At 48.8% G+C, this 57,671-nt stretch carries 44 protein-coding genes (1 of these 44 running past the window's edge); 21 read left to right on the top strand and 23 right to left on the bottom strand.

What is annotated here, in order from left to right; translation table 11 throughout:
- The 5 genes in view from ACKPVM_RS09000 to ACKPVM_RS08980 are tightly spaced (at most 11 nt apart) and all read right to left on the bottom strand, a layout consistent with a single transcriptional unit that may run on beyond the window.
- Window positions 1-1,025, bottom strand: the 5' portion of a protein-coding gene (locus tag ACKPVM_RS09000; protein ID WP_409308702.1) for an acetyl/propionyl/methylcrotonyl-CoA carboxylase subunit alpha. It extends 727 nt beyond the left edge of the window; only the first 1,025 of its 1,752 coding nucleotides appear in the window; the start codon lies at window positions 1,023-1,025; the stop codon falls past the left edge of the window.
- The gene (locus ACKPVM_RS08995) at window positions 1,009-2,619 is read right to left on the bottom strand and encodes a 5-oxoprolinase subunit B/C family protein (RefSeq protein ID WP_409308836.1); all 1,611 of its coding nucleotides are present in this window, start codon (window positions 2,617-2,619) and stop codon (window positions 1,009-1,011) included. The genes ACKPVM_RS09000 and ACKPVM_RS08995 overlap by 17 nt, the downstream gene beginning before the upstream one ends.
- 11 nt (window positions 2,620-2,630) lie before the next feature.
- Window positions 2,631-3,437 carry a putative hydro-lyase gene (locus tag ACKPVM_RS08990; RefSeq protein WP_409308701.1) on the bottom strand — a complete coding sequence of 269 codons (807 nt, stop codon included), beginning with the start codon at window positions 3,435-3,437 and terminating at the stop codon, window positions 2,631-2,633.
- Window positions 3,438-3,446: 9 nt separating this feature from the next.
- On the bottom strand, window positions 3,447-4,214 hold the full coding sequence (locus ACKPVM_RS08985; protein ID WP_409308700.1) for a LamB/YcsF family protein: 768 nt from the start codon (window positions 4,212-4,214) through the stop codon (window positions 3,447-3,449).
- A gap of 10 nt (window positions 4,215-4,224) precedes the next feature.
- The gene (locus ACKPVM_RS08980; RefSeq protein WP_409308699.1) at window positions 4,225-5,466 is read right to left on the bottom strand and encodes an NRAMP family divalent metal transporter; all 1,242 of its coding nucleotides are present in this window, start codon (window positions 5,464-5,466) and stop codon (window positions 4,225-4,227) included.
- Window positions 5,467-5,832: 366 nt separating this feature from the next.
- Here ACKPVM_RS08980 and ACKPVM_RS08975 point away from each other — a divergent pair, with 366 nt between their 5' ends.
- Window positions 5,833-6,498 (top strand): GntR family transcriptional regulator, encoded by a 666-nt coding sequence (locus tag ACKPVM_RS08975; protein WP_409308698.1) that lies wholly within the window; start codon window positions 5,833-5,835, stop codon window positions 6,496-6,498.
- Window positions 6,499-6,564: 66 nt separating this feature from the next.
- Here ACKPVM_RS08975 and ACKPVM_RS08970 read toward each other — a convergent pair whose 3' ends face one another.
- Window positions 6,565-7,953: a NarK family nitrate/nitrite MFS transporter gene (locus ACKPVM_RS08970; protein WP_409308697.1), complete on the bottom strand. Its 1,389-nt coding sequence runs from the start codon at window positions 7,951-7,953 to the stop codon at window positions 6,565-6,567.
- A 334-nt stretch (window positions 7,954-8,287) separates the two neighbouring features.
- On the opposite strand from ACKPVM_RS08970, the gene narX reads away from it, so the two are divergent.
- From narX to ACKPVM_RS08950, 4 genes are all read left to right on the top strand, one after another.
- Window positions 8,288-10,096, top strand: a complete 1,809-nt coding sequence (gene narX / locus ACKPVM_RS08965) for a nitrate/nitrite two-component system sensor histidine kinase NarX (RefSeq protein ID WP_409308696.1) — start codon at window positions 8,288-8,290, stop codon at window positions 10,094-10,096.
- Complete coding sequence (narL, locus tag ACKPVM_RS08960; RefSeq protein WP_409308695.1) at window positions 10,089-10,739, top strand: two-component system response regulator NarL; 651 nt, start codon at window positions 10,089-10,091, stop codon at window positions 10,737-10,739. Before narX ends, narL begins: the two co-directional genes overlap by 8 nt.
- Before the next feature lie 221 nt (window positions 10,740-10,960).
- Window positions 10,961-12,241, top strand: coding sequence for an acyltransferase family protein (locus ACKPVM_RS08955; protein WP_409308694.1), 1,281 nt, complete (start codon window positions 10,961-10,963; stop codon window positions 12,239-12,241).
- A 299-nt stretch (window positions 12,242-12,540) separates the two neighbouring features.
- Window positions 12,541-13,584, top strand: coding sequence for a DUF481 domain-containing protein (locus tag ACKPVM_RS08950; RefSeq protein WP_409308693.1), 1,044 nt, complete (start codon window positions 12,541-12,543; stop codon window positions 13,582-13,584).
- A gap of 37 nt (window positions 13,585-13,621) precedes the next feature.
- Here the strand turns inward: ACKPVM_RS08950 and ACKPVM_RS08945 are convergent, their stop codons facing one another.
- Window positions 13,622-14,305: a gamma-glutamylcyclotransferase gene (locus tag ACKPVM_RS08945; RefSeq protein WP_409308835.1), complete on the bottom strand. Its 684-nt coding sequence runs from the start codon at window positions 14,303-14,305 to the stop codon at window positions 13,622-13,624.
- Window positions 14,306-14,534: 229 nt separating this feature from the next.
- A complete protein-coding gene (locus ACKPVM_RS08940) occupies window positions 14,535-16,091 on the bottom strand; it encodes a pyridoxal-dependent decarboxylase (RefSeq protein WP_409308692.1) in 1,557 nt (518 codons plus the stop codon).
- Window positions 16,092-16,556: 465 nt separating this feature from the next.
- On the opposite strand from ACKPVM_RS08940, the gene ACKPVM_RS08935 reads away from it, so the two are divergent.
- From ACKPVM_RS08935 to dauA, 3 genes are all read left to right on the top strand, one after another.
- A complete protein-coding gene (locus ACKPVM_RS08935; protein ID WP_409308691.1) occupies window positions 16,557-17,360 on the top strand; it encodes a siderophore-interacting protein in 804 nt (267 codons plus the stop codon).
- Window positions 17,361-17,623: 263 nt separating this feature from the next.
- Complete coding sequence (gene chaA / locus ACKPVM_RS08930; RefSeq protein ID WP_409308690.1) at window positions 17,624-18,724, top strand: sodium-potassium/proton antiporter ChaA; 1,101 nt, start codon at window positions 17,624-17,626, stop codon at window positions 18,722-18,724.
- A gap of 233 nt (window positions 18,725-18,957) precedes the next feature.
- Entirely contained in the window at window positions 18,958-20,676 is a 1,719-nt protein-coding gene (dauA, locus tag ACKPVM_RS08925; protein ID WP_409308689.1) for a C4-dicarboxylic acid transporter DauA, read from the top strand.
- A 63-nt stretch (window positions 20,677-20,739) separates the two neighbouring features.
- On the opposite strand, the gene ACKPVM_RS08920 is transcribed toward dauA, so the two are convergent.
- On the bottom strand, window positions 20,740-21,159 hold the full coding sequence (locus ACKPVM_RS08920; protein WP_409308688.1) for a hypothetical protein: 420 nt from the start codon (window positions 21,157-21,159) through the stop codon (window positions 20,740-20,742).
- Between the two features lie 131 nt (window positions 21,160-21,290).
- On the opposite strand from ACKPVM_RS08920, the gene folM reads away from it, so the two are divergent.
- From folM to ACKPVM_RS08885, 8 genes are all read left to right on the top strand, one after another.
- Entirely contained in the window at window positions 21,291-22,013 is a 723-nt protein-coding gene (gene folM / locus ACKPVM_RS08915) for a dihydromonapterin reductase (protein ID WP_409308687.1), read from the top strand.
- A gap of 85 nt (window positions 22,014-22,098) precedes the next feature.
- Window positions 22,099-22,833: a two-component system response regulator RstA gene (rstA, locus tag ACKPVM_RS08910; protein ID WP_409308686.1), complete on the top strand. Its 735-nt coding sequence runs from the start codon at window positions 22,099-22,101 to the stop codon at window positions 22,831-22,833.
- The gene (gene rstB / locus ACKPVM_RS08905; protein WP_409308685.1) at window positions 22,830-24,134 is read left to right on the top strand and encodes a two-component system sensor histidine kinase RstB; all 1,305 of its coding nucleotides are present in this window, start codon (window positions 22,830-22,832) and stop codon (window positions 24,132-24,134) included. The genes rstA and rstB overlap by 4 nt, the downstream gene beginning before the upstream one ends.
- 158 nt (window positions 24,135-24,292) lie before the next feature.
- On the top strand, window positions 24,293-24,628 hold the full coding sequence (gene asr, locus ACKPVM_RS08900; RefSeq protein ID WP_409308684.1) for an acid resistance repetitive basic protein Asr: 336 nt from the start codon (window positions 24,293-24,295) through the stop codon (window positions 24,626-24,628).
- Between the two features lie 146 nt (window positions 24,629-24,774).
- The gene (locus tag ACKPVM_RS20590; RefSeq protein WP_498044273.1) at window positions 24,775-24,855 is read left to right on the top strand and encodes a hypothetical protein; all 81 of its coding nucleotides are present in this window, start codon (window positions 24,775-24,777) and stop codon (window positions 24,853-24,855) included.
- 276 nt (window positions 24,856-25,131) lie between these two features.
- Window positions 25,132-25,959, top strand: a complete 828-nt coding sequence (locus ACKPVM_RS08895; RefSeq protein ID WP_409308683.1) for a trypsin-like serine peptidase — start codon at window positions 25,132-25,134, stop codon at window positions 25,957-25,959.
- A 298-nt stretch (window positions 25,960-26,257) separates the two neighbouring features.
- A complete protein-coding gene (locus ACKPVM_RS08890) occupies window positions 26,258-28,039 on the top strand; it encodes a sensor domain-containing phosphodiesterase (RefSeq protein WP_409308682.1) in 1,782 nt (593 codons plus the stop codon).
- A gap of 35 nt (window positions 28,040-28,074) precedes the next feature.
- A complete protein-coding gene (locus ACKPVM_RS08885) occupies window positions 28,075-28,932 on the top strand; it encodes an EcsC family protein (RefSeq protein ID WP_409308681.1) in 858 nt (285 codons plus the stop codon).
- Window positions 28,933-29,021: 89 nt separating this feature from the next.
- Here ACKPVM_RS08885 and hrpA read toward each other — a convergent pair whose 3' ends face one another.
- Window positions 29,022-32,903, bottom strand: a complete 3,882-nt coding sequence (gene hrpA / locus ACKPVM_RS08880; RefSeq protein WP_409308680.1) for an ATP-dependent RNA helicase HrpA — start codon at window positions 32,901-32,903, stop codon at window positions 29,022-29,024.
- Between the two features lie 333 nt (window positions 32,904-33,236).
- Here hrpA and ACKPVM_RS08875 point away from each other — a divergent pair, with 333 nt between their 5' ends.
- Window positions 33,237-33,842, top strand: a complete 606-nt coding sequence (locus tag ACKPVM_RS08875) for an FMN-dependent NADH-azoreductase (RefSeq protein ID WP_409308679.1) — start codon at window positions 33,237-33,239, stop codon at window positions 33,840-33,842.
- A 54-nt stretch (window positions 33,843-33,896) separates the two neighbouring features.
- Here ACKPVM_RS08875 and ACKPVM_RS08870 read toward each other — a convergent pair whose 3' ends face one another.
- Window positions 33,897-34,133 carry a YnbE family lipoprotein gene (locus ACKPVM_RS08870; protein ID WP_409308678.1) on the bottom strand — a complete coding sequence of 79 codons (237 nt, stop codon included), beginning with the start codon at window positions 34,131-34,133 and terminating at the stop codon, window positions 33,897-33,899.
- Between the two features lie 15 nt (window positions 34,134-34,148).
- Window positions 34,149-36,737: a YdbH family protein gene (locus tag ACKPVM_RS08865; protein ID WP_409308677.1), complete on the bottom strand. Its 2,589-nt coding sequence runs from the start codon at window positions 36,735-36,737 to the stop codon at window positions 34,149-34,151.
- 378 nt (window positions 36,738-37,115) lie between these two features.
- Here ACKPVM_RS08865 and ACKPVM_RS08860 point away from each other — a divergent pair, with 378 nt between their 5' ends.
- On the top strand, window positions 37,116-38,669 hold the full coding sequence (locus tag ACKPVM_RS08860; RefSeq protein WP_409308676.1) for a methyl-accepting chemotaxis protein: 1,554 nt from the start codon (window positions 37,116-37,118) through the stop codon (window positions 38,667-38,669).
- A 105-nt stretch (window positions 38,670-38,774) separates the two neighbouring features.
- Window positions 38,775-39,767, top strand: coding sequence for a 2-hydroxyacid dehydrogenase (locus tag ACKPVM_RS08855; protein ID WP_409308675.1), 993 nt, complete (start codon window positions 38,775-38,777; stop codon window positions 39,765-39,767).
- Window positions 39,768-39,806: 39 nt separating this feature from the next.
- Here the strand turns inward: ACKPVM_RS08855 and ACKPVM_RS08850 are convergent, their stop codons facing one another.
- The 3 genes from ACKPVM_RS08850 to ACKPVM_RS08840 form a co-directional block, all read right to left on the bottom strand.
- Entirely contained in the window at window positions 39,807-40,097 is a 291-nt protein-coding gene (locus tag ACKPVM_RS08850; RefSeq protein ID WP_409308674.1) for a putative hemolysin, read from the bottom strand.
- 663 nt (window positions 40,098-40,760) lie between these two features.
- On the bottom strand, window positions 40,761-40,889 hold the full coding sequence (locus ACKPVM_RS08845; RefSeq protein ID WP_409308673.1) for a hypothetical protein: 129 nt from the start codon (window positions 40,887-40,889) through the stop codon (window positions 40,761-40,763).
- Window positions 40,890-41,084: 195 nt separating this feature from the next.
- Window positions 41,085-49,742, bottom strand: coding sequence for an LPD38 domain-containing protein (locus ACKPVM_RS08840; RefSeq protein WP_409308672.1), 8,658 nt, complete (start codon window positions 49,740-49,742; stop codon window positions 41,085-41,087).
- Between the two features lie 226 nt (window positions 49,743-49,968).
- Between ACKPVM_RS08840 and ACKPVM_RS08835 the strand changes: the two genes are divergently transcribed.
- Window positions 49,969-50,127 (top strand): transmembrane anchored protein, encoded by a 159-nt coding sequence (locus ACKPVM_RS08835; protein ID WP_409308671.1) that lies wholly within the window; start codon window positions 49,969-49,971, stop codon window positions 50,125-50,127.
- Window positions 50,128-50,158: 31 nt separating this feature from the next.
- Here the strand turns inward: ACKPVM_RS08835 and ACKPVM_RS08830 are convergent, their stop codons facing one another.
- From ACKPVM_RS08830 to ACKPVM_RS08800, 7 genes are read right to left on the bottom strand one after another with little or no spacing between them, the layout of a single operon-like run.
- On the bottom strand, window positions 50,159-51,502 hold the full coding sequence (locus ACKPVM_RS08830; protein ID WP_409308670.1) for a hypothetical protein: 1,344 nt from the start codon (window positions 51,500-51,502) through the stop codon (window positions 50,159-50,161).
- A gap of 11 nt (window positions 51,503-51,513) precedes the next feature.
- Complete coding sequence (locus ACKPVM_RS08825) at window positions 51,514-51,789, bottom strand: bacteriocin (protein ID WP_409308669.1); 276 nt, start codon at window positions 51,787-51,789, stop codon at window positions 51,514-51,516.
- The gene (locus tag ACKPVM_RS08820; protein ID WP_409308668.1) at window positions 51,789-52,169 is read right to left on the bottom strand and encodes a hypothetical protein; all 381 of its coding nucleotides are present in this window, start codon (window positions 52,167-52,169) and stop codon (window positions 51,789-51,791) included. Before ACKPVM_RS08820 ends, ACKPVM_RS08825 begins: the two co-directional genes overlap by 1 nt.
- 1 nt (window position 52,170) lies before the next feature.
- The gene (locus ACKPVM_RS08815; RefSeq protein ID WP_409308667.1) at window positions 52,171-52,839 is read right to left on the bottom strand and encodes a hypothetical protein; all 669 of its coding nucleotides are present in this window, start codon (window positions 52,837-52,839) and stop codon (window positions 52,171-52,173) included.
- Between the two features lie 8 nt (window positions 52,840-52,847).
- On the bottom strand, window positions 52,848-53,219 hold the full coding sequence (locus tag ACKPVM_RS08810) for a hypothetical protein (protein WP_409308666.1): 372 nt from the start codon (window positions 53,217-53,219) through the stop codon (window positions 52,848-52,850).
- A 21-nt stretch (window positions 53,220-53,240) separates the two neighbouring features.
- On the bottom strand, window positions 53,241-54,905 hold the full coding sequence (locus ACKPVM_RS08805; RefSeq protein WP_409308665.1) for a phage tail tip fiber protein: 1,665 nt from the start codon (window positions 54,903-54,905) through the stop codon (window positions 53,241-53,243).
- Window positions 54,902-56,527: a hypothetical protein gene (locus ACKPVM_RS08800; protein WP_409308664.1), complete on the bottom strand. Its 1,626-nt coding sequence runs from the start codon at window positions 56,525-56,527 to the stop codon at window positions 54,902-54,904. Before ACKPVM_RS08800 ends, ACKPVM_RS08805 begins: the two co-directional genes overlap by 4 nt.
- A gap of 175 nt (window positions 56,528-56,702) precedes the next feature.
- On the opposite strand from ACKPVM_RS08800, the gene ACKPVM_RS08795 reads away from it, so the two are divergent.
- Window positions 56,703-57,002, top strand: coding sequence for an Hsp20/alpha crystallin family protein (locus tag ACKPVM_RS08795; RefSeq protein ID WP_409308663.1), 300 nt, complete (start codon window positions 56,703-56,705; stop codon window positions 57,000-57,002).
- 54 nt (window positions 57,003-57,056) lie between these two features.
- Here the strand turns inward: ACKPVM_RS08795 and ACKPVM_RS08790 are convergent, their stop codons facing one another.
- Window positions 57,057-57,608, bottom strand: coding sequence for a recombinase family protein (locus ACKPVM_RS08790; protein ID WP_409308662.1), 552 nt, complete (start codon window positions 57,606-57,608; stop codon window positions 57,057-57,059).
- Between the last annotated feature and the right edge of the window lie 63 nt (window positions 57,609-57,671).

Below are 57,671 nucleotides of genomic sequence, written 5' to 3'. Positions count from 1 at the left end.
GCGTGACCGCATGGTTCCGGTGTTTCACGAATACTAAGCGGTAAGCCTTCCGCAATGCGCAATTGTTCCACGACGATATCGATACCGGTGGTCTCTTCCGTGACCGGGTGTTCCACCTGCAATCGAGTATTCACTTCCAGAAAGGACAGCGTGCCATCGCCACTCAGTAAAAACTCAACGGTTCCCGCGCCTTCATAGCCCGCATGTGCGCAAATAGCCTGCGCAGCCTGATGAATTCGTTGCCGTTGCGCTGTGGTAATAAACGGGGCTGGCGCTTCTTCTACCAGTTTCTGATTGCGACGTTGTAAGGAGCAATCCCGTGTTCCCAACACCACAACATGGCCCTGTTTATCCGCGATGACCTGCGCTTCAATATGGCGAGGTTTATCCAGAAACTGCTCAACAAAACATTCGCCACGCCCAAATGCCGCTTCCGCTTCCCGCACAGCGGAATGATAAAGTTCTGCCACTTCATCCAGTCGCCACGCGACTTTCAGCCCACGACCGCCACCGCCAAATGCGGCTTTTATCGCGATGGGTAAGCCATGTTCCTGAGCAAAATCCAGCACTTCCTGCGCGTCGCGCACCGGTTCTGTCGTCCCCTTGACTAAAGGGGCGCCCACAACCTGCGCGATTTTGCGCGCCTGAACCTTATCGCCAAGTTGCTCGATCGTTTCCGGTTGTGGACCGACCCAAATCAGCCCCGCCTCTTGTACCGCACGGGCGAATTCGGCTCGCTCGGATAAAAAGCCATACCCCGGATGGACCATCGTCGCGCCCGAACGGCGTGCGATATCAATCAATAACGGAATATTCAAATACGTATCCGTTGAACGCACGCCCGGCAACGCCCATGCTTCATCTGCCAAGCGCACATGTAAGGCATCGACATCAGGATCGGCATAAACGGCAACGGCTTGTGCACCATAATCCCGACAGGCACGAATAATACGCACCGCAATTTCACCCCGATTAGCAATCAGGACTTTTTGCGGCTGACCGTGATAATTAGAAACGGTGTTCATCAAAGATTTCACTCTCATTAATGTCATGAAACGGGCGAACGGCATTAAACCGGATAAGGGCACCCGGAGGGATTTGTCCCGCTAGATCAAGATGATACTCAGCAACAGCGGCAATCACCGGATAGCCCCCCGTGAGCGGGTGGTCGTTCAGGAACAGTACAGGTTGACCGCTAGCAGGCACTTGAATTGCCCCACAGCATGTTCCTTCACTGGGCAATTCCTGATGCTGGCTACGCGTTAACGTTTGGCCTCCCGATAAGCGCAGACCAATACGGTTAGATTGCGACGTAACCAACCAGTCTTGTGACGTCAACAGTGCGATAGCCTCAGCGGTAAACCAGTCGGTTCTTGGGCCAAAGACGACATCCAAAGTGACAATGTCACCTGACATAGGCAGCGATACGGGCGGTAATACCTCACACTGCACCGCCGTACAACCTTCTGTCCCCCCGATGTTCAGCACATCTCCGGTTTTCAACGGTAAGGGGCCAACCTGCGCCAAACTGTCAAAAGCACAGCTCCCCAAGACGGCATCAACCAGAAACCCGCCACGCACCGCAACGTAGCTACGCAGTCCCGTTGCCGCTCCCCGCAGGAAGATTTCATCCCCATCACACAGGTCAAGGGGCTGATAGCATGCCATCGTCACCGTGTCACCAGAGGCTGTCTTTAGCGTGATCTCGCAAGGCGCGCCCGTCACACAGAGTAACAATTCACCCTGTACCCGTGCGCGGAACCCACCTTGCACGATTTCAAGGCACGTATGCGTGACTGGATTCCCCACAATGCGGTTCGCATTACGCAGCGCCGCCTTGTCCATCGCCCCAGACTCACCAACGCCCATTGCTGCCTGCCCTGGCCTTCCTAAATCCTGATACAAGGCTTGTAGCCCACTGGAGAGCACGGTTAGGTTGGTTGGCGTAACGTCGGTGTGCTCCTCCGACACCGAGGTCACGGGGGGGAGACTGATCACGGCGGTCTCGCTGGTCGCATCCACAAACCGGACTTGAGTCCCCGGCAGTAAAAGCGCTGGCTGCTGCCGATGTAAATCCCACATTTTCAGCGGTGTATGGCCGATAAGTTGCCAACCTCCGGGGCTGGCCTGAGGGTAAATACCACTGAATTCGCCCGCCAGGGCCACGGAACCAGCCGGAATACGGGTACGTGGCGTGCGGCGGCGTGGCACCTGCCACGATGAATCATGAGAAACCATATAAGCAAAGCCGGGCGCAAAGCCGGTGAAAGCCACACTCCAGAGAGCATCGGTATGGCGTGCAATCACATCCGAGACGCGAATGCCAAGGTGCTCGGCGACATCGTTCAGATCTTCTCCGTTGTAATACACCGGCACCGTGACCTGCTGTGGACTTGCTGACGGCACACGCACTCGCTCACGCTGGCTAATCTGCCCCGCCAAGACGGTTGCCGAAACGGCGACAGGTTGAAACCGGATAAGCAACGTTCTGGCAGCCGGGATCACCTCTTCGATACCATAAAGCGGCTGTTCAGATAAGGAGTCAAAAAGCGCTAGCGTCTCATTCAGATCCGCTAACTCGACAAGGAAACTGCTCAAGTTGACCGGTAAAAAGCGCACCATTCTCTCCCTTAGCGCTGCCAGGCCGCGTCTGGCACGTCCGTGATAAACATGTGTCCCGGCGCGTGGCTGAGAGCAAAAGGCACACCGGACTTCATGACCGCCGCCTGCGGCGTCACGCCACACGCCCAGAACACGGGGATTTCTCCCGGTTCAATGCGCACAGCATCGCCAAAATCTGGCTGCATAATGTCGTTAATACCCAGCAACGAAGGCTCGCCAATATGAACCGGCGCACCATGTACTGCGGGGAAACGCCCCGTGATCATCACGGCATCGGCCACGCGATCGGCAGGGATTGGGCGCATAGAGACCACGAGTTCCCCCTGCAAGCGTCCCGCCGGGCGGCACAATCGATTAGTTTTATACATCGGTACGTTGCAACCGGCACTAATGTGTCGGATGTCAATGCCAGCCGCAGACAGTGGCGTTTCAAATGTGAAGCTACAGCCAATCAGGAACGTGACTAAGTCGGGGTGTTGCGGCCACAACGCCGATGCATCGGTGATTTCATCCACCAGCTTGCCCTGTTCCCATACCCGGTAACGCGGAATGTCAGTACGCAAATCCGCACCTTCCGCCAGCATAGTGTGAAAGCCCCCTTCTTCTACCACGTCCAATATTGGGCAACTTTGTGGGTTACGTTGGGCATAGAGTAAAAAGTCAAAAGCCCAGTCACGCGGAAGTGCGATCATATTGGCCTGGGTCATCCCCGGCGCCATGCCCGCAGTCGGTTTGTCATATCCCTGGCGAATGGCCAATCTGGCCGCTCTGGCACTATCAATCGCGTGTTGAGTGGCTTTCATCAATGCGCTCATTTTTGCTCCTTATGCATTCAGGAAAGAACGAATGGTGATGCCATTCGCTTCCAACAGCACACGCACCTGAGCCGCCATCGCTATGGCACCGGGGCTATCCCCATGCACGCAAATGGAATCTGCCTGAACCGGCGTGAAGTCCCCCTCAATCGACGTGACGCCACCGTCCGTCACCATTTGCAACATCCGCTGTGCGACCTGTTCTGGATCATGCAGAACCGCGCCCTTTTCTCGGCGTGAAACCAGACGGCCATCAGAATGATAGGCACGGTCGGCGAACGCTTCGGCGACTGTTTTTAGGCCTTTCTGCTGCGCTAATTGGAGAATGGGTGAACCGGCCAGACCGACTAATGGCAATTGCGGATCGTAGGCAAGCATCGCGTCAATAACAGCTAACGCCTGACGCTCATCATAGGCAATGGTATTGTATAACGCGCCATGAGGCTTGACGTAACGCACCGTCGTTCCCACTGATTGAGCCAATCCTTGCAACGCGCCCAACTGATAAATTACATCGGCTGTCAATTCATCGCTGGCAATATCCATCGCACGTCGGCCAAAGCCAACCAGATCGGGATAACCCACATGGGCGCCAACGCTAACCCCACGTTGGTGAGCGGCACGCAATGTTTCACGCAAGCCAGCGGGCGAGCCGGCATGAAAACCGCAGGCGATGTTGGCACTACTCACCAGTTCAAGGATCGCGATGTCATCCCCCATCTTCCATTGCCCGAAGCTTTCGCCCAAATCACTATTTAAATCAATTTGTTTTGGCATATCGCTTTCCTTAACCCATTTTCAGGAAATTAAAAATTGCGCTAACAGACATCGCGCCCATGTACCATGTCAGCGCACAGGTAATCAGCCCCAGCCACAACAACCAGCGCGGGTAGTCATACCCCTCCATCAAGTCGGCACGCTTCCATCCCACATAGACAAATATCGACAAGCCAACAGGCAGAATCAGTCCATTAACGCCCCCCACAAAGACCAGTAAAGCAGCCGGAGCCGTGCCTAATGAGAGGTACACCAACAGAGAAACCACGATGAACACGACGGTAGACATATTGCGCTGACGTTCAGTCATCGACTTTTTAAAGACAGTCAGGAATGAAACAGAGGTATAGGCCGCACCAATCACGCTCGTTAGTGCCGCCGCCCAAAAAATCAGGCCAAAGATTTTTACCCCGATGATTCCCGTCGCATGTTGGAAAGCCTGAGAAGCAGGGTTCGCCACCTGGCTGGAGATATCCAGCGTCACACCACTCGCCACCACACCCAATATCGCAAGAAACAGGATGTAGCGCATAAGCCCGACTACCAAAATCCCTTTTGTGGCGGCCGCAGAAACCGCTTTGATGTTCTCTACGCCTCCCATACCTTTATCCAGCAGACGGTGCGCGCCAGCATAGGTGATATATCCCCCCACCGTGCCACCGACGATGGTCGTAATGGTGGCAAAATTAATCGAATCAGGCATAACACTCTGACGTAACGCTTCACCTACTGGCGGGTTCGACATCATCGCCACATAGAGCGTCAGCGCAATCATTAACAGCCCCAAGGCCACAATGATACGGTCAATCGCCGTGCTGGCTCGGCGTGAAGAGAAAATGTAAATAGCCAGCGCCGCACTGATCAGCCCACCCCATTTGGGTGATAGCCCCAACATGGCATTCAGCCCTAACCCGGCTCCGGCAATATTCCCGATGTTAAATACCAAACCGCCCAAAATAACGAGCACTGCCAATACATAGCCACTACCCGGTAATGCCGCATTCGCGACATCCGAAGCGCGCATACGCGTCGTGGTGACAATACGCCACACGTTCTGCTGCACAACATAATCGATCACAATCGACGCCAGAATACCGAAAGCAAATGCGGCTCCCATCATGGCGGTAAATGTCGCGGTCTGTGTAATAAAACCGGGCCCTATTGCTGATGTCGCCATCAGGAAGATTGCGGCAATCAGCGACGAACGTCGATTTTGGGCAAATGTATTATTTCCCGTCTCTTGTGCAGCCATGTGACTCACTCCCGTTAGTAGATAGTTACCTTCACCTTCTGTTAAGCAATTTGCAGACCATTGTTGGTGCAAAAATTATTATTGTTAATAAATGCAATGGTAATTGTTGAACAATATTCAAATAAGTGTTGATAAAAAAGGCAAAAAAAGCGACATCACTCACAAGAAAGCGTGTTATGTGATTCATGACCTCCGATAACGAGGTATGCCCCTGAGCAGAGTATGCACAGAAATGACGCACCAACAGAGAGAGTTGGCACTGCGATGATGCAACGCCGGCACAGTATGTGGCGGCACCACCTTGCCGCTACTACGGGAATATGTGAAGATTGCGCAATACGTCCTCCCGTAACTCACTGGATCTTCATGAAGAAAGACGCGCCCGTACAAATGCTGGGTGAGAAAACCGCCGAAATTATTCGCCAGAAAATTATCATTGGCGAACTCGCTCCAGGTATGCGTCTTTCCGAGGCCTCACTGAGTGAGCTACTATCCATTTCGCGCAATACACTGCGTGAAGTCTTTAGGATCCTGACGCAAGAGGGGTTGCTGTGTTATGAGCCCAATCGTGGCGTGTATGTCGCAATCCCTGATATCGCCGCCATCATTGATATTTATCGCATACGTAAACTGATTGAATGTGATGCGCTAACGCACGCCTATCCGCTCCATCCGGCCGCGACACAAATGGAAGCCGCCGTGTTGGAAGCGCGGCAGTATAGTAAAGAAGGGAACTGGGTCCGCGTCGGTACCGCAAATATGAAATTTCATACCGCTATCGTGTCGCTTGCTGATAGTGAACGTCTGACCCGACTATATCGTCATATCTCTGCGGAGCTTCGTCTGGCTTTTGGTCATTTAGATGACCCTGAATTACTTTACGCGCCCTACATTGAAAAGAATGCCAACATACTCGCGCTGCTGAATAGCGGGCAGAATACCTTGGCGGCACAGACGCTGGCAGACTACCTTGATCTTTCCGAACGGACGCTGCTTGCAGCCTATTCGCGCCATAAGCAAACTGCCAGGTAATCCCCGGAAGCACAGCACGAGGGTTTGCGCCGAGAGTTAGTCTCGGCGCCATTGTTTATACTGACGTTATGATTTCTTTCTGGCATAAAACAGCCACGTCACCAGAACGCACACCACATAACACACCACAAACACTTTCATTGCACCCGTTGGCGATCCCGTTAACTCCAGCGACATCCCAAAGGCTTGTGGGATGAAGAAGCCGCCGATCGCGCCAATGGCCGAAATAAAGCCCAACGCGGCGGCAGTATCCGTGGCGGCAGTGCTCTGCGCATCCGCATCGCTACCACCCTGCGCTTTCACCCGATCCGTCGTTAATTTACGGAAAATTACCGCGATCATCTGGAAAGTGGAACCGCTGCCTAACCCTGCCGTCAGGAACAACATCATAAAGATGCCAAAGAACATCCCGAATGAACCCGGAGAATTTACACCCGGCAAAGACAGGAACAGCAACACCGAGAAAATCGCCATCAGGATGAAATTAATCAACGTAACTTTCACACCGCCAAAGCGATCGGACAGCATTCCGCCCACCGGACGCGCCAGAGCCCCTAACAGCGGCCCGAAGAATGCGTAGTACAGAATCACGATATCGGGAAACTGTGTTCTAGACAGCATGGCAAAACCCGCCGAGAAACCGATGAATGAACCGAAGGTAGACAGATACAAAAAGCTGAGTACCCACAGGTGCATTTGCTTCAACACCGGCAATTGCTTGCGTATCGATGCATTCGCCGTTGAAAGATCGTTCATACCAAACCAGGCAGCCGTTGCAGCAATAATCAGAAACGGTACCCACATCCATGCGGCATGGTGTAGCCAAATCTGGTGACCGTCTGGCTGAACCACGCCATTACCAGAAAAGCCCAACATCGGCAGAAAAATCACCACCGGCACCAGCAACTGCATGACGCTCACGCCGAGGTTACCCAATCCGCCATTAATACCTAATGCGCTCCCCTGACGCGATTTAGGGAAAAAGAAGCTGATATTCGCCATGCTGGAGGCAAAATTAGCGCCAGCAAAACCACACAGCAGGGAAATCGTCACGAAAATGCTGTAAGACGTTTGCGGATCCTGTACGGCAAAACCGAGCCAAATACACGGAATAACCAGAATAATGGTACTTATCGTTGTCCAACGGCGGCCGCCAACCAAAGGAATAACAAATGAGTACGGCACGCGCAATAAAGCACCGGAAACAGAAGGCAGCGCGGTCAGCAAAAACAATTGATCGGTGGTAAAACTAAAACCAACCTTATTCAGGTTAACGGCGACGGTACTGAAAATCATCCAGACACAAAACGACAACAGCAGACAGGGAACAGAGATCCAAAGGTTACGCTGCGCTATCCGTTGCCCGCCCGATTGCCAGAGCGTGGGATCCTCAGGGTTCCACTCACTTATCAGCGTGCTCTGCGATATTTTTCCAGTTGATGAAGTCTGCGTCATAAAAAACCTCGATGAATAAAAACGCCAGTGTGGCTAAGGCGCCACATTAGGGATTACACCGCAGGTAAAGTTGACGTAAATCAACACGCTGACAGGTAAAAAATTGCGGCTAAAGGCACTACACTCCTTATTGAGTAAGAAAAAATAAAAAATAAATACAGTGAATTCATTCCGTTATATCCGTGTTTTTATTCACAGTTCTACCCCTACCCAATGCACGGATATTCAGTGGTACTTACTAATGGGTATAGGGATATCGCTATCGATCGGGAAAAATACGAATGAACGTTATCCCCTTCGATAAGGGATATCTACTCCCCCAGTTGAGGTTGGTATGTTTAAACGTCTCCTGCTGCCATTATCTCTCGTCAACCAGATCGCGTTGCTGATGTTGCTACTTGGTGTGTTAGGTATCGCAGGCATGTCGGTTTCCAGTTGGATGTCTCAGAGCATCCAAGGGAACGCGCACGCCATTAACAAAGCCGGTTCGCTACGCATGCAGAGCTACCGTTTACTATCGATGGTGCCGCTCTCTGCCGAGAATGAAATTTACTTGCAAGAGCTGGAAGAGGACGAAATCAGTAGCGATTTACAGCAGGCAGTTCGTCGGGAAGGACTCAGCGAGCAATTCACGGCGCTACGCGTTTTCTGGCTGGAGAACCTGCAACCCCATCTGCGACAGGCGACACACTCTGCCGATGCCTCAGCCGATGTTGCCCGTTTTGTGAAACAACTGGACGATCTGGTTTCCGCCATCGATCATAAAACGGAACAGCGCCTGATGATGGTCACATTGGTGCAACGCATCTTCATCGGCATCATGTTTATCCTGCTGGTCACGACGTTCTTTTATTTACGTCGTCGTCTGTTAACACCGTGGCGACGTCTGGTTTCGATGGCTCAGGCCATTGGACACGGCGATTTCACCCAACGTGTTGCTATCAACGGCCATGACGAAATGAGTACGCTGGCAAAAGTGTTGAACAGTATGTCGGATGAACTGTCCGCCATGTATCATGGTCTTGAGCAACGAGTCGCGGATAAAACAGCAGATCTACAACAGAAAAACGATCTCCTTTCTTTTCTTTACCGCGCCAGTCGCCGGTTGCATACCAGTGCACCACTATGCAGTCGCCTGATGCCCATCCTGAATGAATTAACGTTATTGACACCGCTGTGCAATATTCAGCTACGCTTGTATGAAGGCAATAACACCGAACAATTTCATCAGTTTAGCCATCACAGTTCATCGCAGCCGGATCACTGTCCTGATAGTCACTGCCAAAGCTGTGGCATGCAACACGCCACAGCGGCCCCATCCGGGCGAGCGTTATGTTGGGATCTGCATGACAAACATGGGCAATACGGTGTGGTATTGGCAACCCTGCCAGAGCAACGCGAACTAAGCCGCGATCAACACCAATTACTCAATACACTACTGGAGCAATTAACCAGCACGCTGGCGCTGGAACGGCAGTCTAACCATCAGCAACAACTGATGTTAATGGAAGAACGCGCCACGATTGCGCGTGAATTGCATGACTCTATCGCACAGTCCCTTTCCTGTTTGAAGATTCAGGTCAGTTGTCTGCAAATGCAAGGGGGCGATTTGCCTTCCGAAGCTCAGCAGCGGCTCAGCGAGATGCGAGAAGAGTTGAACACCGCCTATCGCCAACTGCGTGAACTGCTAACCACATTTCGTTTGCAGCTGTCGGAGTCCGGGCTGTTAGCAGCACTGAGAGCAACGGTAGAAGAGTTTAGTAAGCGGCTGAATTACCCGATTGAGCTGCATTATCATTTGCCTCCTCAGTCAGTTTCAGCCCATCAGGGGATTCATATTCTGCAAATTATTCGCGAGGCGTTGAGCAATATTTATAAGCATGCTCAGGCTAGTCAGGTTGATATCACGCTACGACAACATCAAGGGAATATTGAACTGAGCGTATGCGATAACGGTATCGGCATCACGGATGATATCAGCCGTGCCAACCACTATGGTTTGATTATTATGCGTGACCGTGCCCGGAGTTTACACGGTGAATGCCTCATACAACGCCGGGAATCGGGAGGAACCGAAGTCCATGTCAAATTCCTCGCCGATCGCCACCAACGGCCATCATTAACAGGAGAAAATCATGATTAACGAAGATGCGGCGACGCTTTTACTGATTGACGATCATCCGATGCTTCGCAATGGCGTCAAACAGCTTATTAGTATGGATCCCGAATTGCGCGTCGCGGGAGAGGCCAGCCATGGCGAACAGGGAGTGGAGCTGGCTGAGCAGCTTGATCCTGACTTGATTCTGCTTGACCTGAACATGCCCGGAATGAATGGTCTTGAAACACTGGCTCGTTTACGTGAGAAACCGCTATCAGGGCGTATCGTTGTGTTCAGCGTATCTAACCATGAAGACGATGTTGTCAGCGCACTGAAAAACGGTGCCGATGGTTATTTATTGAAAGACATGGAACCGGAAGATTTACTGACCGCGTTACATCAGGCGGCATCGGGAAAAATGGTACTCAGTGAGACACTCACCCCCATTCTGGCCGCTAGCCTGCGAGAAAGTCGACACAGCAGCGATCGTGATATTCAGCAATTGACGCCACGCGAGCGCGATATTCTAAAATTACTCGCACAGGGACTTTCCAACAAAGTGATCGCCCGTAAGCTCACGATCACAGAAAGTACCGTGAAGGTTCATGTAAAACATCTGCTGAAAAAAATGAAACTGAAATCCCGGGTGGAAGCGGCCGTCTGGGTATTACAGGAAAAAGTTTTTTAAGTCACCACCCCGCCCTTCGTCATCCTCGCCCCGGCGAGGATCCGCCTAAAAATGAAGAATTTAGATCGTTTGCACAAATTCTCATCGACCAAAGTAAACCGCATTTAAACGAACAGACCATTTATAGCCATATTCTTAATTAACGTGACGCGGCTCTCGTCTAAACTACGTTATTACAGCACGTTTACGCTGTTTCAACAGACTTAGCGTTGAGGAACGACATGAATAAAGTCAGTAAAGAGCGATTTATCGGACTAGAGTGGTTGCGATTTTTGCTCGGCTGCTACGTGATGATTTATCACACCGTACATATTTATCCCCAGCGCGAGCGCGTGCCATTTTTAGCCGAACTCACTAGTATGGGATTCTTTGCTACCAGCACATTCTTTGTATTGTCGGGTTTTTTACTGGCACACGTTTACATCAAAGATGGCCGCTTACGCGAGCCTGCTCGACAGTTCTGGGCCAAACGCTTCTTTAATCTCTACCCCATTCATATTATTGCCCTGATTTCATCGATTGCCGTGGTGACATTAATGCAATGGCTGGCCGTTCCACCGGAAGGCCAGGTTGCCAGCGCCCGTTTCGTGATTTATGACACCAACGATCCTACCGCCGATCCTGAAACACTACGCCATTACATGACGAATGCGCAGTTGGCCTTTAACAGCCTCCTGCAAGTGCTGATGTTACAGGCGTGGAATCCCTACTTCCTGACGTTTAACGCGCCGCTATGGTCGCTTTCTACCCTGTTCTTTTTCTATCTGACATTCCCACTACTGGCTCCTCGGCTGCTGAATAGCCGACATCCCTGGTTATGGATGGGGATCATCTGCCTGCTTTATTTACTGCCGCCGATTTGGGTTATCTGGCAACAACAGTACGGTATGCCGTATACCGGTCTCTTACAGCGCGGCCCTATTTTCCGCCTACCCGAATTTTTAGCCGGCATTCTGGGTTACGCCCTGTTCCGACTGTATCGCCAAAAAAAGGTGCTACCGTTGAGCAAAGGTCAACGATATGCGTTCGCACTGTTTATCGCAGCCAATTTCCTGGTAGCAACCTGGTTATTCACCAGAGGAGAAGCCTATTGGTATTTCCTGTTGCACAATGGTTTGCTGCTGCCCGCTCAGGTTGGATTGGTGTGCCTCAGTGCGCTGGCACGTGAACCTAACAGCGAATGGTTACGCCACTGGTCACCTCGTCTTGGTGCGGCATCGCTATCTATTTTCGCCCTGCACGTCCCACTCTTTAACCTGTTCCGCACGTTAGAACAGTTGGTACGAGGTAATCCCATGGCTTGCTTCTCGGATTGGGACCAATGCATTACGGCGGCCGGGCAAGTTCAGCTCTCTATGACTGGCTACATCATCTTCCTGATATCGACTGTCACCCTGTGTGTTTTATTCCAGGAGCGCATTGTTTTGCGTGTTCGCCAATTCCTGACGTCACGTTTCCTGACCCACAGGACATCGCCATCACAAACACAGACATCATCCTGAAGCACGTCCCCGAAGCGCTGAGAAACTCAGTGTTTCGGGGCATTTCCGCGATGGTGGCGTCTCAATATCAGAGCGTTCTATCTGTATCAAAATGTGACAGACCTCTCGTTATAGCCGTTAATCATCAAACGCATCTTTTATAACTATTTACATTCTAACCAATATTCGTTTTAGGCTAGAGCCTCACGCCAATTCCTGTTAATGTTTGCCGTTCCGGGGTTAAAACCGGTTCATTATTCATCGGCTGCACGTCTCCAATGACGTCGTTCAACACTTGTCACCACTGTTTATCTGGCAAAATGACACTATCCAAACACGCAATATCTTCCCTGAGTCTGGTTATCGCACTGGCATCCACTGGCATTTCTGAAAGCCGCGCGGATACCGTCTGGTTGACTAATGGCGATCAGCTCAGCGGTAAAATCACCCTGCTTGATGGCGGGAAATTATTTCTCACGACTGACTATGCCGGCACGATCTCGGTTTCCTGGGATAAAGTAAAAACCTTCGAAACCGATCACGGCTTGGTCATTCAAGGCGAACGTTACCATGAGGGCGTTCTCTACCCGGCGGTGAAAGCGGGTGAGAACCGGGCTATCGTCGCCACACCGTCGATCACGAATGAAGCAAACGGTCCGCAGACACTTCCTCTTTCTGAAATTACATCCATCGTGGCTCAAAAACCGTTGGTGGCAGATTTTGTCTGGAAAGGCAATATCGATGCAGGGATGTCTCATAAAAAGAGCTCGACCGAAACTGATAACTATGATGCCAGCCTGAGCACTCAGGCACGCCACGGAACCTGGCGTCACAACGTTGATGCGAATTACCATCTGGCAAAAGAAGACAACGTGGAAAGCACCAAAAACGCGGCAGGTGAATATGCGTTGGATAAATTCGTCGACGAGAACTGGTTCTGGCAAGGCCGCTACCAATACAAACGTGACTGGATTGAAAGCATCAAAATCAACCGCTCAGTGGGTCTCGGCCCTGGTTACCAATTCTGGGATAACGATTTAGGCGCGTTCTCTCTGACCTCGCTGGTCAACTCCCAAACGTTTGTGTATCGCGATGAAGGAGAAGACAACTTCTACTCCGGCGGGATGAAATGGGCTTACAACCGCTATTTGTTCAGTAAATCGGTAGAAGCCTTCACTAACGGTGAACTGGGTCGTTCTTTCGATGCAACTACGCCGTTATATTTGAAAGCGGAAGCCGGATTACGCTTCAAGCTAACCGACTGGTCTTCTATGAGTATGAAAGTATCGCGCACCCGTATCGAAAGCGATCAGGGTGATGTGGATGATACCTTGTATACCATGGGTGTCGGTGTCGGCTGGTAGCACGCCATATGAGCGAGCGCTATTGAATGGCGCTCACTCAAATTTCATCATTATTAGCCGCAAACCTCTGCTGCAACGTCCTTACTTCCTGAGCCAGTGCGCTTAATCCTTCATCAGCCATACCGTGATTATCTAACACCTGCTCCAGCGCGAACAAATATTGGGCATTAGTCCCCAGAGGGCCGCTCGCTTGCGCAATCAAAGGCGCGATATTCTGAATACAGGTATCAGCTTCAATCAGCGGATGTTCAGGTTCGGAAACAAACACCAACGCAGTGACAGTGTCACCATTTTGCTGGTGCAGTTCACACCACAGCGGGCGGTAACACCCCGTCAGCATTTCGCGTTTCCATAGCAATTCCAGATCTTCACATAATGAAGATTCAGGTAAACGAAACGCCAGACCGGTAGTTTGCCCACCGGGTCGTAATGCCAGCATTCTGCCCGGCTGATTTGGCGTCCCGCGACCGGCGGTTAAACGTAAGCAAAACGCACGATGCCAGCCATGCAATGTTGCCAGACAGGCTTCTTCCGGATCAAAGACCGGATTCCACATCAGTGAACCATAGCCAAATACCCAGATCGGGCTGTTATTTGGCCGACATTCCAAAGTTTTTGCCAGTGAGTCCGCACGTTGCTGTGGCGTAAGTAATAAGGTTTCTTCGATACTACCAAAAGACGTTCTACAGTCTGCTTTCTGCAAAAAATCACGCGTCAACACAACTAACAACCCCCGGACATACTCTTTTTCTACTCGCCAGTTCGGCTCTCGCACTGCGTTTACAACCCAGTCTGCCTTATCTGCTTAATTTTACAACACTATCGTTCTATATCCGTCATACTTCAAGTTGCTTGTGCGTTGACTGCGCTCGTTACTCGGCTCATCCATGAGCCTCACCTCGTTGGGGCCGCTGCAAGTCAGGAAAAATATACGCCAGGTAATTTAGTCCCTACGACTGAAATTCGATTTCGTCAGCAGTCACCGGCCGCAAACCTCCCATTTTTTTATTTTGATCGAAGGCTCCCAGCTGAGATAATCTTTCGAAAAGTTGCTCAACCACGTCTTCAGTGAGGTGTTCCATAGCAAAAACATGCGCATAGTTTATGCCATTTTCAGTCTGCGTAGAGAGGGAAAACTCCTCGACAATATCGTTGTTAGGACAGAGAAAAAGGATACTCAGTGAAAGTGGCGAACGTTGCATATAAAGATTAATACCTAATTTATTACCTAATCTTTTTAATCTCTGATAAAAATCTTCACTCACCTTCAATTGATGGACTATTTTGTTCATCTGAACATCATAAGAATTTTTAGATAGATAAAGCCAAAAAAGCAACGCGGAGAAACCATTTCGGGAGCCCGCCAACGTAGAATCCTGAGCGCCGATATAATTAACCGTTGAAAAACTGAGTAAATACTTCTGTTTTGTCAGGTAGACCCCAGAAGGCCACGGCGTACCGATATTTTTATGCCCACTAGTCACAATAGAGTGAACCGGATTTCTAAAATCAAATGACGGCAGATCGCCTACGCCAATATCCAGCCCTTGCGCTTTTGCTTTCTCAAGGAATGGAACATAGGCCGCGCCTAAGGCACCATCAATGTGGAACCAATAGCCGTTTCTGACACTTTTAACGACCTTGCCATCTTCCAGAACAACATCCAGCGTACGTTCGTTAAGGCCATATTTTGAAAGAATGGGTAAGAGCAAATCAATCGCCCCGCTGACATTATCCAATGCCCCTTTAAACGTCGTGCCATAATTGAAATTAACCACAATAGGGAAACCACGGGATGTAAAAAACTCCACCAACACACTCAGTTTGTCGATATCAACCGATCCCGTTGATTGTGAGGGAACTTTTTTCGGCCATTTTCCATCCGCTGTTTTAATCGGGCACTCGCCTGGATAAAGCGATTCCCCCACCTCGGCAAAAGTCGGTAACAGTAAAATATCTTTTGCTTTATCAATTGAATAATGTGTGTCTTCTGAATAAAAGAGCACTGGCTTCAGCGCATTCTTATTCTCCACCACGCATGGCGTAAGTTGAGAATTGCTATGAGATAGATTTTTATCCACCCAAAGCACTTTGCCTGCCAGATAGTCACGCGCATTACGCAATGCATATAAGTTCCCCTCCGTGCTGCCCATGGAGAGGAGATATCCCCAGTACGCCTCTTCCGGTCTTGACGTATTTCTTTCAGGTGCATGCCAGAGCTTCGCAAAGTAATCCAAAACGGCACGCTCTACAAACTTGGAATTTACCTTCAAATTACCAGAAACAAATGGATCACCGACATTATTCAGTTGTAGGTCTAAATACTTACTGAATTCTGATGAATAATGACATATTTGACTTGTTTGATAGCCGGAAAATTTATTCCGTTTTCTTTCCACATATTCATCTAACGCCAATAGTGCTTTTTCTCTTTCCGCAACTGAGAGTCCATTTTCAGATAGTGTAAACAAGGACTCATCAACATCGTTCCGTAATTCACCACTCATATTTTTCTCCTGAAAGGGATACGAAATAGAAAAAACAATTAAAGCTGTACTTCTGCGATGTCAGACATACTAGCCCCTCCTGATAATAAACAACAGAAAGAATATAAATTATTGTTTTTACTCACCAATGAATTAATTACCATAAGAATATATTAGTTGATAATAATAACTAAAAAACACCAGATAAAAATGAAAGATCGGTAATCATTATTAAAATAATAGAACGCACTAAAATAATATACATAAATAACTTAATCGATGATTTTGCATTCAGTTCAATGTGTGTTCATTTCCCATTTTTGCGTACTCCCATAGAAAAGTGACATCCAACAAACAGGTGTCATGAATGTATTACCGTGTAGTATTCCATACAGAATTGATGGCAAACCCGACGATTTCCAAATATAAATCGTTTCAGTTATGTTATGGTCAGTTTCAAGCTAGAGACATCCACGGAGACGATAAATGGCAACGCCGCGTCAGCCTGTTTTAGTCCAGGTTAAGCAAATCCACGACATTTCCCCACATTTACGCTGCATCACTTTTTATCATAGCGCCTTGCGCAATTACCCAGCCGAACGGTATGGCGCACATATCAAGCTCTTTCTGCCCCAGACCGGACAGCAAAAACCGGTTCTACCCACCATGGGCGAACGAGGCCCGATATGGCCGGAAGGTGAAGCTCGTCCCATCGTCCGTACCTATAGCGTCCGCGCGTTGCGCCCAGAGGATGCGGAACTGGACATGGTTTTTGCGCTGCATGAACACGCCGGACCAGCGGTCACCTTTGCTCGCCAGGCTAAACCCGGTGACTGGGTTGGCATTTCGCAACCCGGCGGCCCATTTCCGATGCTGCCGCCGGCAGCCGCTTATTATCTGGCCGCCGATCCATCATCGCTCCCTGCGCTGATAGCCTTGCTGGAGAATTTGCCTGACAACGCACAAGGACATGCCGTTATTCGTGTCGACAGTGAAGCGGATAGACTTGATATCGTTAAGCCATCACAACTTCAACTACACTGGATCGTCGGTGGAACCAACGCGACCGACACCTTGCTTCATCATTTTCAGACACTTCCCGCCGTTGAGAATACATTTTACTGGCTAGCGGGTGAGGATCGGATTGTCGTTCAGCTTCGTCGCCATGTGCGTCGGGAACGCGGATGTGAACGGAATCAGCTTTATGCCGTTCCTTATTGGCGAGAAGGGTTAAATGAAGAAGATTATCATCATAAACGCCACGATATCATGGATAACCCTGACGAATAACAGTAAAAAAAGAGTTTAGTATTATCAAGATAGGGAGAAGATCGCCATATTCTCCCTCTTCAATTTAATTTGAAGGCCAAACGTAAAAACCCGTAAAATTTCCCAGTAAATCACATAAAATCTGTTAATCTGCACTTTCTTTTTACGCTATAACTACTTTTTAGTAACGTTTTATCCAAAAAATGGTTGCTGACGTACTATTTTTGCTTCTAGCGTACTTTTGCCGCTGAGCACAATTCCTCTGGATAAGGAGAACCCCCGCAATGAAGTCTCACACTGAGGTTGTCAAAACCCGTCATCAGGAATATTCACTGATTCTACCGATTATTTCGCTTGCTGTTCTGTTCCTGTGGGGGAATTCGCAGGGTTTATTCGCCATTTTGAGTATTAACTTGCTGGCGTTGGCCGGTATTCTTTTTAGCGCATTTAGCGTTGTTCGCCATGCGGATGTGCTCGCACACCGACTCGGTGAGCCCTATGGATCTTTGATCCTCAGTCTGTCCGTCGTAATCCTTGAAGTCAGCCTCATTTCGGCGTTAATGGCCACGGGGGATGCCGGTCCTAACCTGATGCGTGACACCCTCTATTCCGTTATCGTGATCGTGACCGGTGGTTTGGTCGGTTTCGCACTGCTGCTGGGGGGGAGAAAATTCGCGACCCAATATGTGAATCTCAGCGGTATTAAACAATACTTGATGGCAATCTTCCCACTCGCCGTGCTGGTACTGGTGTTCCCCAGTGCGCTACCAGACGGGAATTTTAGCCTCGCTCAATCATTGCTCATTGCTCTGATTTCGGCTGCCATGTACGGCGTATTCTTATTGATTCAAACCCGCACCCATCAAAATCTGTTTATTTATGAACATGAAGATGAGGGCGATGGCGACGACCCAAGCCACGGTAAACCCTCAGCACACAGTTCGTTATGGCACACCGCATGGCTATTAATCCATCTGGTTGCCGTTATCAGCGTCACCAAAATGAACTCTATTCCACTGGAGACACTGCTGACGGAACTGAATGCCCCGCCACAGTTCACCGGTTTTTTGGTTGCCTTGTTAATTTTGTCACCTGAAGGACTGGGTGCCATTCGAGCGGTACTGAAGAATCAGGTACAACGAGCAATGAATCTGTTCTTCGGATCGGTTCTCGCCACCATCTCCTTAACCGTGCCAACGGTGACTATGATCGCGATATTTACCGGCCAAACGCTGAATTTCGGGTTGGATATGCCACATATCGTGGTGATGGTGTCCGTACTGGTGCTTTGCCACATCACCTTCTCCACCGGCAGAACCAACGTTCTCAGCGGCAGCGCGCACCTTGCCCTTTTTGCGGCATACCTGATGACGATCATGCTGTAAATACTCATGCTATAAACTCGCATGTTGTAAACTCGCATATTGCAACCCCCGCGTTACTGATGCCGCTTTCTGCGGCATCGCCCCCATAGTTGATAGTTGATAGTTGATAGTTGGCCCGACTCTTGATGTATATCTGGATCTCTCAAGAGCATAAAGCGTATCGTATAGCAGACTTCTCTACGACGGACTCAACTGGCCCGCCATTCTTTGTTTATTTATTGGTTCTTTCTTAGATGAAAACGCACGGAATTAACGGTATTAAACCGTTCAGCGCACTTATTGAAGCGTGCTGGCGCGAAAAATATACGCTGCAACGCTTTACTCACGACATTATCGCAGGGATTACGGTTGGGATTATTGCCATACCACTGGCAATGGCACTGGCGATTGCCAGTGGCGTCCCCCCGCAATACGGCCTCTATACCTCGGCGATTGCTGGGATTATTATCGCGATCAGCGGGGGTTCTCGCTATAGCGTTTCTGGCCCAACCGCTGCCTTCGTCGTCATTCTCTATCCGGTTTCCCAGCAGTTTGGTCTCTCCGGCCTGCTGGTGGCGACACTGCTATCAGGCGTTTTTCTGGTTCTGATGGGCGTCTGTCGTTTGGGACGGCTTATCGAGTATATTCCTCTGTCAGTCACGCTAGGCTTTACATCCGGGATTGCCATTACTATTGCGACCATGCAAATCAAAGATTTCTTTGGGCTGAATATGGCGGTCGTTCCCGAACACTATGTCGAAAAAGTGATTGAACTTGCCCATTCGCTACCAACACTACAATTGGGTGATACGCTGATTGGCGTCACCACACTGCTTGTTTTGATTATTTGGCCCAAACTCGGTATTCGCCTTCCTGGACACCTTCCTGCATTGCTCGCCGGGATGGCGGTGATGGGTGTGCTTTCACTGTTTGGTACGGATGTGGCGACCATCGGTTCCCGTTTTAGTTACCTGCTTGCCGACGGAACACAAGGACAAGGCATCCCGCCAATTTTACCTCGGCTGGTGCTTCCCTGGGATATCGCTGCACCTGGCGGCCAAACAATGACGTTGGACTGGCAAAGCATTTCAGCTCTGCTGCCTGCCGCTTTCTCCATGGCGATGCTTGGGGCAATCGAATCTCTGCTTTGTGCCGTGGTGCTGGATGGTATGACGGGCAAAAAACACCATTCAAATGCTGAACTCATGGGACAGGGATTTGGTAACATCGTAGCCCCCTTCTTTGGCGGGATTACCGCCACCGCTGCCATTGCTCGTTCAGCGGCGAACGTACGGGCAGGCGCAACCTCCCCCGTTTCCGCGGTGGTTCATGCCTTGTTGGTGATTTTGGCACTGTTGGTTCTAGCGCCATGGCTCTCTTACCTTCCGCTGGCTGCCATGGCATCGCTGCTGTTAATTGTCGCCTGGAACATGAGTGAAGCGCATAAGGTTGTCGATCTGCTGCGTCATGGACCGAAAGACGACATCATCGTGATGATGCTGTGCATGTCTCTGACCGTGTTGTTCGATATGGTCATCGCGATCACTATCGGGATCGTGCTGGCGTCATTGCTCTTTATGCGCCGTATCGCACGCATGACCAGACTGAGTGAACTGCCTGAGACCAAACGGCCTGACTATCTGGTGCTGCGCGTCAACGGACCTCTATTTTTCGCAGCGGCCGAGCGCATATTCAATGAGTTAATGCAACGCAGCGAAGACTACCAGACCATTGTTCTTCAATGGGATGCGGTCCCCGTACTGGATGCTGGCGGATTGAACGCGTTCCTTCGCTTCACGGAAACGCTGCCAGAAGATAAACAGCTCATCATCACCGATATTCCTTTCCAGCCGTTAAAAACGCTGGCGCGTGCAAATGTTCATCCTATTGAAGGACGGCTCAGCTTTTATGGTTCGCTATCACAAGCATTGAATGCCATTGAAGAAAATCAGCCGTCAGAAATTGCGGAATAGAACTTGCGAAAATGGGCAGAAACTCTCTGCCCATTGACGGCGCCACGCGACTCATAAACGGTTTTAATGCGGCAATGCTATCGTTTCAATACGAATAGAAAGCCGCTCATTTTGCTGAGTTAATACAACCGCCTCACTGCATTCATGACCAATAGAAAGCAGTTGTTCCTGAGTGAGTGGATAAGGCAACTGAATATCAAATGCGGTTAACCCCTGCTGCTGCGCCAGCGTAACCAACCTCACAATATTGGTTTCATCACTCACTTGGGTCGATAACACCTGTAACGCTAACGTTTTCAACCGATCCTTTTCCGCCACCTGACGAGACAAAGATCTTTTTGTCACCATGCCAAAAATAGGCAATACACCATACATGGCGTCCACAAAACGCCAGCGTTTATGACACAACGCGGCCAAGCAATCAGTATAATCAATACAGACCTTTTCACTGGAACCTGTAGATATAGGGCAATCCTTCTCCATTTCCCTTTCCCCTCTTCACCAGTGGATTTATCGCGCTACTTCAGAGCAAAAACCCTACACTGTCTGATAGCATATTCCGTTATATTGGCACGGTTCACTGATGTTTTACAGCTTGTTCAGGAGTATTGATTGTGGCAACTTTTTCTTCCGCCCCTGTTTTAATCACCGGTGGAGCCCAGCGCATCGGGCTTGCGTTAGCACGTTCACTTCTGGCACAACGTATTCCTGTCATCATTAGCTACCGCAACCATTATGCAGAAATTGAGCGTCTCACCCAGCAAGGCGCGACTTGTCTGCCCGCTGACTTCTCCAGCAACGAGCACATTCACGCGTTTGCCAATCAGGTTAAATCCCTGACGCCTCGACTACGCGCGATTATTCACAACGCCAGCAGTTGGCAGGCGGAAAGTGCCGATACGCCGCCGGAACAAACATTGGCAGCAATGTTGCAAATTCATGTTTATACACCCTATTTACTGAATCTACTGTTAGAACCTTGCCTGCGGGGACAAGGCGTCGCGGGAGCCGATATTATCCACTTGACCGATTACGTGGTGGAGAAAGGCAGCGATAAGCACATTGCCTACGCCGCCAGCAAGGCTGCCCTCGATAACATGACACGATCGTTCGCCCGCAAGCTGGCACCTGAAGTGAAAGTGAATGCCATTGCTCCCGCTCTAATTATGTTTCATGAACACGATGACGAAACATATCGCCAGCAAGCATTAGATAAGTCGTTGATGAAGATAGCGCCTGGAGAAGAGGAAATTGTCCGATTAGTTACGTATCTGCTTGACAGTCGATACGTCACAGGAAAAACGTTAGGCGTAGATGGTGGCAGACCGTTGCGTTGATATACCTGTTTACGCTTCCCTTCTAGTACCAATAAACGCGGCGAGCTATTCTGATATCAGGTTGTCCTTGAACGATATAAATACGATGCAAAAGATTGTTTTTATCGAAGACGATGCAGAGGTGGGTAAGCTGATTGCCGCTTACTTAGGTAAACACGATATTGACGTTCAGGTTGAATCTCGTGGCGATAACGCCTTGGCATTTATCGCCCAGCAACGTCCCGATCTGGTTCTGCTGGATATTATGTTGCCCGGTAAAGACGGTATGACCATTTGCCGTGAATTACGTCCTCAATACGCCGGGCCTATCGTGTTGCTAACCTCACTGGACAGTGACATGAATCATATTCTGGCGCTGGAAATGGGAGCCAATGATTATATTCTGAAAACCACCCCGCCTGCGGTTTTACTCGCCCGACTGCGTTTGCATTTCCGCCAGCATGCCATGACGCCGTTGGCGAATGAGGAACCGTCACCGATACCGCTACACGTTCACAAACCGCTACATTTTGGGCTGTTGTGCATCGATCCGGTCAATCGGGATGTCACGCTGGGTGAAGAAAACATTGCGCTTTCCACCGCCGACTTTGATTTACTCTGGCAATTAGCCACCCATGCGGGTCAGACTATGGATCGTGACGCCCTACTGAAAAATCTGCGCGGTGTGAGCTATGACGGTATGGATCGTAGTATTGACGTGGCGATTTCCCGGCTGCGAAAAAAATTGTATGACAACCCTTTGGAACCCTTTCGTATCAAGACAATTCGCCATAAAGGCTACCTGTTTGCCCCCAACACCTGGGAGAGTAAGACACCATGAAAAAGCTGTTTATCCAGTTTTTTCTCTTGCTGTTCGCCTGTTTTGTCGTGATGACGCTACTGGTGGGGCTTGTGTATAAAGTCACGGCAGAGCGTGCAGGACGACAGTCTATGGACGATCTGATGAAAAGCTCGCTCTACCTGATTCGTAATGAACTGAGGACCATTCCGCCTCGTGATTGGCACAAAACCATTAACCAGTTAGATTTAAATCTGTCGTTTAAGCTGCACATCGAGCCACTCAGTCGTTATTCTCTGCCGCCAAAAACCAAACAGCGACTCAATCAAGGCGAGATTGTCGCACTTGACCATGAGTATACGTTCATTCAACGAATTCCTCGCAGCCATTATGTCTTGGCCGTTGGTCCAATACCTTATCTGTTTTTCCTGCATGAAATGCGCTTGCTGGATCTGCTTCTGGTCATGCTGATTGGTCTATCACTGGCGTTACCGGTATTCTTATGGATGCGTCCGCATTGGAAAGCCTTGTTGACGCTGGAAAACGCGGCGCAACGCCTGGGCGCGGGTCATCTCGATGAACGTACCCATTTTGACAACACTTCCAGCCTGTTTCGGCTCGGCGTGGCATTCAATCTGATGGCAGACAATCTGAATCAGCTGATTACCAGTAAAAAACAGCTCATTGACAATATTGCTCATGAGTTGCGCACACCACTCGTGCGTCTGCGTTATCGGCTCGCCATGAGCGATCATCTGACAGAAGAAGAGCAGCAGGCGCTCAATCAAGATATCGGTCAGCTCGAATCGCTCATTGACGAACTGCTGACTTATGCCCGGTTGGATCGCCCACAGGTCACCCTACATCTTACTGAAATCGATTTTTCCGCATGGTTACAGGCTAAAGTCGATGATTTTCGACTGATCCATCCCGATAAGACGATTACTCTGGATATGCTTCATTCCGGTAGTTTCGGCGCAGTGGATCGACGACTGATGGAACGAGTGCTGAACAATCTCGTGAATAACGGATTGCGGTTTTGTCATCAGCAAGTACACATCAGTTTATTCATGCAACACGATCAAACGGCCTGTTTGCTGGTTGAAGACGATGGCCCCGGCATCGCACCAGAGAGTCGCACCCTTATTTTCGAACCTTTTGTTCGCCTTGAGGCTGGAGTAGAAAACAGCAGCGGTGGTTGCGGTTTAGGCCTAGCGATTGTTCATGCCATTGCCCGTGCTTACGAAGGTACTATCGCCGTTGATAGCAGTTCACTTGGTGGTGCCCGTTTCTGTTTCTGTTGGCCGGTAAAATTCCCTACTGTACTAACGAGCACGGATTAAAACGCATTGTCTGGAAGGAAGGTCATCGGATAACGCTGTACATTAGGTTACACGCCGAAACGAATCACTCACGGACGACACCATCCTTTTTCCTTATGCTCATCTCAACGCCCCATATCGGGGGCACGACATGTGAATGAGATAACGAGGAAATGATGATGAATAAAGTATTAGTAATGATCGCAGGTGCGGCTTTGGGTCTGTCCTCTGTTGCATTCGCCGCTGACACTACCCATAACGCGCCAGCAGCAACAGCGACTCACACCAACGTCGCCCACGCCAAGAAAACCGTGAAAAAAGCGCCACTGGCTGAACAAAAGGCTCAGGCTGCTAAGAAACATGTGAAGAAAGCCAAACCTGCCGAACAAAAAGCCCAGGCTGCTAAAAAACACGTGAAGAAAGCCAAACCTGCCGAGCAAAAAGCCCAGGCTGCTAAAAAACATGTGAAAAAAGCCAAAACCACAAAACCGGCAACGACTACGCCAGCCGCCTGATCATCCGGTTTCTCTCATCATCTCGACACCATCAAAGCAATACCGTCGAGAATGATGAATGCAGAAAGCATACCGTCAATAGCGACATTATCGACAGTTCACAACACCCGGTTTTCCGGGTGTTTATTTCATAGGGTATCGGATCAATGCTACGTCGCTACTCATTTGAAATCCTGCTATCCCTTGTACTCCTTTGCGGAGGTATCACCCTGCTCTTTTTTCTATAAGCCATGAGGCTCAACCGTTTATTTAATATGAAATTGCCTCGCTATACTTAATGAGTCATGGCAAATACATCTATAATTAGATCGCTAATATCATTATTTCACTGCACTTATACCCAAAATAATTCGAGTTGCATGAAGGCGGCAAGTGAGGGAATCCCGATGAGCTTACTTGAGTAAGTGATTCGGGTGAGTGAGTGCAGCCAACGCACAAGCAACTTGAAGTATGACGGGTATATTAGATAAATCACAAATAGCTAACGTAAGGCTCATCATTACATGCGCATATCCGTTGGATTGTTATGTTCATTCGTCCTTGCTTCTACTGCCTGTTGGGCACAACCCTCTACCGACGAGGCAAAAAAACAACAACAGATATTATTTTTCAATCATGATGATCGAGACCGTGTGGCCGATACCACCCAATGGCCCTGGCAAGCGATTGGCCAACTGGAAACCGCCAGCGGCAACTTATGTACGGCGACATTGATATCCCCTCATCTCGCATTGACAGCAGGGCACTGCGTGTTAATTCCACCAAAGGGAACCGCCGATAAACCGGTCGCCCTTCGCTTTCAGTCAACAGAGGATGGCTGGCGCTATGAAACCAAAGAAATTGAAGCGCTGGTAAACAAGAAATTAGCTAAACAACTGGAAGCCGATGGTGAAGGCTGGGTGGTTCCATCGCTGGCAGCACCGCGTGACTATGCACTAATTCGCTTAAAACAAACGCCAACCAACATTGCCCCCATCCCACTGTGGCAGGGCAACCGTCAATCATTAATTGAGGCATTGCACCAGAATCGGCAACGGGTCACTCAGGCAGGGTATCCCGAAGATCACCAGGACACGCTGTATCGCCATCAAGATTGTCTGATTACCGGTTGGGCTCAGCCAGCGGTATTGTCACATCGATGTGATACATTACCCGGTGACAGTGGTTCGCCCCTGATACTGCATTCAGAAGCCGGATGGGCCGTTATCGGTATTCAAAGTTCTGCCCCTGCCGCCAGCGATCGCGATCGCGCTGACAATCGAGCAGTTTCAGTAACGGCTATCCGTCAACAGTTGGAAGCGTTAGCAAGGGATACCAAGGCGGCTCGCTGATCTTTTATTTTACCGTTGCGATAAAATAGATTATTACGTTCAACAAGATTGAGTAGGGATATTATTTCTTAAACAGAAAAGAACGTTAGCACTTCATTTCGCAGAGGAGAGCGAAGATTAAGATAATTAACTGAGTTCCATATTTTTACAATAATCCTCATCATTGCTACCCTCCCTATGTTACTGTGTTCGAATGCAATAATTCGGGTTTCAGGAACACATATTATTGTTTTTAACAACATACTGGCAGTCTGATGTATCACAGGTATAAAAACCATATGACGAAAAAGAGGGCGACATGTTAAGACATCTCAGTCATGATGAAAAAAAACGCATGCAAACTCTCGACCTGCTTAAAAGCCTTGATATTTCTCAAGATAATAACCTTAATAAAGTTACTGATTTAGCCTGCCAGTTATTAAAAATGCCAACCGCCTTAGTCACGCTTAGCGGCACAGAGAAACAACACATTAAGGCCAGGACAAATTTTTCCTTAACCGAAATGGAAAAAATCGGATCATTCGATCATTTTGCCGTCCAAACAGGCAACACATTGATTTGCCCAGATGCACTTCAGGATTCGCGCTTTAAAGACAGTATCTATGTTGCCCAGGCTCCCCACATTCGTTTTTATGCCGGGATACCGCTGATTACGGAAGAAGGATATTCGATCGGTACGCTTTGCGTAATGGATTATGTCCCGCGAAATTTCAGCAAAATACAACTGCGCACCCTGCGTGATTTAGCGGCCATTGTGATGGCGCTAATTGAATACCGCAACGCTATCGGGCTTATTGATGCGGTAACCATGCTACCCAATCGGCAGCGACTAATTGAAGATATCGGTCAAATGACGGATATCCATGAAAACTATCTGTTACTACTGATTGACAGTATTGATATTTCTTACGCCTATGAGATGGGGCGTTCATTAGGCATGCCAACCGTAGAAAATATTCTACGTGATATCGCCATTTTTTTACGCCTGACATTTCACAACCACGGCGGTATTTATTGTGCCGCAGTCGGCCGTTTCGCCCTGCTGGTAAAAGCCGACATGAAAGCACAAGTTCTTCAAGAACTCTCTCTCTGTGCCACACGGATTCAGGACAGTATTACCAGTCATATTCCGCTAAAGTTAGAGTTATTTGCCGGTTACACAGAATTTCAGATCCCGGTAGATGATCCTCAGCGCATTTTGCGCGAATCGATGAGCGCTCTACATGATGCCATCAATACCGACACCCGTTATCGTGCTTATAACGTAGACAGCGACAAGACTCAGCAAGTCACGTTTACGTTACTTAACGAATTATCCGATGTATTAAAAAACAATAAACCGGGGCTATATCTGGTTTATCAACCAAAATTGAATATTCATGACAATCAAGTCATTGGCGCAGAAGCATTAATTCGCTGGCATCATCCCGATTTAGGTGAAATTTATCCGGATCAATTCATTCCACTGGCAGAAGGAACGACGCTGATGCGGCCGCTGACGGAATGGGTGATCAAACAAACATCCAGACAGCTAAAAATATGGCGTCAATCGGGAATTTTATTGCCCGTGTCCATCAACGTGGCAGCCAGTAATTTTGCTGAAGACAACTTTATAGAACGCCTCATCAATATTCTTAACAATGACGGTTTAACGCCACTCGACATCCAGATTGAATGTGTTGAAACGCAGAAAATTGTCGAAAGCTCAGGAACGCTGGCGACGATTTTATCGTTAAAACAACACGGATTTGTGATTGCACTAGATGATTTTGGCGCGGGTTACAGTAATTTAAATTATCTACGAAATATCCCGGCAACTATCATAAAATTGGATAAATCGCTGATAAAAGATATTAAAACAGATAAGAACAGCCGAATTATTGTCGAGTCCATTATCAGTATGTTGCATAATCTCAACTACTCCGTATTGGCGGAGGGCGTGGAGAATAAAGAAACGCTCGATTATCTTTCCCAATTCGGCTGTGATGAAGTACAGGGCTATTATTTTTCCCGACCGATTTTGCCAGACGCATTTGCTAATTGGTTAGCCCAACATGGGGACACGCTATCCCCCAAATAATTCAAGTTTCAACGTTGCAAAACAGAGGGAACATCATGCCCCTTCTTGATAATCAACAGGACCTGAGTGACATTCGACAAGCGATAACGCTATTGGAATCCCCCTCCGTTGCGATCCAGCTTGCGAATCTGGTTGGCAGCCCTATCGAATGGAGCATATCTAAACTCCCTTCATGGGTAACAAATAAAGTACAGCGTGTGGTTCATTCTGCATTGCATAAATCCGTTGATGCCGCGTTGTACACACTTGATGATGCCCCTAAACGCGCGCCTTCGCCGAAAACCCATAAGCTGGCTGCCGCGACATCCGGTGCCGTTAGCGGTTTTTTCGGTGCGACCGGATTGTTGGTGGAACTGCCGATTAGTACCACGATTATGATGCGATCCGTTGCCGATATCGCCCGTAGTGAAGGATTTTCGCTGAGCGATTTTTCAGTCAAAGCGGCCTGCGTGGAAGTCTTTGCGCTAGGCGGAAGAAGTAAAGATGACGATGCTGCCGATTCTGCCTACTACGCATCACGTGCTGTCCTTGCCGATATGACAAAACACACGACTCGTGAATTAGTTGAGCTTGCCAGTAAAAAAGGGGTAGAAAAAACCTCAACAAAAATCACCTCATCACAGGCAGGAAAAACGTTAGCCAAGCTGATCGACGCCGTTGCCACACGCTTGGGGATCACCATCACGGAAAAAATGGCTGCGCAAATAGTGCCTATCATCGGCGCGGCCAGCGGTGCCGCCATCAACACACTGTTTATTCACCACTATCAAAATATGGCACGCGGTCACTTCATCATTAAGCGACTGGAGGACAAATACGGTGAAGAGGAAATCAAGTCAATATACGTGCAGTTAAAAGAGGGTGTAGTGGGTGTAGTTAAAGAGGGAGAATAGCTGAATAGGATGAGTCGTTGAAAGTGCAAAAAAATAGCCAGCCACCGTAAGCGGTGGCTGAGAAAGATGGCGATATGCCGTAAAGTAATTTACCCGTCGATTTGTTCCATCGCTTGCAACACCCGTTTGTCAGAGATTGGAAAAGGGGTGCCCAGTTGCTGAGCAAAGTAGCTGACCCGTAGCTCTTCAATCATCCAGCGAATCGCTTTCACGTCATCATCGTCGCGCCGTTCAGCAGGTAGTTTATTCCACCATTGTTGCCAGAGTTGCTGTACCTGCTCAACTTTCAGCATCTGCGCCCGATCGCGGTGCGCATCCTGCGCCAATTTTTCCAGCCGACGCTCAATGGCCTGCAAATAACGCAGCACATCAGGCAACCGACGCCATCCGTTTTCGGTCACAAAACCACGGAACACCAGTCCATTAATCTGATTTTTGATATCACTCAGTGCCAGCGCCATCGTCATGTCAATACGGCCTTTCAGACGTTTATTGATAGCGAAAACCGTTGTCAGGATCTGCTCCACCTGTTTTGCAATATCGACAACCGTATCATTGAGTTCCGCGCGAACTTTTTCATGCAATTGCTGGAAGGCGTCTTCCTGCCATACTGGGCCACCAAACTCCGTTATCAACTTATCAACCGCGCAGGCAATGCAATCATCAATTAGCTCAAGCACTTTCCCATAAGGGTTAAAATACAGCCCTAGTTTGGCTTTATTGGGCAGTTTTTCATGTAAGTATTTAATCGGTGAGGGAATATTTAGTAGCAATAAACGACGCAACCCCTGACGCATCACTTGCTGTTGCTGGTGCGGGGTATCAAACAAGCGAATCGCAACGCTATCCTTCTCATCGACCAGCGCCGGATAGGCTTTCACCGAATAACCGCCCCGCTTTTGTTCATAGCAATCCGGCAGATTACCAAAACTCCAGACGTGCAGATCGCCCTGCTCCAGCCCATCATCTGCAACCGCGGAAAGCGTTTGCTGAACGTGCTCTTTCAGTTGATCTTTTAGCGCATTCAGATCTTTCCCTTCACGCAGCATACGATTTTTCTCATCCACCACGCGGAAGGTCACTTTTAGATGATCGGGCACCTGTTCCCATTGCCATTCCTCTCGCGGTACCGTCACACCCGTCATAAGGCGCAATTCCCGCTCTAGTGCATCCAACAATCCTTTTTCCAGCGGCGTGGCCCGAGCCAAAAACGCCTCGGCATAATTCGGCGCAGGGACAAAATTACGGCGCATCGGCTTCGGCAATGACTTGATTAATGCGATAACCAACTCACGACGCACACCGGGAATTTGCCACTCAAACCCTTCATCACGCACCTGATTGAGAATGGGGAGCGGAATATGAACCGTAACCCCATCAGCCTCCGTTCCCGGCTCAAACTGATAGGATAACCGCAATTTCAGGCTGTCCTGACGCCAAAAATTAGGGTAATCCAGTGCGCTGACGTTATCTGCACCCTCTTTGATCAGCATACTTTTTTCAAAGTTCAGCAAATCTGCATTTTCACGGTTCGCTGTTTTCCACCATTTATCAAAATGGCGGGCAGAAATAATGTCGTGCGGCAAACGTTGATCGTAAAAAGCAAACAGGGTTTCATCATCAACCAGAATGTCACGGCGACGCGATTTATTTTCCAGTTCCTCCACTTCCGCCAGCAATTTCAGGTTAGCGCGGAAGAACGCATGATGAGTTTGCCAATCACCGTCCACCAGCGCGTGGCGAATAAACAATTCCCGCGCCAACACAGGATCAAGTTGGCTGTAATTCACCTTTCGCGCAGCCACTATCGGTAAGCCGAACAGGGTTACTTTCTCCTGCGCCATCACCGTTCCCTGCGCTTTTTCCCAATGAGGATCGCTATAGCTCCGTTTGATTAAGTGCTGCGCCAGCGGTTCAATCCATTCAGGTTCAATACGGGCAGCAATACGTCCCCAGAGTCGACTGGTTTCAACCAACTCCGCCACCATGGTCCATTTAGGCGGTTTTTTGAATAAGCCAGAGCCGGGAAAAATGGCAAAACGTGCATTACGTGCACCACTGAACTCTTGTTTTTCAACGTCCTTTTGACCAATGTGCGATAACAGTCCGGTCAATAATGCGCAGTGGATACTGCGATAGTCGGCGGGTGCACTGTTAATCGGTAACCCTAATTCTTTCACCACCTGGCGCAGTTGCGTATAGATATCCTGCCATTCACGTACGCGCAGATAGTTCAGATAGTCACTACGGCATAGGCGACGAAACTGGCTGGACGATAGCGCTTTCTGTTGTTCACGCAGATAGTCCCACAAATTGACGAATGCCAGAAAATCGGATTCTTTATCGGCGAAACGACGGTGTTTCTCATCTGACGCCTGCTTTTTATCCAGCGGTCGTTCACGCGGGTCTTGAATAGATAATGCTGCGGTAATGACCATCACTTCACGAACACAGCCCGTGTTACGCGCTTCCAACACCATTCGCGCCAAACGGGGATCGATGGGCAACTGTGCCAACTGGCGCCCTTGCGGGGATAAACGGTAGCGATCATTCTCTGTCTGCTGAATCGCGCCCAATTCTTCCAGCAGGCGCACACCATCTTGAATGTTGCGCTTATCGGGCGCTTCGACAAACGGGAAGGCGGCAATATCGCCCAATCCCAATGCGGTCATTTGCAAAATCACCGACGCCAGATTCGTGCGCAAAATCTCCGGATCGGTGAACTCCGGGCGAGATAAGAAATCCTGTTCTGAATAAAGACGAATACAGACGCCAGCGGCGACACGCCCACAGCGACCTTTACGCTGATTAGCGGATGCCTGAGAAATCGCCTCAATAGGCAAACGTTGAACTTTGGTACGGAAACTGTAACGACTAATACGTGCCGTACCGGGATCAATCACATAGCGAATGCCTGGCACCGTTAGTGACGTTTCAGCCACATTCGTCGCCAGTACGATTCGTCGACCATGATGCGATTGGAAAACGCGGTTCTGTTCCTGATTGGATAAACGAGCGTACAGCGGCAAAATTTCAGTATGAGGCAAATCTAATTTGGTCAAGGCATCGGCAGTATCACGAATTTCCCGTTCACCGCTCATAAAGATCAAAATATCGCCCGGCCCTTCGCGCCCCAGTTCATCCACCGCATCAAAGATGGCCTGTAGCTGATCGCTGTCTTCCGCATCCTCGACAATCGGGCGATAACGCACATCGACCGGATAGGTGCGACCTGATACTTCAATAATCGGCGCATTATCAAAATGACGAGAAAAACGTTGTGGATCAATGGTTGCGGAGGTAATGATCACCTTCAAGTCAGGACGTTTGGGCAACAATTGCCGCAGATAGCCCAGAATGAAATCGATATTTAGGCTGCGTTCATGCGCCTCATCAATAATCAGCGTGTCGTACTGCATCAGCAACCGATCCTGCTGGATCTCCGCCAACAGAATGCCATCCGTCATCAGCTTGACCAGCGTATTATCACTGACATGGTCGTTAAAACGGACCTTATAGCCGACACAACCGCCTAATGGCGTCTCCAGCTCAGCGGCAATGCGATCAGCAACGGTTCTGGCAGCCAATCGGCGAGGTTGAGTATGTCCGATGATCCCTCGGACACCACGCCCGAGTTCAAGACAAATTTTCGGCAACTGTGTCGTTTTCCCGGAGCCGGTCTCCCCCGCGACGATAATCACCTGATGCTCACGTAACGCATTCAGTATCGCGTCTTTTTTCTGACTAACAGGCAATTGCTCGGGATAGTTGATCGCCGGACAACTCGCTCGCCGATTCTCCACTCTCTGACGAGAAGCCTCGATTTCCCCTTCAATCTCCTGAGCAATCGCAGCCTGTGCTTGTGGGTTCCCTACCTTTACCGCCCCCTGTAAACGACGGCGCAGGCGTTGCTGATCGCGGAGCATTAACCCACTTAATTGCGCAGATAATGCATTGAGAGGTGATTTCACGTTGCTATTCCTTAATACTTTTTTATGTCACAGGGTGACCCCGGTAATCATTATTCCGGTTTATGTGCTGATCCTGATGATTTAAATCGAAATATGTTTCGGCAGGCATTATTTTCTGCAAGGCATATTACTTTCTGCTGGCATCATTTCTGCAAGGCATAGTAGCACATCACCGAACCTGCCTCTAACCAGGCGATGAACTACCTTGTTCAATAAAATCGAATAAAGCGCTCGAATATTTGAACTTTCAACCGCCATACCAGATGCATAAGATGGAACGCATCAAAGGACAGTCATACGGTGTCCGACCTCAAACAACGTAAGGAATTGGCAATGAGCAACGTTTTGGTTCTGAAATCAAGCATCCTGGCAGATTATTCCCAGTCTAACCAACTGGCAGATTACTTCAGCGCACAGTGGAAAACGGCCCATCCTGCCGATCGCATTACTGTCCGTGATTTAGCCGCTCAACCCATCCCTGTGCTTGATGGTGAACTGGTTGGCGCACTGCGTCCTTCCGATGCGCCGTTGACGCCGCGTCAGCAAGAAGCGTTAACGCTGTCAGATACGCTGATTGAAGAGTTACAGGCACACGACGTTATTGTGATTGCTGCGCCAATGTACAACTTTAATATCCCGACGCAATTGAAAAACTATTTTGACCTGATTGCTCGTGCCGGTGTGACTTTCCGTTATACCGAACAAGGCCCAGAAGGCTTGGTGAAAGGCAAACGCGCTATCGTACTGACCAGCCGTGGCGGGATCCATAAAGGTACACCAACCGACCTGCTGGAACCTTACCTGCGCGTGTTCCTGGGCTTCATCGGTATTACCGACCTCGAGTTTGTTTTCGCTGAAGGTATCGCTTACGGTCCAGATGTCGCTAAAAAAGCGACGGAAGAGGCAAAAGCACAGTTATCCCAGTTTGCTGCCGCATAAATCGTGTTCGTTCATCATTGACTACCCTGTCATTAATTTTGTGCTTTGGCTGTTCTATTGCGCGCCTCCAGGCGCGCTTTTCTTTTTCAATTCATCGCCTGCTGCATTGTCCGAACGCTCCAATAATTGTGTCGCGTCCTTATCCGCTCGAATATGTATTTCATGTTCGATCTTAACGTTCATATTGATAGTGATGGGTTCTTTCGGTGCAGCCACCTCGATACGCGGTACACAACCCGTCAGCAAAAATACGATACCGCAGCCAACGCCTACCGCAGCGGTATATCTCATGGTTTTCCCCTAGATCTATTCATTTGCCTGTTGCTCCAACGAATCCTGCAAATTATCGCCAAAACGTAAACTCCGCCACAATTGGAAAATATTTTCCTGATGGCGATAGTTGAGAATAACCTGTCGTTCTGCGCTCAGTAATGGGTTTTTCCCCTGAATTTGAGAAACCAGAGACAGTTCCCCTTCACGACTTAACTCCACCGTTGCATACGATCGCCCAATCTCCAGATAGCGCATCCAGTTAATCGCGGCACCGCTTGCCAGATTTTTACTCGCCAGTTCATCGGCCAGTTGTTTATCCAGTCGTAGCGTCAGAAAACGATCGTTAGTGAATCTTCCCTTCTGAACCAACATATCGGGATGATTAACATTCAGCGGCAGTACGCCGCTGACTCGTCCAGACATCGCAAATTGTTTCAGCTTCAATGCCGTAATTAATTCACTGAGCTCCAAACCTTTTACTGCAAATAGCGCGTCCTCACGCTGCGGTAAACGCAATGCAGAGAGACTGATGTGTCCGCCCAGCGCATCCATACTCGCCTGAGAAACTGTTAACGGTAGCTTTTCACTATACGGATAGTAACCTTGCACATCGACACGGATATCGCTCATACGGAACAGGTTATCCAGCATCGCGACCCGTAAAGTCACCGGTCGCTTTACGCCCAGTTCCCAACGCTGATTATTCAGGCGATAAGGCAACACAAAATTCACCCCATCGATTTCACCATCCTGCAACCACAGCCCGCCGTTCTCCACCACCCAATGCCCACCCGCGCTAAATCCCTGCTTTTGCGCCGCAGAAAATGCCGCCTGCGCATAAAATTGCCCGGAACGAATGTTCATTTTTAATGCAGGTGAAAGCAGTGACTGAAAAACGGTTAATGGCTGGCGCGGCCACCAGGCATTCCCTCGCAAACGCTCGCCATCCCAGCGTCCGCGTAACGCGACCGGGCCGATATTCTGCGCCTGTAACTGCCCTTTTATCATAAAATCACCGGGATCGTTGCCTTGTAATCCCAGCGTCAACAAGGTTGGTGGCAGATAGCCACCGTGACTAAAATTGACCTGCTCCGACACCAATTGCAATGCGCCCTGCACGTGTTCCCCTGAACGCGCACGCTGCCAGCGCAGCGGCTCAACAATCGTCAGTCGCGGCTGCCGGACCGTCACCAAGCCATAGGCGAGTTGATCGAGACCGCTCGACAGTTGGCTCACTTCAATTAGCGTATCCTGCCAGTGACCACGACCTGCGACATCCCAGTTGCCTTGTAGCGGCGGGAGTTGCCCTCGTCCCCAGTAGCGCCACTGCCATTGCCCTTTATCGGGCCAGAAATCCTGCGCCTGTCCATCCAGATGCAGATTGACACGTCCCCAATACCGATCGTGAGCCTTAACGATCGCTTGTAAACGACCATTTACTCCCGTTGAACTTAACCGCACGCCGGCAAGCGGCCATCGTGCTTCCTCCAGTTGGGTTTGTGGCCCCAATGCGCCCCAGGCACGCAACAATGCGCCGGGTAAAATGGATAACTCTGGATTTAATAATGAACCGCTCAACATGCCTGGCAGTGAAGCCGTTAAGGAGAGATCGGAAAAATTCGCCTGGCCGGTTAATTGAAAACGTAGCGCACTGTTTATCAGCCCGAGATTCCCTGGTCCCAGAACCAAGACGGCATTCGCCTTACCGTTATGCCCCTGCGTTAGCATATTCATTCGCGCGTCAATCCGCGTTCTTTCCAGCCCAAGTTGCCAATCTTGCAGTGTCAGGGCAATGCGCCCAGACAATGGTTGTTCGGCATAGGGCCAGCGCCAAACACCTTCCCTCACTTGAATTTGATCTCTGGTCAACACCCATGGCAACAAGGCAAGTGGCTCCTCCTCGCCTGCTGCCAATAGCGCCAATTCCCCTTGCTGCTTTTGCCAACGGATCCGCAACGAAATCGGCTCGGGTGTTTCACTGGAAACCAGTTGTCCTTCCAATTCGCCTCGCAGAGGCGCCAACGTTGGCACCTCTGCGACGTCAAGATCGCTATTAAATTGCAGGCGAATGCCATCCGCTGAGGTTGATAACATACCTTCACGCAAAACCAGATGTTGTTGATTCAATTCCGCCTGAAAAGTCAGTTGCTCCCCCTGATAACGCAGCGTTTGCAACTGATTGCCATCGGAGCTGAACTGCACTCGACCGGCATACGCCTGCCAGGGCTGGAGCGTCATTGTCCCAATTGAGATATCTACGGCAGGCAAACGCTGTTGCCATTGGGAAAGCGTGGTGGGAGGATCGGTAGATTCGGTGGTTAAATGTGCCAGACAATCACTGTTTAACGTAAGCGCATCCATATTCACCGCCCAGCGCCCCGCCTGTCGCTGGACCGTGATATTTCGCACATCGAGTAACGGGCATGTCCCGACAGTCAGCACTACGCCATCACTTTGGATACCACGCTCATGCCAAACCGGCGTGGAACGTAGCGTCAGCGTCATTTCTGCTGGCAGCCATAGGCCAGCCAAACGAGGCAACCATTGTGGCATCGCTCGCCACAAAAGAAACAGCAACAGTATTATTACTACCGCGCCGGGTAACCCGTATTTTTTCATCATTCGTGAAACGTGTGCATTTGCATTCTGATGCGATCCCGCCAAAACTTATCCCTATCTGACTGCCCGTACCGGGTAGTTAAATGGTCGAGAGTGAAATAATAGATAGCTAAATACATAGTGAGTTAAATAGTAACGCGGTTCATGCAACATAGGTGAAAATTATTCATTTTGTCACACAACGGCATATTAAATGCTTTCCAGGGACCTTCATCACAAATTAAGTTGATCTGACCGATTTTCAAACAATTTTTCGCCCTTTATGGGTTAACTATTCTTTAAGTTTAGCCGTTAATTAATACAAGCATTCCAATTTCCTGTTTAGCAAATACGTTCAGAAAACATCACCTTCATGCTTGCTTATACTAAAAGGATAGATAAATGCGTAACAATCTGCCCGTCAGTGATATCCAGTATTTATTAGATGAGAAAGCAAAGCTGATGTCGGTGACTACACCAGCCAGTCATATAACTTATGCGAACAATGATTTTATTCATGCCAGCGGCTATACATTTGACGAAATACTCAACCAACCGCATAACATCGTGCGCCATCCAGACATGCCGCCGCAGGCTTTTGCCGATATGTGGGCAACGCTTAAGGCAGGAAAAATCTGGACGGCTCTCGTCAAGAATCGCAGAAAGAATGGGGATTACTACTGGGTTAAGGCCAGTAGTACGCCATTAATGAAGGAAGGCAATGTGGCGGGCTATATGTCGGTTCGCACCCGAGTGTCACCACAGGAGATACAGCAGGCTGAAACGCTTTACCAAAAAATGAATGAAAACAAGCTACAGCACCAGCGTTTATATCAAGGATTGCTGATTTATAAGGGACCGTTAAAACTACTTAGCCTGTTTAAAATCATCCCGGTACGCTGGCGAATCAGAAGTTATGTTGCCTGCTTTATTGTCTTTCCCCTCTTTTTGCTATTCACACTGCTCCCCTTGTCGACGCCCATGCTAATACTCTTATTCGTCATATTAATGGGAGCATTGGTGACCAGTGAGCTACTCGTCACGCATTTGGCGAAACCACTGGAAAAAATTCTGCATCAGGCAATCAATTCAGCATCTGGACAGGCTGACAATAATTTTCAGCTCAATCGCGTTGACGAAATAGGCATGTTATTACGGGCGGTCAATCAATCTGGTATGAATTTTCGTACCTTCGTCGATGATGTTAATAGCAAGCTGTCAGAGCTACGATGCGCATGTAGCGCCATCGCCGCAGATAACCATACGCTAAGCCAACGCTGCGATGACACGGCACAAAGCCTGCAAAATACGGCGTCATCGATGGAACAGTTAACCGCGACGATAAAAAGCAACGCCTCCGCCTCTCTGTTAGCAACACGCTGTGCAGAAGATGCAAATACCGCGGTTGATGCCGGAGAAAAGGCCGTCAGTCAAGTAACCGACAACATGGTGACAATGACCGACTCCAGCAAGGCAATTACCGAAATCATCAATGTATTGAATAACCTGGCGTTTCAGACCAATATTCTGGCGTTAAACGCCGCCGTCGAAGCCGCACATGCGGGAGACCAGGGGCGAAGTTTCGCCGTTGTCGCCGGTGAAGTCCGAACGCTATCCCAACGCAGCGCTCAAGCGGCAAAAGATATTGCGAGCATTATCGAAACCACCATCACCAATATCAATACCAGCTATAAATTGGTTAATCACACAAGTCAGTCAATGAATCATATTCTTACGCAGGTTCAGCAAGTCTCGCAGCTAGTCAACCAAATCAGCCTGGCCACCCATGAACAATCGCAGGGATTAGGGCAGATCAATGACGCCGTCAATAATATTGATGAACTGACTCGTCAGAACACAATATTAGCTAGCCACTCCAGCGCAGCGATTAGCAGTCTTGAACAGCAAATTACCACGATGTCAGAAGCCGTTTCCGTATTTAGCCTCCCCCGTTAATTTCAATGTTTCGTCTTGCAAACCGTTACTGTGCTGTCAGGTAACGGTTTGTCTCTTCGGTATTCTCTGATAACTTAATCTGAGGATTTTTCGGAGAAAAACGTCATGAAATTGGCAATCTACAGCACTAAGCAATATGACCGTAAATATTTAGAACTGGTGAATCAGCACTTTGGCTATGAGCTCGAGTTTTTTGATTTTATGTTGACATCACGTACGGCTAAAACGGCAATGGGCTGTCAGGCAGTATGTATTTTTGTGAATGATGATGGTAGCCGAGAAGTATTAACTGAACTGGCGCAGTTAGGTATAAAAACGCTGGCGCTCCGCTGCGCGGGTTTCAACAACGTGGATTTAGACGCAGCAAAAGAATTGGGAATTAAGGTTGTCCGCGTGCCAGCCTATTCACCTGAAGCCGTCGCCGAACACGCCGTTGGACTCATGTTATGCCTGAATCGTCGTATTCATCGCGCTTACCAACGAACTCGTGACGCTAACTTTTCGCTGGAAGGATTAATTGGTTTCAATATGCATAACCGCACCGCAGGCGTTATCGGTACGGGTAAAATCGGTATTGCAACCATGCGTATTCTCAAAGGATTTGGTATGCATCTGCTGGCGTTTGATCCTTATCCTAATCCGCAGGCTCTGGAGCTTGGTGCTGAATACGTCGATCTAAAAACCCTCTACGCCCGCGCCGATGTAATTTCATTACACTGTCCGCTTACGCCTGAAAATCACCATCTGCTTGATGAGGCTGCATTCGCACAAATGAAAAATGGCGTAATGATTGTTAATACCAGTCGTGGCGGATTAATTGATTCACAGGCCGCGATCGATGCATTGAAGCAGCAAAAAATCGGTGCGCTAGGTATGGACGTTTATGAAAATGAGCGGGATTTATTTTTTGCCGACAAATCAAACGACGTGATTCAGGACGATGTTTTCCGCCGCTTATCTGCATGCCACAACGTGTTGTTCACCGGACATCAAGCCTTCCTGACGGAAGAGGCGCTCATTAGTATTTCTCAAACCACGCTGCAAAACCTGAAAGAAATCAGTCTGAATGATCCCTGCGCGAATTTACTGAACCCTTAAGTCGCTCTGCGGTAGTGTTGTGCTACCGCAATCATTTCATTAACCGGCCGGGCAAGTCCCATTCATTACGGCACGTTCATCGCAGCGCTTGCCGTTCGCCAACTGGCAGGTTCCAATATTCGCACCATCCAACTGTCTGGACATCGCCATCGTTCCGCCAATCAATGTGCAGTTAACATCCAGCGGCGTGCTACTTTTCAGTAATACGATCGAATTTTTATTTTCATTTAATTCAGCACGCTGTTTATTCTCTGTCGTATTTTTTTCACCATTACTACAGCCTGCTAATAACAACACCGCCACAGTCAATAACCATTGGTGTGATTTCATTCTCTGGCCCCAAATCATGTGGATGACAGAATCCGGCACAATATATTGCACCGGACGATATTTAATACACTCGTCATACTTCAAGCGACCTACGCCTTGTCCAAAACGTTAACGTTTTGTCCTGAAACTTGAAGTATGGCTGGTTCTCATCACGCCTCACCCCCATGGGAGTGGGGCCGTGTTGCTCATATACATAAACACCCCAGCGAGCAGGGCAATAATGACAGTCAAGATAATCGATAATCTCAAAATGTCCTCACTTTAATACTGAAACTTTATATACTACCACCAGCCAAAATAACTACCGATACCCACGATAATAGCGATAACGATCAACACTATCGTTGTCTTACTCATAACATTACCCGGAAAAATAAAGATTTTCCGATCATACCGGAATTGAGGCTATCGTGCTGCCTTAAACGACGCCAAAGTGAGGCCAGGAACCAAAACGATCTGGTATTCGTCGTCGTAATCCGTACCATACGCGCCATACTTAACATTGTGCAGTGAACCCATTTGCCCCTTTTGGGTGTAGGACTAAAACTGAAATGCCTGAAAATCAAACACGTAACAACAAACAGCAATACAACCTTAATAAGATTCACTCTGAAATATAAATAACTGAAATTCCTATATTTTGTTTATATTTCAGAGTGTTAATTAATTGAGGTTATTACCATAAGATACCATTTCCACCCAATAATTTGCCCCTTTTTTGCCCTTTTCTTCCTGTTTTGCCCCTTTTTTTGCCCCTAATTTAAGGATAAATATGCCATCTGTAGCCTTCATTATCTGCCTAATTCTGGCAGCCGTTATGGTGACCATTCACCCAGTATTTTCAGTCCCATTTATCATCGCTGCGCTCCTGATAACCGGTAAGTGTCGAATGGATCTGGATAGTAATACCAGCATCATTCTCGGCATTACCGGTTTTCTGTTTCTCCTGGCTCTCTTAGTCGTTATCAGAAACTGGTTGAAATGACACTATCGCTCAAAATACGGGTGTACACGTTTTACCGTCTGCTGAACCAGCATATTCCGTTTTGCCATTAGGCGATCAATACGTTCCCGCTTCTGGTCTGCCGTTAAGATACGATCAATCCGGGTCAGCTCAATTTGGTCATTAAGTTGTTTCACCTGCTTTTGCGTTGCAGTAAATGCCTTACGCTGCGATAGCACCGCCCGGTTATCCTGCAACAGCTCGTTGGCATCATCCTGACGCCCCTGTTTGCGATAGGAGTTTATCGTGCTGTTAATCTGGTTGACCTCCGTCATCATGCGATAAAAATCCTCAGTAAATTGAGTCGATTTCGCAGGATCGGCACCACGGGCGAACGCTTTAATGACAGGCATTTCATCCAGTCGCAGAGATGGAGACGCGCCATTATCGCCCATATTACGCATGATAATGTTAGTCGCGCCGAGGATGTATGAACCCAGCGTGCCGGTATATCCGGTAATAATATGATCCAGCATTTTAGGTGACAGATTGGTTGCTTCACCAATTTCACGCATGATCAGGCTGGTTTGATCGTTAAATCTGGCTCCGGCAATGACGTTCTTGTCTGCCATGTTCTCGATCGGTCCACCTTTGAAGAAATCGTAATTAACATAAGCTTCAGCAATTGGCATCGCTACTTGCGGTATAGGATTAAACGCCATGGTTTCCATGAAATTATGGGCCATTAACTTTCCAAACTTTACAGGACTATCTTTTCCACCCAATGCACGAACAAAACGTTCAGGTATCGTTGCCGAAAGTAAACCTATCTCGAATGGTTTCGGGAAACGAATATGCTGACCGCCAGGCAACCAGACATGCCAATAGGCGTCTTTATCCCAATCAGGCAATTCTTCATATTCTTTCCGCTCCCAATTAAATGCCAACAACGCCAATGACGCAGCCATGATGTAACCACTTCGTTTTAGTACCTCTTGGGGATTATCTTTAATTGCTCGACTCAGTTTACTTAACCCCTGCATCCTTGCATTAAAGAACGGCAACATATCACTGAGGTTAATCATCAAATTGCTGGCCCCCATCATGCTGAAATCCATTAAATCCCGAGATTCAAAAGCAGCCTGCGCTTTACTCTTGCCCGCCTTAATTGCCGCATCATAAGTAGCAATACGGTTAGCATTCTCTGCCCCTTCACTAATCTTCCTGTATTTCTCCAGTCCAGCCCCGATTTTATCCATCACCTCTTTGCTGCTTCGCACAATTGATGACTCAAATTCACTGATTTGGCTATCGCTGTATCCTTTCCGACGCAGCACTCTACGAATATTGGAAGCCGTGCCTGCTGGATCGTAAACGTTGGAATAACCACCACCAAATGTCGCACCAGCAAACATCATGTCTATCAACGTATCATCGGTGCGCATGGCTTTCTTTAGTCCCTGCCATGAGGAAATCACAGGTTTGAACCCGTCTTTATTAATCGCCCAAGAATGGACGGCATCACGCATAAAGTTACGGATAATAAAGTCTGGCATAGAGGTGGTGCCGATGGTTAACACTCGCTTTGCCTGCCGTGCAGCACGCATAAATAGAGAGTTACTACGCTCCAAGTCGATCATCGTGAAGGCACGGTAAAGGTCGGGATCGTTAACTTGAACCAAGTGTTCTTGTCCATCCATGTAAACCTTAACCACGTTTTTCCCAATGCGCTGATAGTCCATCTTGTTCGGACTATCAATGGCTTCCAGCATATCCGTATCAGCCAGATTCGTGACAGAACGGCGCATAGCCTCATTCTTCATCGACGCATCAACTGATTTGGCAACATAGTTGAACAGGTTTTCAATCGGGTCTTTAATGGTGAGCTCGCTACCTTTCAACTTGCGGATCGTGCTGCTCTGGTTGGCAATGCCGCGAGTCGTCCACGGACCATGTGTTTCACCATTTTCCGCTTCACGATAGTAAGGCAGATACCAGGCATCCTCCCATGTTGCCCGACTCTCAGGATCAATCAGCCCCATATCCTGCTGCAGGTCGATAATAGACTTGATGAACGCATCGTATTTTACCTTCTGATCCGCAAACAGTTTTTCATTGCCGCGATTCAGAGACTTCATGTAGGTAATTTCATCAGCGGTAAAGTTATTCTCCTTACCCTCTGCCATTAGGCGCTCGGAGCGGTGGCCTGCGATCCACTTGAGGAAATTTTCACGATGGTTACCAAGTCCATCCAGAATCCCCATTAAGGAATCTGCTTTATCTGTGCCGGGAAGGCGCTCAGTGATCCCCTCATTTTTGTTATAGCGAACCAGACCATGTTCCAGAACTGCCGCCGTCACCGAACCAGACCCCGCAGCCATACGCGCCGCTGTGTAGCCGGAAACCATCGCATCAGACTTACCTGCCGCATCCTCTGCGTATTTTAACGGTGCCAGACCGTCAAAGGTTTTCGTGTTCAGTTTGCGGAAGGTTTCTTGCCACCATTGCTTCAGTTCTGATCGGTCCTTGTCAGCAGCCATCTGATAGAAGTCTTTAGCTTTATCAAACCAGCCCTTTTCAACGTTGAAGCCCATTTTACGGCTGGTTTCAGCATCCATTGCTGGATCACCAGAGCGTGAGTACAGCGTCTTGTTCTTGCGGATATCAGAGGAAGAGAGTATATTTTTACTTGATTCTGCGGGGTCGCCCTCCTTGGGCAATTGAAGCCCCTGTGAGTATCGGCGACTGGCAGAGTCTAAACCCTGATAAGAACGCTCCTCCTTGGGCAATTGGAGCCCCTGCGAATGAGGGTTATCAGGGTTTTCTTTTTTGCGACGATATAAAGTTAGACCTTCCCTCTCCATGGTTTTGATCTTCTTGCCTTCCTCTGTTCCATAAACCGAAGCAATCCTATTTACCTCGATACGTCGCTGCGCTGCGCTCATATGGACCGCTGAAACAACAGGATTTCCGTTCATATCATTTGCTTCAAGCAAAACAACGACCGCATTATCCTGTGTGGCTGAGCGATATACAGCGATGGGATCGTGCATAAGTTCAGGAAGATTCTCGATCACCGATAAAGGCACATCATGCTTCACCCCATTGGTGGCTTTGCGCACGGTATCACGGTTAATAAACATATCCAGATTAGGCGCACCCAACGCCCTCAACACAGGTGGTGTTCTGCCTAATTTCACCGACACATCACCAGACTTCAGCGACCGCATAGCGTGATCAAGATCGGCACGGTACTGATTCGCTTCTTGTGGTAGTGGCTTCAGCGGATCAACGTTATCGTTGCTCTGGGAATAAAGCGCATCGGCACGCGAGAACGTATCTTCATACGCACGAGTACCTGGCTGTTCATTGGCGTACATGGCCGTCTTCTGGAACCGCCCGGTGATGGTGCGCAAGATGCCGCGGATCTCAGCAGGAGTGACATTGGTATTCGGGCTGATGATACCCGCCCGTCGTAACGCAGCCGTCAGCATCGCAACAAACCGATCCCATGCAGCCCCTACCCCAGTTAGTTCCGTGCGTTCGGCCATATGTGCCAGAAACTCATTGGCTTGCGTTTCCAATGACTCCTGTCCGTAGGATTGCTCTACTTGCCGCCAAACGTCTTGAATGGTTTTGTTTGTGCTGTTGCGGGTAGCATGTAACACCCGCATGATGCGGTCGTATTCCACGTCACCGATTACTGACGCTAAGCCATGGTGCGCAATCACTTCATGACGCAGCTTGGCACGCAGTTCACGGGCGTTTGCGATGTTGTCTGCAATGACAATCACACGGCTCAGCTCCGGCTGGTAAATAGCATGAACTGTGCCGAATTCTGCAGGAATTCCGTTAGGCATCATCGCAGCAGCTTCGGCCTGCGTCTGCACCGCTTTCACCTTAATCTTGGCCGCGCCGTTCAGATGGGAAACAAAGCCGTCCGCTGCAAGCTGTACGCGGTCGCGCAACATACCCGTTTCAGGCTTGCTACCATCACGGCTAAAACTACCATCGTGAATGATGTTGCCATTACCGATATCAGTGGCAGAAACAACAACGCCCCCAGATTTGGAGGCGTTGTTGCGGGAATATAAAGCTGTTCCCTTATCGGTTTCTCTGGTTTTTAGTGTTCGGAGAAGCTTATCGAACGCTTTCCGGATCCCACCGTCCAGTTCATCTTTTGTTGGGTAGGCGTAACTTTCTGGATCGGTATGTTCATCAGCTTTGCGGATATTGACCAGATAGTCATTGCTGATCCCTTTACTTGAAGCCTTATCCTGAACATAGCGTTCAAAGGCTCGCGCTGATAACTCGGTCACCGTAGACCAGTACGGTTTACTGCGAACGCCATCTAGCGTTAATGAGCGCCCAACCATACCACTGTTCCGCACGGCTTCAACGGCATCGCCAAATGCGGCATAAACTTCCGTCCTAACTGGGTAAGGCGCTGCGACCAACTTACCATCTTTCATTACGCTACCGCGCCGCAATGTTGATGACATGAAGCTATCTCCACGTCCCTTATTTTCGTAACCATTTCGATCCGCCTGGCCGAAATAGTTATCAAGCGCATGGAACCACTCATGAGCCAACGAGCCAGCTCCTTTTCCTTTAGTGAGGTTGATAACCACTTCACCTGGTTCATAGTGCGCCTTCGCGCTATTGGAGCCGCCACGGCCTCGCGCACCAAACGCAAGTCCAAGTTCACCATTTAACGACAACGCTTTAGTAGGAAGGCCGATAACTTCAGCCATATCACTCAGCGCATCGAAAGCATCGTTAAGGTCAGCCTGTCGCCGGGGACCTTCGACGTAATTACCGAACTGAACGCCACGAAAACCAAACTCATTACCAAACTGTTCCGGCGTAACATTACCGTTACGTCGTTCTGGCCCGACTCGTTTCTGATTCTCAGGGTTACGCTGCTCGTCACGGGAAATTTTACGGAGTTTCTCAAGCTTCGCTTCTAACTCTGGGCGATTACCGTTCAGATACTCACGTGCTTCTGAGTTATTTTTAAACCCAGCTTTTAACGGTAGTACACGTGTACTGCCTTTATAACCAAGGAAAATTTGACCATCGGCACGACGCCGGAAAATTTCGATTTTCGACTGTTTGGCGCTTCCTTCGGTTGAAGGTACGTTGATCTGCTGTTCAATATAGGCTTTTGCTTTTGGCAGGAGATCTGCCAGCGTATCAGCATTCATCCCGCGAATAGATTGTCCATTCGCTGTTTCCAACTCATAAACAGTCTTACCCTGTGGATACGATTTCCCTTCATACATAGAGTAATGCGCAGAGTTAATGCGATACTTTGCTGCATCTTTCATTTGACTCGGTTTAAATTGAGAAACCAAATCGATGGTATCCGCCACTTTCGATAAATGTGGTCTTGAGCGCATATTGCTGCGGAAGTCATCAAAAGATACTCGCCCATTCAATAAGTCACCAGCAACAGACTTAACACTAGATACCGTGTTCGACCATGAAGTAAGGCGATATTGTGTACTAGGTTTATTCGGGATCTGGGCACGCAGTACCGCCAACGATGCCAATACGTCACTACCGATCCCTCCATCTGCCATTTTTTCGTATTCAGGATGCGGAAACACTTTTGATAATGGCTGAGAACGGATATCGTCAGGACTAGAATGCTCTTCCATGGCGCGAGAAAATTGCCCCCAGCGATGTTTTGCCGCCCCCTGCAGCTCTTCACCAAAATCGCTGATGCGTTCATGCTGATTATTCTGCATGTCTCGTTTGGCAATCAGATGAGCGGCAAAATCATGCTCCGTCTTTGTCACGTTATAGAGATCGCCATCATCAGAAACAATCCGGTACAACGTCTTTGACTTTCCATCGCCAGATGTTTTCTGCACGTTTTCTGGATGCCATCCACGATCCACCATACGCTGAACGGCTTCAGATCTCGTCACTGGGCGATCAAACTCAGTATAGTGAACCATTTCCTGTAACGTTTTATCAGCTTTCCCGCGTTGCATGGGGCTGAAAGTCTGAGCATCAAGAAACTCGTCAATGGGTGCCCGTTTCGTTGCCTCAGCCGTATCTTTCTCTTTGCGTTCCGCTTCATGCTTGGTGCGGGATATTGCATTGCTTTCATCCCGATCGGCCAGTCGATCAGCGTAAGATATCGCCTCCTCACGAGTATCAAAAAGTTTCGGTGCCATCTTGATTGGGCTATTGGGTTGTGCCTGAACCGCCCAAGCCTTTACTTTCTTGCCCGTATCGCGGCGCGTTGCGTCAACAGGAAAGAGTGGATAACCACGGTGATTGATTTCACCGTCGTCTTGTCGTCCAACAGGTTGCTCAACTGTAGTAGGACGCGGAACATCTGAAGGTAATCGCACCGCATAACCGCCATCAACCTTTTCTACTGTAGCCCCTGGCATCTTGCCCCACTTGGAACGCTCCGCCAGGTACTCGCTAGAGAATGGTCGATCTTTATAATAAAACTTCAATTGCCCGACCGGTTCGCCACGGGCATAGGCTTCTGTCTGAGCATCAATAGGGACATTGCCAGCTCGCTGGCGATTATCGGGCAGAGCAATGGATGGATCACTGGCTCCCATAGCATCTGTAAATTCCCGATTCTGCCGCTGAGTACGAGTTTCCCCCTCAGTAAACTGCGGCGGCTGCGCCGTCTGCCCTTCATCAATAGTCGGCGAACCAGCAAAAATAATGTTCTTATCTTCAATTGAATTACTGGGAGTGACTTCACCGTCATACGTTTGATTGGCGCGGCCGACTTCACGACGATCAACACTCTCACGTTCGGCAGGGATAAATTGCTGCCCTTTCACTTGTTGACCACCGTCAAACTGTGGGCCGGTTCCTGCTTGTGATTCATCATTTACAGGCGATCGAATCTCGCCTGGCATAGCGATCACAGATGTTTGCCCCGGAGCGGGGAGGCGTGGACGACGTGCGGCGATAATTCTTTCAGCCTGCTCTAACGCCTCCAGTTCTTGCGGTGAATAGCCCTGATCGCCTTGCTCAATCTGCTGGCGAATAAGTTGTTCAGCGGTAGGTGAATCTTGTTGCTCTGCAAGTGCCTGCTGCACGTCACTGTCTTCGGCAAATCCCTGAATGCGCGGATCTTGTCGGAGGTAGGCAGGCGTATCACGGAATTCATCAATACGGCTTTGTGGCGTTCCAGAAACGTTATCGGGATTGAACTGTGGGTTATCTGCACCGCTAGTAACAGAAATCACAGGACCACCATCACGCCATTCGCCCGTATAGCCAGGAGGTGGTGAATCATCCCCCATTTTGACTACAGGGATAGATGAACCGTTACCATCGGGGGATTCTTGCCCGGTTGACTGCCATTCGGGTACATCAACCTGTGCTGTCTGGGGACCTCCATCAGAAGGCGTATCGTTCTGCGCTGGTTCCGGTTGTTGGCTGGTTCGTCGTCCACGAATACCACCCACGGCGCCAATTGTTCCCCCCATTCCCATACCGACAACAGCATTGTTTGCCCCAACTTGAACAACATCCTTCATCGGGTCAATATCCTGTCCGGCTTTATCAATAAGCTGTCGGTTTTGTACGTAACGCTGACTTGCCCCTTGAGCAAACTCAGTAACCCCCTCTGCGGTCGCCCCCGTAGCCATTCCTGATAAAATACCGGAAGTAGCTGCTTTGCCAGACAGCAACTTCAGCAACGTATGATCCCCTAGTGTTGACGCCGCTATATTAATGGCTAACAAACGAGGATCGGCGGTCACCGCACTGGCCGCTTGGTCTGCTACCTGATTTCTGGCCAGTTCTAATTTTTGGGTATCGGACAAACCGCTGTTGTTTGGGTCAGTGTCGATAGAACTAAATGCCGACTGGAAGGTAGAACTTTCCATTAGCTCATTGAACGGCAAGCTATTAATCTGCTCACGCATATCAATACCGCCCTGACCTTGAGCCGTTCCGGTCATGGTGCCAACGAATGCCGTTTTCCCCGCTACAGCAGCGGCACGATCTGCGGTTTCTTTCGCAATCTGCCGAGCGGCTTCTTCCGGCATCGTTTTGCTCAGCCGGTTAAAGGCTGCTCGTTCTGCCATTTCTCGCGTAGCATTTGCCCCTAAACGCGATACCCCACCAGCAGTAATGAGTTGGGCAATAGTTGGAACAGCATTAATTAACCAGGCATCTTTATCAAATAACCCTTCTCCTGCTTTAAAATTTCCATCCTTATCACGCTCAACAAATTGCATTGATGCGGCTTCTTTAGCGCCATCACTATAAGTATCTTTGATTGCTTTTGAGGCGCTACCAGCCAGATCACCAACTTTTTCGATCGCCGCATTACCAACGGATGATAAAGGATTGCCTGCGTTATCACGCATCACCTGCATCATTTCATTGCTAAGGCCAAGCGGATTAGGGTTTTCTGCCGCTGTCTCGGCGGCTTTTTGGTCGAGAAACTGGTTACCGGCACGAAACATCTCACTACCGGCGTTAATCATATCGAGCGGCGCAGCGACAATGGACTTACCGATATCGCCTAGGGTAACACTAGGATCTTTCAATGCTGTTTTGCGCCCAGCTGCTTCACGAGCCGCTTTAACTTGTCCCCAATCAAAACCAGAACCGCTAGATTCATTAGGTTGCCGGATATTAAGCGCTTCACGGTTGCCATTTGTCACTTGCTCTTCCGGGCGTTGCTGTTGTGGATCGTAAGCCATACTGACTCCAAAATTTGGACATAAAAAAACCGAGTCCGCTTTTTAGGGCGTAACTCGGTATCTTTGGGGAATTTAGCGCGTATTGAGTTCAGAAGGAAGTGGTGCAATTTATGCCACACATCAATAAAGAATAAAAACAGCCAGATACTCCCTTTATTTTATTGAGATAGGTGTCTACGCTCATATCGCCGCTATTTTGGCGGACTACACACGCAAGGATTTATTAATGAAAAAAGTATTTGCTTTGCTTTTCGTAATGCTGACTCTGGGATCATCATTTCAAGTGATGGCTGGTTCTGGGCGCTGCCAGCACGATTCAGATACAGCAGCCGATGGTTCACGCTGCGGCGGGCGTTCTGCTGACTCTCGCCCTGGTGGTCGTTAATCGCATTAGGCGCAGCAATGCGCCTATTCTGTTACTTCCCAGTATAATATGGCGGGTATGCTGGCGGCGCAGGTTGATTACGTTCACGTAGCTGGTTAGCAATAGCAGAATCATTATTTTGCGATGCTGGCTTTTGTCCCTGTGGCACCTTGGCCCCTGATGCTGACTTTTTATACTGAGCAAAAAACGCCATATCTTCAGGGTTTTTCGGATCAGGCGCCTCACCAAACTGCTGTTGATACTCTTGCGCAAAAGCTTGGAATGCGGGGTCCTGTTCAGCACTTTGAGTTGTGGATTGCCCATACGACTCCATCACCTGCTGTTCCAACCGGTCATATTGAGCATTAATTCCGGCGGCTACCTGTGGGTCTTGTGCCATCGGATCAGCCAATGCTTCCGCTTTCGCCTTGCGTACATCCAGCAAGTCTTTGCGCAGCCCTTTTGCTTCTTCACGTACTGCCGCCTTATCTGGCGGATTAACCATGTCATTAAGGAATTTCGCACGACCACCGTAATTTAGTTGGCCTACCATCTGACTGTAACCTCGGACCTCTTCCATAAGTCGAGGCAACGCGATTGGTGCAATGGTGTCATTCGGATCCGTTGAACCAAAACGGGTCATAGGTTTGAGTGCAGTAGAACCATCCGTATACGTAACTTTCAGCGTTGGAATGACGCCCTGACCATCTTCTGTTAATCCGATATGTCCTAGCGCCTTTGCCTTAATTGTTTTACCCGTCTCAGGGTCTTTATCACCAATCCCTCGCTGTATACGTACAGATAGTACATTATTCATCACACTGATCGCTGCCGGATCGTTATAGTCCATATCACCATTGAGGACTGCAGGCATAATACGGTTAATTTCTGCAACATTCTTAAGAGCCTGTTCACCAATAAAACGCTTAGGATGCATTGGGCTATCAGCCGAGATTTGATTGATTAATTCGGGATCAACATTCCCGGTTTTATCCAGTTGATCGTAGAACATTTTGATAACTGGCATTTCATCCTGAATTCGCTGTTGCCGCTTCTGTTCATTCATCTGAAAATCAAGCCGTCGTTGTGCGAGGTTGTTGCTTTGAGCTTGTAGTGCGTATGAGCGATCGGCGTTTTTAGCATTTAGCGTATGCGTTAGCCCCCACTGCTGATCACCGACTTTATCCCGCTCAACCTGCCTCTGAAAATCACGTAAACCCGTTTCTTTACTGTTATCAAATTGCGCCTGAGCTAATCCAAACCGACGATCATCATTCTGCTGTTGCCGGTCCATCATTAACCGCCGCAACTCTGATTCCTCTCTGCGTTGTAACGCACCATCCATTGTATTAAATCCGGCCAGAAAACCTTCTGCCGCACCCCTTAAATCCGCCATAATTCCCCCAATTACGAAAATAATGATCCCGCGATCAACCCAACAGCAGCGCCTATCCCCATACCAATTGGACCGCCCCAAGTTCCGTAACTTGCGCCGATCGCCGCTCCGCCAGCTGCACCCATTCCCGCCATTGAACCTTTCATCTGATTTGCAGCAGCTTTCTGCTGTGCCTTTAACGACTCATTAGCTGCTTCGCGCTGTTGTTCAAGCTCAGCATCCTGTTGCATACCTTGCATTGCCTGTTGCCGCGTTTGAGCCGCAATATCAATTAACCCGTAACCCATTATGTTTCACTCCCGATGTTGAGTAGTTCGCGCAACCCAGTCGAACCACCCGTCAAGATGCTCATTTGCCGATCGGTTTCCGCATCGCGAATACCGTTTTTCGCCCCAGCGGTGGCAAGTGCAGACTTCAGCCCTAAGCCGTTATCGCTTTGATTGGTTTGCTGAGTTGCTCCATATCGAGCCTGCTGATTAGCCGAGCCAACCGTAGCCGTATTCAACGCCTGTTGCTGTGTGGCATCTGCCCGCGCCAGTTGGTTATTCATAAGCTGGCCACTGGTCGATAGCTCCATTAGACTCTGCAACTTTGGGTAATAGCGCTGTTGCCAGTCTGCGTATTGTTTGCGCGTAACGTCAGCAAACGTATCCGATGCGTATCCCATCCTATCCCCCGATACCTCTAAAGTTTGTGCTCATGAATGGCGTATCTGATACGCCAAACACACCATTGGAGCCGCCTCCCGTTGGAGCTGGCGTTTTCTTCGATAAGCTGGACAATCCATAGCTTGCTAATGCGCCACCAACCGCGCCAGTCAATGCTTGCTTTGATTGTTGTTTTGCTAAGGATGATTCTGCGTCAGATACCGCTTTTCGCTGTGATGCGGCAGCGATGCTTTGAAAGCCTTGTAACGCCTCCGCTTTCTGCCCCGACCCCATAGCCTGAATATCTTGTAAGCCAGCAACATACTTATTTTGCTGGTCTGTTTGAGAACGATTTGTCGCATCAATCGTGCCGGAGACTTGATCGGTTGCAACATCATTCAGCGTCGACTGAAATTTGCCACTACTCGGATCGACACCCGCAGAGGTAAGGCCATCTGAAGCCTGTCGCCGAACCTGCCCAAATGCTTGCTGATACCCCAGGTTGACATCACCAGCAATGCCGTCGTATTTCTGCTGATCGTTAAGCCCATCGACTTTATCCATGAATATATTTTCATAGGGCTTCAACTCGTTCTGATAGAGATCCCACTGCTGCCGCGCAACGTCCGCCGCCGCACGTTGTTGCGATGTTTCCTTTACCTCTGTACTTCCACCGCCACCTTTGCCCATTTTTTACCTCACACCGATATTTTGAATTTCATTAACCCAAACTCATCAGGTAAACGCTCAAATCCAAGCCGCCGCGCCACCCGGATGAACCCTTTTCTTACCGTGTAGAATTCAGCCCAACGCCCACCTGCCATACGCGTTAACTCCCGAACGTGAGGGAGCCAGTAGGCCAATGCATCTTTTCTTGTGCTGACACCTAGCCACACCACTACATACGGAATGCCGTAATAGCTTCGAGGTCGAAGAACAATTCGCGTATCATCCGTCCCAAAGCAAAACGCCTGCTTTTTACGGCAGGCGCTCTGGATGTTGGCTATTAAATTTGGTTCTCTGCTTTCTATAGAAACTCGGTTAAGTAACTCGGCCAATATTTCCGACATATGTTAAACTCAACTTAATCATTAAAACTTCATTACTGTGAACACAACTTGTGATGGAGAATCGCCCCAGCGATTACTTGTTATTATTAACTCTTCATTAGCTGGAATTGTGCCTATTGCTATCGCATTATTATTTCTCCCACCACCTCCTGAAGCAGACATAACATTATTTCCATTAAAGTAAATATTTACGCCGCCATTGTTAGCATTAGTTGCAAGTACAACCGGAGAAGAAAAAATTCGCCTTATAAAGGGCTGGGCTGTTACCACAGTTTCAGAACCAATAGTATGTATTGTTGGTTTAACAATATCCCCTTGCAAATCTTCGACATAAACTTTCCCTCTAAACTCTCCATCTTTAGCATAAACTGTTCCACGAAATACCCCATCCTTTGCATCAACAGTTCCAGAGAACGATCCAGAAGTAGCGGTTATTTCACCCTCAACTTTTGCATTTTTAGCCGTCATATTACCGTTCTGATCAACAGTAAAATTACCACTCTCAATACGCGCTGTTTTTATATATGGAGAAACAATTTCAACTCCTGCTTTCACTTTGTCAGCAGTAATTTCTTGTGCAGCCAATATCTTGATCACAGCCTCTCTAGCAATCAGTTCATCAATCACTACTTTGCCATCAACGACCGCAAAAGGTATGGCATACGTATTTTTGTCATTAGGATTATTGGGATCGTAAATAAAGAACTGATTGGCGGCGACGGCTACCTGAGAAACCACATGACCACTCGCATCTTTACCCGCAACGATACCAATGCCTACAGAGATATCCCCAGCCTGTGCTTTCGCACTCCACATCGCCTGATATGCTTCGGAACCATTTTTATCAATCTCAGTAATCGCTTTTGCGTTTACTTGCACTGCCGAGCTATTTTCTTTGGTCGTTGCTTCAACTTTTTCAATGCGTTCTGCTGATGATGAAAACCGCTCGGATACCGACTGCGATAATTCCCTGACTGCTGACGCATTGGTTTCTGATGACGTTTCAACATCGGTTACCCGCTTTGCCATCGCTTTGTTTTGATCATTAACCGTGTTCGATAATGTTTTTATTCGTGAATCAACATGTCCAATATTTTCCCGATTCGTTTCTATGTCTTCATTAAGAGATTTGATTAACGGAGACTCGTTTAGTTGCTCCTGAATAACTTCAATGATGGCGGCAGGATCGGGATGTGTTTTCGCATACGTACCTTTTGAATCATTAAACGCCCCCGGATCGCCCAACGAATTAACGTGTCGTATCCAGTAATATCCTTCCCAGTCGGGATCGACGGGGTCACCGTAGACCCCTGCGGCAGAACTGGCGATCAACACTGCATTTGCCAGATTATCTTCATGAGAGCGATAGATTTCTGTCAGCGAGCGACCGCGATAGTTAGGCATATCCCACTCAAGCAGCACGTAAGCAAACCCACCTGTTGCCTTAAAGTTCGTCGGTTTAGTTGGCTTTTGTACGCCACCACCAGAATTAGAGCCCCCCGAACCATTACCCGGCGTCAACGTAACCTTACCGCCGCCCAGTTGTCGCAAGTTTGCCAGCCCAAGATTGGCTAACTCGCCATACGTCACCGCACGATTACGCCCGTCACCGCGCTGGCCCGTCAGCGTTTCTATATTTTCTAATACTGTGGACTGATCCTTACCGGCTCTGAATTTAGCACTCATGCAGGCATCTCCTGCATCGATGTAGTCAATGTGATACGGTCTATTTGAACGCTACCATAAACTTCTATTTGCCAGCGTTTACCACTCAGCGATGGAAGTTTTAATAATGGCTCTCTGAGGCTACCTGGTGGCAGGTGCAGAACTGATCGGCCATCAACATGAAGAATGACCCCGACATGCGCTAATGCATCACTCATGACTCTCAAGCATGAGAATGCGGTGTTGGCCGGTGCTAAATATAGCTTTGAGCGCCAACGTGTGTTCAGGTTTAACGGACCATCATTCAGCGTGTAGAGTTGCCGCTCTTTGATGATGTAAAGCGTATCGCCTGCAGGGTCGTTATAAGCCGAATCAAATGGTGTGGTGAAATGACGAATATCCATGCCGACTGGGTCGAAGATAAAACCTGCTACGCCGTTATCTGTGTCATACAGCGCAAGATATTCATTTTCCACGCGCCATGCACGAATAGTCGAAGGATTAAACTGCTTACGCCACTGTTTGGCCTCAATAATATTCGCTGTGGCAATCTCCGCTGCCCCCGCAGCACTAACCGAAACTAACCCGTTAGGCGATGCATACAACGCAAATCCATCCATCGTTACCATGCTTTCTCGCGATACGCAGGACAAAGCAATCAGAGAATGTGTTGATGTGATATTTGATGGTGTGATACCGGAGAAGATATAAGGGATGCCTTTCGTGCCGACAACTAATGTTGTGCCAACTGGAGCGATCGCTACAACATCATCCTGCGTGGTCTGCTTGTTGCTGTCTTTCCATGCGTAAGGCAAATAGGCTTCACTGAACATCACCTGATTGCCCTTAAATCCGGCTGCAATACCGTTGGACATCATGCACAAGCCAACCATGCCATCCGGTGGCATGTAATAATCGTAAGTCTCTAGGGAAGCGCTAAGCTGGGCATCTGACAGATCGTCAACAAACACGCCAACGGCAATATCCAGTTCGGCCACCAGTAAGAAATCAGCCGATTCACTACTTGTCGCAGATCGATAAACTCGACGTTTTGTGATGTTATTGTTTTGCTGACCAGGCGGTTGTAAACGTAGCTCAACCGAACTGCCAGAATATTTTATCGTCAACTCAGCAGAAGCTGGCCCCGGAGCCCCTTCCTCCCCATAGGCCGTCACATAGGTTTCTGTGTAGAAGCGTGTTTCATCATCCGTTGGATCGTCTTCTTCAACGTCAGCCGGTGGAGTGACGGTACCGATCACGATCGGATTAGCCGGTACCGGAACGCCGAGACGAAAAAATGCCGAGGGATAATTGCCGTTGCCGCCCGTCGCAATCTGTGCGGAAGTAACTTTCGGAAACTCACCATCCGTATAATAGACTCGCCCATAGTCATCATTGGCTACAGGGCTGCGAATCACATCGACAATCTTATTCCAGGCAAACCAAAAGTCGCCCCGATAGCGAAAAATGGTTTTCGGCTTGAATAAAAACGCCTTTTTCTGATCGGCATCATCGAGCATCGGCGTGATGACGCCATGCCGGAAATGACAATTCTCCGCCAATGTCGCGTTAGATTCAGGCAATAGGTGAGGTACAACGCGAGGCATTTCACCGCGCATCGTTGTGATATCAATAATCGCCATGGGTTATCCTGAAACAGAAAACAAAAAAGCCCCGCTTTTAAGGCGAGGCTTGGTATCTTTCTGGAATTTAGCGCGTATGGTATGTTATCGCAAGAGGTAACGCTGATTTATCAATAAACCATTCAACTTACCAATACTCTATTTATGAATAAATAACTTCTATATGGACTAAGACATGGAACTTTATAAGAACAGCAAAATGGACACACTCTATTACAATGATGCTCCGGCTTGTACCGATGAACAGTGTTCTGTTTCGATCAGTAATGGAATTATTGAAGTTTCTTACATCCGTGACGGTGAGAGAATCACATATGTCGGGCCTGAAAGATCACCTGGTCATTTTGAACTGACAGGGAACGATGGACGGAACAGTAAAGCAACTCTTCATCGGTTCGATGATGGAAAAGTTTTGGTTGGAAAATGGATGTACGATAACTATCGTGGTCTATGGCATATCGCTCTTAATAAATAGTATCATTGACTAGGTCGATACACTCGAAGATGCACTCAACGATGATGTGAGGCGCTATGATCCAACGGGAAAATATTTATAAATCGTTTTCACCGTCACACCACAAACATTAGCGATTTGCTGCCGTGTCGCGCCATTCTGCAACATTAACCGTGCATGCTCGATAACATCCGGTGTCATGACTGGACGCCTGCCACCTATCCTCCCCTGTTCTCTCGCCGCAGCTAATCCAGCGCGTGTGCGTTCAACGATTAATTCGCGTTCCATTTCTGCCAGTGCTGACATCACATGGAAGAAGAAGCGGCCGGCGGGAGTTGATGTGTCAATGCTATCAGTCAGTGATCGAAAATGAATGCCGCGTGATTGTAAATCTGAAACCATGGTTATGAGGTCGCGGACGCTACGCCCCAGCCGATCGAGTTTCCAGACTACTAACGTATCGCCACGTTTTAATCTGCGCATTGCACGCCGCAGCCCCGGTCGCTTGGCATTTTTGCCCGACGCCGTATCTTCAAATATCAGCTCACATTCTGCACGTTCTAATGCGTTTTTCTGTAAATCTAGGTTTTGATCCCCGGTAGATACTCGCGCATAGCCGATCAACATAATCTAACTCTCTGAAATGTCAGATTGTATTTTTATGTGATTGTTCGCGCAAACCTGGGTTTG

The organism is Pectobacterium hainanensis (assembly GCF_046237015.1).
GTDB lineage: Bacteria > Pseudomonadota > Gammaproteobacteria > Enterobacterales > Enterobacteriaceae > JBJYIN01.
This window is presented reverse-complemented; position numbering and strand designations above follow the sequence as displayed.

Excerpts from the sequence above, each read along its gene's own strand:
- ACKPVM_RS08990 (WP_409308701.1), bottom strand. The coding sequence starts at position 3,437 with ATGAGCGCATTGATGAAAGCCACTCAACACGCGATTGATAGTGCCAGA.
- ACKPVM_RS08985 (WP_409308700.1), bottom strand. The coding sequence starts at position 4,214 with ATGCCAAAACAAATTGATTTAAATAGTGATTTGGGCGAAAGCTTCGGG.
- ACKPVM_RS08980 (WP_409308699.1), bottom strand. The coding sequence starts at position 5,466 with ATGGCTGCACAAGAGACGGGAAATAATACATTTGCCCAAAATCGACGT.
- ACKPVM_RS08975 (WP_409308698.1), top strand. The coding sequence starts at position 5,833 with ATGAAGAAAGACGCGCCCGTACAAATGCTGGGTGAGAAAACCGCCGAA.
- ACKPVM_RS08970 (WP_409308697.1), bottom strand. The coding sequence starts at position 7,953 with ATGACGCAGACTTCATCAACTGGAAAAATATCGCAGAGCACGCTGATA.
- narX (WP_409308696.1), top strand. The coding sequence starts at position 8,288 with ATGTTTAAACGTCTCCTGCTGCCATTATCTCTCGTCAACCAGATCGCG.
- narL (WP_409308695.1), top strand. The coding sequence starts at position 10,089 with ATGATTAACGAAGATGCGGCGACGCTTTTACTGATTGACGATCATCCG.
- ACKPVM_RS08955 (WP_409308694.1), top strand. The coding sequence starts at position 10,961 with ATGAATAAAGTCAGTAAAGAGCGATTTATCGGACTAGAGTGGTTGCGA.
- ACKPVM_RS08950 (WP_409308693.1), top strand. The coding sequence starts at position 12,541 with ATGACACTATCCAAACACGCAATATCTTCCCTGAGTCTGGTTATCGCA.
- ACKPVM_RS08940 (WP_409308692.1), bottom strand. The coding sequence starts at position 16,091 with ATGAGTGGTGAATTACGGAACGATGTTGATGAGTCCTTGTTTACACTA.
- ACKPVM_RS08935 (WP_409308691.1), top strand. The coding sequence starts at position 16,557 with ATGGCAACGCCGCGTCAGCCTGTTTTAGTCCAGGTTAAGCAAATCCAC.
- chaA (WP_409308690.1), top strand. The coding sequence starts at position 17,624 with ATGAAGTCTCACACTGAGGTTGTCAAAACCCGTCATCAGGAATATTCA.
- dauA (WP_409308689.1), top strand. The coding sequence starts at position 18,958 with ATGAAAACGCACGGAATTAACGGTATTAAACCGTTCAGCGCACTTATT.
- ACKPVM_RS08920 (WP_409308688.1), bottom strand. The coding sequence starts at position 21,159 with ATGGAGAAGGATTGCCCTATATCTACAGGTTCCAGTGAAAAGGTCTGT.
- rstA (WP_409308686.1), top strand. The coding sequence starts at position 22,099 with ATGCAAAAGATTGTTTTTATCGAAGACGATGCAGAGGTGGGTAAGCTG.
- rstB (WP_409308685.1), top strand. The coding sequence starts at position 22,830 with ATGAAAAAGCTGTTTATCCAGTTTTTTCTCTTGCTGTTCGCCTGTTTT.
- asr (WP_409308684.1), top strand. The coding sequence starts at position 24,293 with ATGAATAAAGTATTAGTAATGATCGCAGGTGCGGCTTTGGGTCTGTCC.
- ACKPVM_RS20590 (WP_498044273.1), top strand. The coding sequence starts at position 24,775 with ATGCTACGTCGCTACTCATTTGAAATCCTGCTATCCCTTGTACTCCTT.
- ACKPVM_RS08895 (WP_409308683.1), top strand. The coding sequence starts at position 25,132 with ATGCGCATATCCGTTGGATTGTTATGTTCATTCGTCCTTGCTTCTACT.
- ACKPVM_RS08890 (WP_409308682.1), top strand. The coding sequence starts at position 26,258 with ATGTTAAGACATCTCAGTCATGATGAAAAAAAACGCATGCAAACTCTC.
- ACKPVM_RS08885 (WP_409308681.1), top strand. The coding sequence starts at position 28,075 with ATGCCCCTTCTTGATAATCAACAGGACCTGAGTGACATTCGACAAGCG.
- ACKPVM_RS08875 (WP_409308679.1), top strand. The coding sequence starts at position 33,237 with ATGAGCAACGTTTTGGTTCTGAAATCAAGCATCCTGGCAGATTATTCC.
- ACKPVM_RS08870 (WP_409308678.1), bottom strand. The coding sequence starts at position 34,133 with ATGAGATATACCGCTGCGGTAGGCGTTGGCTGCGGTATCGTATTTTTG.
- ACKPVM_RS08865 (WP_409308677.1), bottom strand. The coding sequence starts at position 36,737 with ATGATGAAAAAATACGGGTTACCCGGCGCGGTAGTAATAATACTGTTG.
- ACKPVM_RS08860 (WP_409308676.1), top strand. The coding sequence starts at position 37,116 with ATGCGTAACAATCTGCCCGTCAGTGATATCCAGTATTTATTAGATGAG.
- ACKPVM_RS08855 (WP_409308675.1), top strand. The coding sequence starts at position 38,775 with ATGAAATTGGCAATCTACAGCACTAAGCAATATGACCGTAAATATTTA.
- ACKPVM_RS08850 (WP_409308674.1), bottom strand. The coding sequence starts at position 40,097 with ATGAAATCACACCAATGGTTATTGACTGTGGCGGTGTTGTTATTAGCA.
- ACKPVM_RS08845 (WP_409308673.1), bottom strand. The coding sequence starts at position 40,889 with ATGAAGGCTACAGATGGCATATTTATCCTTAAATTAGGGGCAAAAAAA.
- ACKPVM_RS08840 (WP_409308672.1), bottom strand. The coding sequence starts at position 49,742 with ATGGCTTACGATCCACAACAGCAACGCCCGGAAGAGCAAGTGACAAAT.
- ACKPVM_RS08835 (WP_409308671.1), top strand. The coding sequence starts at position 49,969 with ATGAAAAAAGTATTTGCTTTGCTTTTCGTAATGCTGACTCTGGGATCA.
- ACKPVM_RS08830 (WP_409308670.1), bottom strand. The coding sequence starts at position 51,502 with ATGGCGGATTTAAGGGGTGCGGCAGAAGGTTTTCTGGCCGGATTTAAT.
- ACKPVM_RS08825 (WP_409308669.1), bottom strand. The coding sequence starts at position 51,789 with ATGGGTTACGGGTTAATTGATATTGCGGCTCAAACGCGGCAACAGGCA.
- ACKPVM_RS08820 (WP_409308668.1), bottom strand. The coding sequence starts at position 52,169 with ATGGGATACGCATCGGATACGTTTGCTGACGTTACGCGCAAACAATAC.
- ACKPVM_RS08815 (WP_409308667.1), bottom strand. The coding sequence starts at position 52,839 with ATGGGCAAAGGTGGCGGTGGAAGTACAGAGGTAAAGGAAACATCGCAA.
- ACKPVM_RS08810 (WP_409308666.1), bottom strand. The coding sequence starts at position 53,219 with ATGTCGGAAATATTGGCCGAGTTACTTAACCGAGTTTCTATAGAAAGC.
- ACKPVM_RS08805 (WP_409308665.1), bottom strand. The coding sequence starts at position 54,905 with ATGAGTGCTAAATTCAGAGCCGGTAAGGATCAGTCCACAGTATTAGAA.
- ACKPVM_RS08800 (WP_409308664.1), bottom strand. The coding sequence starts at position 56,527 with ATGGCGATTATTGATATCACAACGATGCGCGGTGAAATGCCTCGCGTT.
- ACKPVM_RS08795 (WP_409308663.1), top strand. The coding sequence starts at position 56,703 with ATGGAACTTTATAAGAACAGCAAAATGGACACACTCTATTACAATGAT.
- ACKPVM_RS08790 (WP_409308662.1), bottom strand. The coding sequence starts at position 57,608 with ATGTTGATCGGCTATGCGCGAGTATCTACCGGGGATCAAAACCTAGAT.